Here is a 57,671-nt window from a genome sequence, read left to right on the forward strand (position 1 = left end):
CGGATTGTGCATAAGTGGAAGGGCCTGAAAGCCCCCAGAGAACGAGGCTAGCCGCTGGTAGGATACCTTGTCGTCTCAAACTCCCACGTGCCTCTCTCACCTTCTCGGAGAGGGCAGCTGAATACCTTTGCGTCGAGCTCCAGGCAGAAGCTCATGAGCCCTGCTGCGGTCTTGAAGACGCGTGGTTTAAGATCCCGGTTGGTCACATAGACCGACCGGTGCACACCGCCTTGACCGTCATTGGAGCAGACGAAAACCGTCCAGCCACCCCTATGCGTGTTGCCGCCCTTTTCCGGGGCTTCAACGCATTCCACCTCGATCCATGCCCCACCCTCGATCGCCTCTTGCATGTGCGATGTTAGGATCACGGGGTATTTTGTTCCTGCCATTTTGCCTCCGAAGGAAAGAAGTTCCTACGGAAGTAACCTGCTTTTGCACCGCTTCAAACAGTGCATGTCACAAGATATGCGGCGACGTAGCGGAAAACCCGTTAGAAGGTCAATAGATATCTTTTGATTGATTACGATATTTTTTCGGTGATAGGTCCGACACACGATTCGCCCCCAGATTGTCGGGAGACCACCAGATGTCGCGGTTGCTGGCATGTAGCACATTCATCGCCCTAGCGATCCCAGCAAATGCCGAGGCGCTGGCGATGGACTGCGTGTTGCCGTTGCGGCCGGAGCTGGCGGCCTCGCCTGCGCTCCTGAACGAGTACGGCGACGACATCAGAGCCGAGTTCAACACCTACTTCGATGAGGCACAAACCTATCTGAATTGCCTCGCCGCAGCATCAGCTTCCGCGCAGGCCGAAGTCCGTCTTGTGCTTGACGCTTACCAGGAGATGTTCCAATGAAACGACGCGCAAAATATGTCAGCAATTATGACACAATTAACATAAGTCTTATTATACGCCAACGGGTTAGCGGCGGCGCTCTGTCATGAGGCGGCTTGTGTCAACTGCCGCGATCATCGCGATCGGGCTTACACCGCTTGCTGCCAAACCTGCCACCGCACAAGGCTACCAGATCGATTGTGCGATCCTCCTGTGCCTCGCAGGCGGTTGGCCTGCGTCGGTTCCCTGCGCCCGTGCGCGCGCGGAGTTCATCCGCCGGATCACGCCCTGGCCAGTCGAACCACCGCTGCAGATCTGGCGTTGTCCAATGCGTGCTGAGTTCGAGGCGCCGGACCCGTTTGAGCGCCTCTACAGGTTGGCGGGGTTCAATCCTGGTCAAGCAGTCTCCCTGCCCCGAGAGCGAGAAACGCTCCAGCTCGCCCAAGCTGTCGGGCGTGCCGCCGATATCGATGTGACGGACCCTGCTTTTGATTTCGTCCGCTCCATAGATGTCTTTCAGGTTACGGCACGTCAGAGGGAGGGCCGTGACGATTGCAACAGATATGCTTCTGTGCGGCGTGGCACGTATGATCAAGACGGCCAATTCCGGTGGCAAAACAGCTCGATAAGTGCCCTTCCTCCAGCCTTCCGAGGGGCCGAGCGATACGGCCAGAACTGCCCCGATATCTGGGTCCGTGCTGTGTTCGTCGATTGGGAGGATTTTGAGGGCGCCTATGGCTTCGAACAAGTCAACTACTGATCTCAAACAGTCACAGGCAAACGATAAAAAAGAAGAAACCCCCGCAAGGCGGCAACCAAGCGAGGGGCTCAAAGAACAACGGAATTGGCGTTCCGTCAGATCAAATCAAACTGTGATCTCGTTCTAGCAGTCCCGACAGTCAAGGCAATGAAAAAACGTGTCGCTCGCGGGGACACGGATGCCCTGTTGCAGCCTTGTCCCAATTCACAAGGACTAGACAGTGAACGTGATCCAAACCCATCTCACCCTGCCGGAAGGCTGGACCAAAGGTGCTGTCATGGCGCTAATTTCAGAGGTTGCCCCGCATATAGGCCTGCGCCCGGCGCGCTTGGCAGTTCTGAACTACATCATCGGGCGCACCCGCGCATCCGACTGGACCTCTCCCCATCGTGAACCGGTGTTTTTTGGCGCGCAAGATCTCGCAGCGGTCGAACTTGGCAAGACGTCGCGCCAGTTGCGAACGGATGAGGCCGCGCTGGCCAAGCTTGGGCTGATCGTGAAACGTGTCGCGGCGAATGGGGCCCGCTATGGTCGCGCTGGCCTAGGCTTGATACTGACTCCGCTGATCGCGCGACTGGAAGAGTTCATAGCCCTTCGCGATCGGCTCCGTGCGGAACGGAGGCATTTGCGCGCTTTGAAGGATCTTCGGTCCCTTCGTTTGCGTCACATGAAACGGTGCATCGCCGCCCTGCCCTCCTCGGCTATCAAAGATCCTGAGATCGTCAAGATTCTCGCCAGTTTCGATAAATGGCCACGCAGCGATGCGTTAAGCCGTCTTGGTCTGGAGCGGCTCAACGCCCATTTGAAGGCCAGTTCCGATCTGTGCAACAGCCTTGATGACTGGCTTGAAAAACGTGGGCTTTCTTCCGACCAGCCAGCGGAAAACTTCCGGCCCTTTACACAAAACACCAGAGAAGAAACTCAAACTGTAAAGACGCCGCCCGCTGTGGATAACTCTGGAAGACATGCGGAAATCGCACAGAGTGAACCGCCATCATCAATTCCCTGCCCCGCGCCACCCGCTCTGACGCCAGAGAATCTATATCGCATTGCCGGCGACGGCTTACGCATGATGCTTGACGCGAGCCGAGATCAGAACCGACCTCTCAAAGAGCGCGACATCATCGAGGCTGCCTGGGCGTTGCTGCCGATGCTCGATATCCATGCTTCAGTTTGGCATGAGGGCCAGAGCACCTTGGGCGACCACGGGTTGGCTTTCTGCCTACTATTGGTTGATGCGCAGCGAGATCACCCGAGCTACCCTGTTCGCAATCCTGGCGGTTTGATGCGCGAACTGATCCGTCGAGCCAAGGCAGGAAGGCTGGACTTCGATGCAAGCGTTGCGGCTCTGCAAAAACGGCGCAATGGGGTGAGGTAGAGTTTCCAACCCGCAACTGAACTTGCCCAAAAACGCGCTGAAAATCTCGTAATGAAGTTTATGTTAAGGTAATCTCCAGATCCCTTCGTCCTGAACCACCCGGGATTCTGAAAGAAGCTTCTCCAGATGCGCCGCGGCATTTCGTTCGGCGGCCATTGCAATATGCGGGTCAGATTTTTTGTAAACAGAAGTGGCGATATTCTGGAGCGAGTCGGAGGTACTTGAGAGGTACGCGAGAATCTCCGACTCACGACGCATCCGGTTGGCGAGCAACCGTTTGACGTACGGTCCCGGGTCCCGGAGTACAGGTCCGTGACCCGGCAGGCTGACCTTATCGTTGCGATCGATTAGCCGCTGAAGCTGGGTGCAGTAATCGCGCATGTTGCCGTCAGGGGGACTGACTATAGAACTGTTCCAACTCATCACGTGATCGCCTGTGAAAAGTACTCCATCCGGCCTCGCGAAGCAGAGGTGATCGCTCGCATGACCAGGTGTGTGCAGGACAGTAAGACCAGCGATCACCTGCCCGTCTTTCAAAAAGCCGTCAGGTTGAAACGCATCGTCAGGAAATGCGCGCGAAACATAAACCGGCAAACCTGTACGTTCGCGCAATGCCGGCACGGCCCCGAAATGATCGGAATGGTGATGTGTCAAGAGAATTCCGGCAGGGTTGGCTCCCAAATTCTCGACGATTGCTTCGAAATGTGCACTGTCTTCTGCTGGACCGGGGTCGATAATGAACCGACCGTCAGGAGTATCAATGATATAGCTATTCGTCCCGTGATAGGTCATCTTCCCGGGATTGTTGGCAACGATCCTTAGGATTCCCTCGGCCACCTCTACGCCCTGCGCACGAGGAGGGTCAGGCTCACCGTAAAACATGTTGTTTCTTGTCATTCTTTATGACCATGTATTGATTGCGAACAATCCGTATCATGCAGCTCCGCCTCTTGCTCTTGCACAATTTCGGAAACCTCAAGCTGGTTTTCAGCGCCGGTCGAACCCGGCACTGGAACAAAGCAACGAAGCCCAGCGTTCAAACACGGCCCCGATTTTGGAACCCTGTATACAGCACCACAGCAATTGCCGCCTTGGCCAGATCTCCAAGCAGGAACGGGTAAAGCCCGGCGTTCATCAATTTTTCTCCATAGCCGATAAAGCCGCCCAGCCAGAAGAGCCCTGCGCAGTACATAAGCATGGAACCGAAAAGTACAGCGACAGTTGCTCTGAATGCAGGCTGAAACCCTCTCAACTTTTGAACCATCCATCCAGCGGCAGCCGCTGCGAGTGCGAACCCAATCAAGTATCCGCCTGTGGGGCCGGCAATATAGACCAATCCGGCCGGCGCGGGAGGCGTGCCAGCGAAAACCGGAAGGCCAAGCGCGCCTTCCAGAAGGTAGATTACTACAACAAGTCCACCGCGAACTGGACCCAGAAAAAGTCCAAGGCCCAGGACTGCTAGGGATTGGGTCGACATCGGAACCGGGTAGAAAGGAACCACGATTTTCGCGGAGAGTGTTAGAAGAATGGTGCCGATGAGTATAGTTGCGAACTCTCGGGACAGACTTGCGAGTGGTTGGCGTTGAGTAGATTCCAAATTCATTTTGTTAGTCCTTGTGTCAGTTGGTCGTTGATATGGTTTTTGTAATGGTGAGTTCACATCCGCTTGGCGACCTCTTCGAGCATGACCTCGGTGGCACCGCCGCCGATGGCCTGGACACGGGCATCGCGCGACATGCGTTCCACGGGTGTTTCCCGCATATAGCCCATACCGCCATGGAACTGGACACAGTCGTAAAGCACGCTGTTTACCAGCTCGCCACAATAGGCCTTGACCATCGATACTTCTTTGACGCAATCGCGGCCCGCGGCATCTAGTGACGCAGCGTGATAGGTAAGCTGACGTCCCGCTTCAATCCGGGTCTGGCAATCGGCCAATCGCTGGCGCACTGCCTGCTTGTCCCACAGCACACCACCGAAAGCCTTGCGCTGCTTGACGTAATCCACAGTCATTTCCAGTGCGGATTGCGCCTCGGCGCAGGCCATTGCACCCAGCACGATCCGTTCGTTCTGGAAGTTCTTCATCACCGAGTAGAAGCCCCGGTTCACCTCCCCCAGCACGTTCTCTGCCGGGATGCGCACATCCTCGAAGATCAGTTCGGCGGTGTCCGAGCACAGCCAGCCGGTCTTGTTCAGCGCCCGGCCGACAGAGAACCCCGGCGTGCCCTTTTCGACCGTGAACATGGTGATCCCGCGCGAGCCCTTGGCGTCCGGGTCGGTCTTGGCGCCGACGAAATAGATGTCGCCATGCACGCCGTTGGTGATGAACATCTTGGTGCCGTTGATCACCCAGTCCGATCCGTCCTGCACCGCGCGCGTGCGCATCCCCGCCACGTCAGACCCGGCGCCCGGTTCGGTCACGGCCACTGCGGCAATCTTTTCGCCCGAGGTGATCGAGGGCATCCAGCGCGCCTTTTGTTCGGGCGTACCGGCGTTTTCAAGATGCGGCGAGGCCATGTCGGTATGGACCAGAACCGTGGCCGAAAACCCGCCGAAGGTGGAGCGACCCGCTTCCTCGGCCAGCACGACGCTGGACATCACATTTAGCCCTGCGCCGCCATATTGCTCGTCATAGCGCATGCCCAGCACGCCCAGATCGCCCATCCGGCGCAGCACGTCACGCGGCACCATGCCATCCTTTTCCCAAGCGTCGGCCTTGGCCGTCACTTCGGTTTCGATGAAGCGGCGCAGCTGCGCGCGGATCATGTTCAGGTCCTCACTGAACGGGCCTGTGGCCGCATCAATCATGTCATGCTTGGTCATTGGATTTCCTCTGGATCGAGTTTTACAAGGGGCGCTTGCCCGGCGACGGTGTCGCCGGCGGCGCAGTAGATTTCGGCTACGATGCCCGCAAACGGGGCGACCAGGCTTTGCAGCAGTTTCATCGCCTCAAGCACCACCAGTGTATCGCCCGCCGCGACCCGATCGCCGGGCGCGACCCGCAGTTCGACCACTGCACCGGGCATCGGCGCGACAAGCAAGTCTGCCCCGCGGACCTTTCCCGAAGCGCGTTGCAGGTGTCTGTCCTCCAGCGTTTCAATGGCAAACCCGGCCATACCATCCGGCGTTGACAGAAACACCTGCCAGTGTTTTTTCGTGCGGCGCAGGTGCGCGGCGCGGGTAAAGGGCACGCCGCCAACGCGCCCTGTCAGGCGGTCGGCGGTCAGGCCGGGCGCTTCGACGGTAACAGGGGTGTCGTCCGGCAATCTGATCGTCAGATGCCTTTTATCGCCCGCCGCGCTGGTCGGGTCTTCGTCGCCCAAGGCCCAATAGAAGGCAGCGCCGGGCCGGCCTGCGGGCGCGGTCAGACGCCACGCACCTAGACCTTGCCAAGGGGTGTTCCCGGCCGTCGGGACCAGATGCAAATGCAGGGCCAGTGTGGCCAGCGCGCGGCTTTGCGCATCGGGTGCGGGGGGTGCCCACCCGTTCACAAACATCTCGACAAGCCCGGCGGTGTGATGCCGGATCGCGGCAAAGTCGGGATGAATTAACAAGGCGCGCTGAAACGCCAGGTTCAGCCCCAGCCCGCCCACGGCAAAGCCGTCGATTGCGGCCACGCTCTTGCGGATGGCCTGCGCCCGGTCCGGCGCATGGATGATCAGCTTGGCCAACATGGAATCGTAGTGATGGCCGACAGTTGAACCTTCCCCGACGCCCGTATCCAGCCGCACGCCCGAAGGCGGCACCCACAGCGTGATCCTGCCGGTTTCGGGGCGGTAATTCTCGGCCGGGTTTTCGGCGGCAACGCGCACTTCGATGGCGTGGCCTTCGAAGTGTACGTCGGGTTGCTGGAAAGTCAGCCGCTCGCCCCGCGCGATGCGCAACTGCCATTCGACCAAGTCGATTCCGGTGATCGCCTCGGTGACGGGATGTTCGACCTGAAGGCGGGTATTCATCTCAAGGAAGTAATAGGCGCGGCGCTCGGGGTCATATAAGTATTCAACCGTTCCGGCAGAGCGGTATCCGATCGCCTGTGCAAGGCGCACGGCGGCAGCGCGCATATGCTCGCGCAGATCGTCTGGCAGATTCGGCGCGGGGGCCTCTTCGATAAGCTTCTGGTGATTGCGTTGCAGCGAACAGTCCCGGTCGCCGAGATGCACCAGGTTGCCATGCGTGTCGCCTAGCACCTGCACCTCGACATGGCGGGAGCGGAGCGCATAGCGTTCCAAAAATACCGCCGGATCGCCGAACGCACCCTGCGCCTCTGCCCGGGCAGAGGCGATGGCCTTGGGCGCGTCGGCCATGTCGGTGACGAGACGCATCCCGCGTCCGCCACCGCCGGCGCTGGCCTTGACCAGGAATGGCACCCCAAGCGCGCCCGCCTCTTGCAGCAGGCGTGAATCCGATTGATCGGCACCGCGGTACCCGGGCAGCACCGGCACCCCTGCGGCCTCGGCCGCAGCCTTCGCCGCGATCTTGGACCCCATTTGAGCGATGGCATCGGGTTCCGGTCCGATAAAGACTAGCCCTGCGGCCTCGACCGCTGCCGCGAAATCCGCGTTCTCGGACAGAAAGCCATAACCGGGATGCACCGCACCCGCGCCCGTGGCGCGCGCAGCCCCCAGGATGGCCGGGACGTTCAGGTAGCTTTCAGACGCAGCCGCCGGGCCGATACAGACAGCGTGATCCGCCTCGGCTACGAAGGGCGCGTCGCGGTCGGCCTCGGAAAAGACCGCAACCGTTTCCAGACCCAGCTTGCGGCACCCGCGCTGGATGCGCCGGGCGATCTCGCCCCGGTTGGTAATCAGGACGCGGGTGAAACTCATTTCACTCTCCACGAAGGCACGCTCTTGTTGAGAAAGCTGTTGATGCCTTCAATGCCTTCCCCGGTTTCCCAGGCGTCGGCTAGACGGTCGGCGGTGTAGATCATGTTGGTTTCCAGATCGTGACTGGCGACATAAGCGATCAGTGCCTTGGTATCCGCCACCGCGCCGGGCGCTGCCTGAAGGTGATCGTGCACCACCCGTTCAACGGCGGCATCCAACGCGTCGGCGGCGACGACCTCGGTGAGGAGCCCGATCCTTTCGGCGCGCGCGCTGTCGAAGAGCGCGCCCGACAGCATGGTTTCACGCGCGTGCACCTTGCCGATGCGGGCCACCACGTAGGGCGAGATATTGGCGGGCAGCAGACCCAGTTTCACTTCGGTCAGGCCATAGCGTGCGCCTTCTGCGCCGATGGTATAGTCGCAGACCGAAATCATGCCGACGCCACCGCCATATGCCGGCCCGTTGATCCGCCCGATCAGGGGCTTTTGCAGCGTGTCCAGTCGGCGCAACAGATGCGCGAGCGTGGCGCTTTGTTCGACCCGTTCGGCGCGGGATTTTTCGACGTTTGAGGCGAACCAGTTGAAATCCCCTCCAGCGCAAAAGCTTTTGCCGGCACCGGTCAGGATCACGATGCGCACCTTGTCATCTGAAGCCAGATCCTCGACCGCGTCGAAAAGCTCGGCGATCAGATCGGCGTTCAGCGCATTGTGCTTGTCAGGGCGGTTGAGGGTTACCGTGGCAACGCCACGCGCATCGGTTTCGACAATGATGGTTTCATAACTTGTTGTCATGACATCGGCCTCACATTCTGAAGACGGGCGTGTGGCGCCCTTTCTCGGGCACCGACGAGACAATGGCCAGACACAGGCCCAGAATATCGCGGGTCTGTCCGGGCTCGATCAACCCGTCATCCCAGAGCCGCGACGTGGCGTAATACGGATCGGACTGTTCGCCATATTGGGCACGCACCTGCGCCTCGATCTGCGCAAGATCGGTCTCCATCCTTTCAGGCTCGCCGCCTTTCTGGCGGCGCAGCTCCTGCATCACGTTGGTCGCGATGTCCGCGGACATGGTGGCCAACTCCGCCATCGGCCAGGCAAAGAGGAAATTCGGTGCAAATCCGCGTCCGCACATGCCGTAATTGCCCGCTCCATAGGATCCGCCAAGCAGGACTGACAATCGCGGCACCTTGGCAACCGACATGGCATAGACAAGCTTGGCGCTGTTCTTGGCGATGCCGCCGCGCTCCGCCTCGGTCCCGACCATGAAACCCGCGATGTTGTGCAAGAACAGTAGCGGGATATTGCGCTGGTCGCACATCGAGACGAACTGCGCCCCCTTCAGCGAACTGTCCGACATCAGCGCGCCGTTGTTGGCCAGGATACCGACCCGATAGCCGTGGATCCGCCCGGTGCCGCAAACCAACGTCTCACCCCAGCCGGGCTTGAATTCGCGGAACTCGCCCGCGTCGATCATGCGCAGCAGAACCTCGCGCATGTCGTAGGGCTGCTTGCGGTCGGCGCTGATGATGCCGAGCAATTCTGACGGATCATGCGCGGGCGGCGCGGGGGCTGCGTCGGGCGGCATCGGGCGCGACTGGCCCAACTCGGCCACGATGTCGCGCATCAGCGCCAGCGCATGGTATTCGTCCTCGGCCAGATGGTCGGACACGCCCGAGACGCGCGAATGCATCTCAGCACCACCCAGCGTTTCGCCATCGGCCACTTCGTTGATCGCCACCTTGACGATAGAGGGCCCGCCCAGATGGATGCGCGCGTTGCCGCGCACCATGATGACCTCGTCCGACAGCGCGGGAATATAGGCCCCGCCTGCCGTGCAGCCGCCGAACACGGCCGATATCTGCGGCAAGCCGCTGGCCGACATGTTGGCCTGGCGATAGAAGGAATTGCCGAAATGGCGGGCATCGGGAAAGACCCGGTCCTGCTCGGGCAGATAGGCCCCGCCGCAATCCACCAGATAAAGGCAAGGCAGCCGGGTTTCCGCCGCGATTTCCTGGGCGCGGATATGCTTTTGCACCGTCTCGTGGTAAAATGATCCGCCCTTGACCGTCGCATCATTGGCTATGATCATGCAGGGCAGGCCGTGGACGATGCCGATGCCGGTCACGATCCCCGCACCAGGCACCTCGCCGCCGTATTGCCCGTAGGCCGCGAGCGACGACAGTTCCAGAAACGCCGTGCCCGGATCCACCAGCAAGTCGATCCTCTCGCGGACCAGCAGCTTGCCGCGCTTGCGGTGGCGCTCGACCATGTCGAGGCGCCCGCCCGAGGTGGCCTCGGCAAAGCGCGCGCGCAGCGTCTCGACCCGCGCGCTTTGCGCCTGGTGATTCCGCGCATAGATCTCTGATGCGGTCAGCACTGCTGTTTCAAGGCGCGCCATGGCTCAGGTCTCCTGTCTTTCAAGTATTCCGTTGAGAAACACATCGGCATAGGTGCGTGACAGCGCCTCTGCGCTGCCGCGGTGCGGATCGAACCATTCAAGCGTGGCGTTCAGCGTACCGATCAACATCAGGCGCAGGCGGCGGATGTCCACTTCGCGTTTCAGCGCGCCGTCTGCCTGAAGCCGGGACAACAGGTTGTCCCATTCGGCCTCATAGGCCCGGCGCGTGTGCAGATTGGCATCGCGGACGGATTGCGGCACCTGCCCGAAAATGCGCACATTGGCCGAGGAATAATCGCTGACGTCCAGAAGCGCGCGCAGGTGCGCCCCGATCGCTGCCCGCAGGATCGCCTCGGCGCCGGTGCCCTCGGGCAAGGCGGAAACGGCTTGGCGCATGCTCTCATGAACGACCTGAATACCTGCATCCAGAACGCGCGCGACGATCTCGTCCTTGGAGCCAAAATGGTAATATATGCTGCCCGCCTTGATTCCAGCGGCCTCGGCGATTTTTCTGAGTGACACGGACCCATAGCCCTGTTCGCGGAAGAGCCGCGCCGCAACATCCAGCACGCCATCACGCCCGACCGCCCTCCGGGGGATCTCGTTGAGCTTGCTCGCTGAGGTATTCGCCATGGGGTCTCTTTACGGTATACTGCCTAACTAACACCTGTTAGGTAATTGGTGCCGATGAGTCAATCCTCCCGAACGCGTTGGATTGGAATTTGTGGCGAATCCCGTCCGGGCAATCGTCATACGGCCGCCGGAAATGCCGGTCGCCAGCCAAGGCTCGAATACGTGGTTTGGCTGGCGTGGGTCAGATCGTGAAGCCGCCGCCGCAAATGATGTGCTGACCCGAAATGAAGTTAGATTCGGGCGTACAGAACAAATAGACCGCGCCAGCGGCCTCTTGCGGGGTGCCGACCCGGCCCAGCGGAATCATGCGCTCCATCTGGGACAAGAGATCGGGGTTCACGCCGACCTTGATTTCGCGGTCTTCCACTTTGATTGTGCTGTCGCCCGCGGCGCTGCCTTCGGTCAGCCGCGTGCGGATCGGGCCAAAGGCCACCGCGTTGACGTTGACCTTGTAACGGCCCCATTCCTTGGCCATCGTCCGGGTGACACCCAGAACACCGGCCTTGGCGGCGGCGTAGTTGATCTGGCCGGCATTACCGCCGGTCCCCGCGATGGATGAGATATTCACCACCTTGCGGAACACTTCCTGCCCTGCAGCAGCTTCTTCTTTGGCCTTGGCGCTGATCACCGGCTGGGCGGCGCGCAGAATCCTGAAGGGCGCAGTCAGGTGAACGTCGATGATCGCCTGCCACTGTTCGTCGGTCATCTTCTGAACGACGCTGTCCCAAGTATAGCCGGCATTGTTCACGATGATGTCCAGCCCGCCAAAACTGTCCACGCCCGTCTTGATGAAACGTTCGGCGAAACCGTCTTCTGTCACGCTGCCGGCGCAGACCACGGCCTCGCCGCCAACCGCACGAATGGCCTCGGCGGTCTCATTGGCCGGGTCGGCATCCAGATCGTTGACCACCACGCGCGCCCCTTCCGAGGCCAGCTTGAGCGCGATCTCGCGACCGATACCCCGGCCCGAACCGGAAACCAGCGCAACGCGCCCGTCAAGTTTTCCAGTCATGTTTTCTCCTCCCGATTGGTGCTGTCACGCTTTTTCATAAAGCGTGGTCACACAAGCCCCGCCAAGACCCAGATTATGCTGGAGCGCCAGCCGCGCGCCTTCCACCTGCCTTGCATCTGCCTGCCCGCGCAACTGCTGAACCAGTTCGGTGCATTGCGCCAGGCCGGTCGCCCCCAGCGGATGCCCCTTGGACAACAGCCCGCCCGACGGATTGGTCACGAATTTGCCGCCATAGGTGTTGTCGCCGTCATCGACGAATTTTGCCGCATCACCGCGGCGGCAAAGCCCAAGCGCCTCGTAGGTGATCAGCTCGTTATGGGCGAAACAGTCATGCAGTTCGACCACGTCCACATCCTGAGGGCCGATGCCCGCCGCCTCATAGACCTGATCGGCGGCGCGTTTGGCCATCGAATAGCCGACGACCTCGCGCATGTCATGCGCGCCGAAGGTTTCCGGGCCGTCCGTCGTCATGGCCTGAGCGGCAATGCGCACCGAGCTGTCCAGACCGTGCTTGTCGGCGAAGGCCTTGGAGCACACGATTGCCGCAGCCGCGCCACAGGTCGGTGGGCAAGCCATCAGCTTTGTCATGACGCCGGGCCAGACGACCTGTGCCGCCATCACTTCTTCCGGCGTCACTTCCTGCCGGAACAGCGCCACCGGGTTCCTGGACGCATGCCGACTGGCTTTGGCGCGGATTTTCGCGAAGGTTTCCAGCGTAGTTCCGAACTCTTCCATATGCGCTTTGCCCGCGCCGCCGAAATAGCGCAGCGCCAGCGGAATCTCCGTGTTGCCCACCAGCACGTCGGTCTCGGCGTCGAAGGACGTGAAGGGGCTGACCCGATCGTGGAACATCGCGACGATTGCGCCAGGCTGCATCTGCTCGAAGCCAAGCGCCAGAGCACATTCCACCGCACCGCTTTCAACTGCCTGACGGGCCAGGAACAGGGCCGACGAACCGGTCGAGCAGTTGTTGTTCACATTCAGAACCGGTATCCCGGTCATGCCGACGTGATACAAAGCCCGCTGGCCGCTGGTGCTGTCACCATAGACATATCCCACATAGGCCTGCTGAACCTTGTCATAATCCAGCCCCGCATCGGCAAGCGCGGCACGGGTGGCCGCAGCAGCCATCACATCATAGCTTTCGGATTTTCCTGGCTTCTGAAATGGGACCATCCCGACGCCGACGACATAGGCTTTGTCTCTCATTTCTCTCTCTCCCATGCTTGGCCCGGCCATCGTGAACGGTAAGCCATGTCAATTTCTAACACATGTTTGATTTTAGCGCTCAACCTTGATAACTGTCAACATAGCTAAACCGTGATGTAGGGAGCCTGCGTCATTTGCCAACACATGACTGATTTTCCTGACCGCGCGTTCCGCAAGCCAGCACCATTCAGGCGTTCGGGTCCCGGCATGACTGTCGATAAACGTCTGACGTCTGGTTCCGGTAACCAGTGGTACCCAACCCACCAAAAGGAGAGATAATGGCGTATTGTTACGAATTCAAAGGGTTCGTGCCCGTTGTGCCCGAGGATACATATGTCCATCCTCAGGCGGTTCTGATCGGAAATGTCATCCTGGGTCATGGATGCTATATCGGACCCGGAGCAAGCCTGCGGGGCGACTTCGGCAGGATCGTGATTGGCGACGGGGCCAATGTGCAGGACAATTGTATCATCCATTCCTTTCCCGGTCGCGACGCGATCGTTGAATCCGACGGTCATATCGGCCACGGCGCGATCCTGCACGGTTGCACAGTGGGTCGGAACGCCCTGGTCGGGATGAATGCCGTCATCATGGATGGCGTAGAGCTTGGTGCGGAATCAATCGTCGGCGCGCAGGCGTTCGTGCGGGGCGAAACGATAGTTCCACCGCGCTCGATGGTGGTCGGATCGCCGGCAAGGGTAATCCGCGACGTCACCGAGAAGGAAGTCGCTTGGAAAACACGCGGAACTGCCGAGTATCAGCAACTCGCGCGCGACTGTCTGGCCGGATTGAAGCCCGTCGAGCCGCTGAAGGCGGTAGAGACCGACAGGCCGCATATGGCCGCCTCCGACGTCGTATCCATTCAGGAGGCGCGGCAGAAGCCATCCTGACCTGTCCGGCAAACCGGACAGGTCAGGGTTCCCGCGTGCCTCAAAAGCCCCCGTTGGCATCGCCTTGACGCGGGACGGCAACTCCGTAATCCAGTGTGCCGCCCTGCCCTTCAAGCCGTCACAGCCGGAATATCCCGTAATGCGGATCGTCGATCGGCGCGTTCAGCGCAGCCGAGATCGACATGCCGAGCGCGTTGCGCGTGTCCGCCGGGTCGAGAATGCCGTCATCCCACAATTCCGAGGTCGAGGTATAGGCCTCGACATCGCGCCGGAACTTCTCCAGCACCGGGTCACGGATCGCGGCGATTTCCACTTCGGTCAGTTGCTTGCCTTCGCGTTCAAGCTGCCGGATCTTGACGTCGGCCATGGTGTTGGCGGCCTGATCCGCCCCCATTACGCCGATTTCCGCCTGCGGCCACATGAACAGCGTGCGCGCATCCCAGGCCCGCCCGCACATGCCGTAATTGCCGGCCCCGTAGGACGCATTGGCAATCACGGTGAACTTGGGCACGACCGAGCCGCCCTGCGCCATCAGCATCTTGGCGCCGTCCTTGGCGATGCCGCGTTCCTCGTATTCGCGGCCGACCATGTAGCCGGTGATGTTCTGAAAAAAGACCAGTGGCGTACGGTTCTGGTTGCATAGCTGCATGAAATGCGCCGCTTTAAGCGAGCTGTCGTTGAACAGCACCCCGTTGTTGGCGAGGATGCCCACTTTGTAGCCCCAGATGTGGGCAAAACCGCAAATCATCGTGGTTCCGTAATCCGGCTGGTATTCGTGAAACCGCGAACCGTCCACGATTCGGGCAAGAACCTCGCGCATGTCGAACTGGGTCTTCCGGTCCTTGGGGATGATCCCGTAAAGTTCCTTGGGATCGTAATAGGGCTCCTCATGCGCCGCCGTTTCGATGATGGTTTTTGGCATACGCTTCCACTGACTGACAATCTCGCGCGCCAGTGCAAAGGCGTGCTGTTCTGTGGCGGCGCGATAATCTCCCGTCCCCGAGACAGAGGTGTGCATCACCGCGCCGCCAAGTTCCTGCACGCCGACCTCTTCGCCGGTGGCCGCCTTGACCAGTGGCGGACCGCCCAGAAAGATCGCCCCGGTGCCCTCGATGATGATGTTGTAATCGCTCAGCGTCGGCACATAGGCGCCGCCCGCGGTGCAATGCCCGCCAACGATGGCAATCTGCGGGATATTGGCCTGGCTCAGCTTGACCTGGTTGCGAAACACCCGCCCGCCCAGATAGCGGTCGGGAAACACGCCGTGTTGCAGCGGCAGGAAGCCCCCGGCGCTATCGCAGATATGGACGACCGGCAAATGGTTCTCAAGCGCGACATCCAGAAGCCGCACGATCTTTTTGACGGTATGCGGATACCAGGCACCACCCTTGACGCTCGCATCGTTGGCGTGGATGGCCACCTCGCGGCCCTGCACGATGCCGATGCCCGTCACCACGGCGGCACCGGGCACGGCGCCATCATATTCGCGGCAGGCGGCCAGCGTCGAGAATTCAAGAAACGGCGTGCCCGGATCGAGCAGCAGCTTCAACCGCTCGCGCACGCCCAGTTTGTTCTGGCGTGCCAAGCGGTCGATGTCCCGTTGGGGCCGCTCGAAACGCGCCGCGTGCTGGCGAGCGTGAAACTCCTTCAGCCGTTCGGACATGGCGGCAAAATTGGCCTTGTAGTCGGCGGCATTGGTGTCGATGTGGCTTTCGATCCGGCGCATTGTCACTCCTCCTGCGGGGTCAGCTGGGCAAGGACGGCCTTTAGGCCGAAACTGTCACCCGCGGTAAAAGGCATTTCGGCAACCACACCGTCGCGCGGCGCGGTCAGGGTGGTTTCAAGCTTCATGCTTTCGATGACCAGAAGCGGCTGGCCTTCTGTAACGGTGTCTCCGGGCTTAACCGCCACCGAAACGACGACCCCCGGCATCGGCGCCAACAGTCGATCACCCCCTGCAGCGCCCTGCCTGCCGGCAAGCCGGTCGTCGGGATCGACCCTCCCAACCTCGAAGGTGCGCCCGTTCAAATGTATGAAGGTAGATTCCGACCCGACCGCCAGCCGCAACTCATGCGCCCGCCCCCCGGTCCGCAGCACATGTGCGCCCGGCGCCCCGGTCGGGTCCAGTTGGCAGGGAACTGCGCCATCTGGCATGTTCAGGACAAAGCGGCTGCCATCATGGGTTAGCCAGCATTCGGCCTCATGGCTGGCGATCATGAATATTCTGCGCATCAGTTTCTCCACCCGCCCATCTTGCGGTGCATTTCGGGTATCTGCATCACATCGGTCACCAGACGTTGATCAGACAGGGCCGCCGCCGCCATAAGCAGGGTGGATACATCCTCGCCCGGCGCGGTCAGCACATCCGCCTGTTCGGCTAGAAACCCGGTTGAAACATCGCCCGACGCAAAATCGGGATGTGCAAGGATCGCGTCCAGATAGCCGGTGTTGGTCGTCACCCCGAGGATGACGTAATTCTGCACGGCGTTCCGCGCACGGGCGATGGCCTGTGCGCGATCTGCCCCATGCACGATCAGTTTGGACAGCATCGGGTCGAAATCGGTCGTGACCTTGCCGCCGTCCCGAATGCCACTGTCCACACGGATACCCTCACCGTGGGGTTCGTCCAGCAGCAGGATATCCCCGATCGCGGGGCGGAAATCGGCCGTCGCGTCCTCGGCACAGATGCGCAGCTCAATCGAATGGCCGGTCTGCGGAATATCGGCCTGCGCCGCGCTCAGCCCCTCGCCCGCCGCGATACGCAACTGCTCGGCGACCAGATCGAAGCCCGTGACCATCTCGGTCACCGGATGTTCGACCTGAAGGCGGGTGTTCATTTCGAGAAAGTAGAAGGCCCCGTCCTGCGCATAGATGAACTCGACGGTTCCGGCACCCCGATAGTTGACGGCGCGCGCAATTCTGGCGGCGGTTTCGCAGATCTCGTCCCGTTGTTCGGGCGAAAGCGCGGGCGAGGGCGTTTCCTCGATGATCTTCTGGAACCGGCGCTGGATCGAGCATTCGCGCTCCCAGAAATGGACCACGTTGCCCTGCCCGTCGCCCATCACCTGCACCTCGATATGGCGCGGACGTTCGATATAGCGTTCGACGAAGAGACGACCGTCGCCGAAATACCGCTCGCCCTCGCGGCGCGCGGTGGCGATCTCGGTCTCCAACGTGCTGTCCTCGCGCACGATGCGCATGCCCTTGCCGCCGCCCCCCGCCGAAGGCTTGATCAGCAGCGGATAGCCCAGGGTGCGGGCGCGTTCGACAAAACTCGCCGGATCGTCATCCTCGATCGCCGAGGGGGCAACCGGAAAGCCGCGCGCCTCGACAAAGGCGCGCGCGCGGACCTTGTCGCCCATCAGGTCGATGGTCTCGGAGGTCGGGCCGACAAATGTCACACCGGCCTCTTCCAGCGCCGCGACGAAACCGGCATTCTCCGACAGAAAGCCGTAGCCGGGATGCACCGCATCCGCGCCGATCTTTCTTGCGGCCGCAACGATCTGCGGAATATCGAGATAGGCCGCTACAGGCGTCGGGCCGTCGATCATCACAACCTCATCCGCGATCAGATGGGCCGGCCCATCTTGTTCGGCGACGTGGCGCAACACAGCCGTCGCAAGGCCGCGGGCCTTGGCGGTGCGCAACACGCGCGCCGCGATTTCACCCCGATTGGCGACCAGGAGTTTTGAAATAGTCATGGTATTACCCTCTTGTTCGGGTCCGGGGTGTTCAGCCCGTCGCGCGCGGCCAGGTCGGCCGGCACGGGAATTTCGATATCCAGCAGCATCTGGGCAAACCCCTTGCCTTGCGGATCGATGCGGACCGAGGCGATGCCGCCCCCGCCCAGCGATTCGTGCAGCAGGAAATTCAGCGAATGGCTTCCCGGCAGGTCGAACCGCTCGACCTTGCCTTCGCAGACATGGGAGAAATAGTCTTTTACCACCTCTTCGCTGAGAGCCGACCGGATAAAAGGCAGGTAGTCTGGCTTGCGCGCCAGGATACCGATATTGGCGATATCCCCCTTGTCGCCCGACCGTCCCCAGGCCAGATCGACGAGGCGCACCTTGACCGCGTCCGGACCGGGCTCGCGGCTCTCTGCGGGCGGTGCGGCAGGCGGATCGAGGTGGACTGGCCTGGTGGCCACGGTGACGGGAACATCCTGGCCGTCGACCTCGACTGCGACGGGGGTGTCGGCCTTGTCCTGCAGGAACGAGAACAGGCGTACCACCGGCTGCACCTTGGGCCGCCCGGCAAAGAACCCGGTCAGCCCCTGCGCAGTCGAGATGGCCATCGGTGCGATCTCGCCGGCGAAGATGTTGAGCGCGGCGCGGTCGTCGTGCGTCACGCCGATCTTGATCACCACCTCGCGGGTCTGCGCCCGCGCGTTGGCGCCGTAAGCCGCCTCTGCCCCCAGCACTTCGACGCTGACCTGCCGGAAATCGGACAGGTTTCTTTCACGGAAGATCCGGCGGCAACGGGTAACGATGGCCTCGGCCACGCGCTTGCCCTTGGCCGGCGCGTTGATGGCCGCCAGGGTCAGGGAGGAAACCGCGCGCCAGCCATCGGCATGGGTCGCCGACACCTTGTAGCTGCCGGTACGCCCGAGACCCTTGCCGCCTTTGACCAACACCCGATCCGGCCCGACCTGGTCCAGCGTGACCTGCGACCAGTCGCAGATCACGTCGGGCAGCAGGTAGGCGCGCGGATCGCCGATTTCATAGAGCATCTGTTCACCGACCGAACCCGGCACAACCAGCCCGCCCGTCTCTGGTGTTTTGGTCATGACAAAACTGCCGTCTTCCGACACTTCGACGATGGGCATCCCCATGTCGTCCCAGCCCGGTACGTCCTGCCAGTCGGTGAAGTTGCCACCGGTCCCCTGGGGGCCGCACTCGATCAAATGGCCCGCCAACGATCCCTGGCTGAGCTTGTCCCAATCATCGTCGCCCCAGCCAAATTCATGCATCAGCGGGCCGAGCGCCACTGCGCTGTCTGCACAGCGCCCTGTGATCACGATGTCGGCTCCGGCATCCAGCGCCGCCGCGATGGGGCGGGCGCCCAGATAGGCGTTCATGCTCCAGATATCGTCTGGAAACGCGACGCCCGAGAACATCTCCGTCTGACCACCGGCGCGGATATCGTCGGCCCGCGCCGACAAATCATCGCCCAGCACAACACCGATGGACACATCTATCCCGGCCTCGGCGGCGACTTTAGCCAGCGCATCGCGGCAGCCACGCGGGTTCACACCCCCGGCATTGGCAACGACCTTCATCCCCTTGGCCTTGATTTCCGACAACCAGGGTGCCAGCGCCTTGACGAAATCCGGCGCATAACCCGCATCGGGCGACTTGGCGCGGGCTCGCGCCATCAGCGACATCGTCACCTCGGCCAGATAGTCGAACACCAGATAGTCGATCTCGCCTTTGGAGACCAGCTGACCGATCGCTTCAGGCGTATCGCCCCAGAATCCCGATGCGCATCCGATACGCAGTTTTCGATCCGACATGTGCTTCTCCTCTCCGCTTGATCAGCGGCCTGTCCATTCAGGTTTGCGTTTCGCAATGAAGGCGGCAAAGCCCTCGCGCGCATCTTCTGTCTGCGCAACTCGTGGCAACAGGGTTTCGGCAAAGCGCATCTGCTGCGCATAGGTCATGTCTTCCATCGCGTGGCAGGCGTATTTTCCCAGCCGGATCGCGGTAGGCGACTGCGCGGCAATCTGCGCGACCAACTCCGCAACCTTGTCATCCAGCCCGGCAGTATCTGTCACATGGTTGACCAGATCATAGCGCAAGGACTCCTCGGCGGTCAGAGGAACGCCGGTGATGAACATCTCCATCAATCTGCGCCGGGGCAACATGCGGATCATTGGCGGAACGATAGTCATCGGAAACAGACCCACCTTCACTTCAGGCGTTCCGATTCGGGCATGATCGACCATCACGGCCAGATCGCAGGCACAGATGATGCCCGCGCCCGCGCCCATGGCCACACCGTTGATGCGCGCGATGGTTGGCTTTCGGCAGGCTTGTATGGTTTCGAACAATTGCCCGGCGAAATGGTCCGGATAGGCCGGGTCCTGAACAAATGGGCCACCTTCGGCACCCGCCTTGATGTCGCCGCCAGCGCAGAAGGCACGCTCGCCCTCGCCGGTCAGGACGATCACCCGGCATTCCGCGTCGGCCTCGGCCGCCAGAATTGCGGCAATCAGACCCTCTGCCACTTCGCGGTTCAGGGCATTTCGACTGTCAGGGCGGCAGATCGTGATGCGCACCTCATACCCCCGCGACTGCGAACGAACGACATTCTCCACCATTTCCAAGATATCCCCCGTTTTCTGGCCGAACTTGCCTGCAACGTCAGGTCGCGAAAAGCTTGCCTTGAACTATTTTCTAACATGTGTTTGATTTTGGTCAACGCTGTAGATGACATTTTGTTCGGGAGGAAAAAGTATGACCAGTCAGAATGAACTTGCCATGGCTGATCTGGCGGCCATCAGGGCGAATTATTCGCTGACCGATGAGCAGCGCCAGATCGTTGATCATGTTGATCGGGTGTCGCGCGAGGTGCTTCACCCGCTACAGGCACGCATGGACCAAGAGGATTGGTGGCCTGACGATCTTTTCAAGCAGATGGGCGAACTTGGTCTTCTGGGGATCACGGCCCCGGAGGCTTTGGGCGGATCGGGCCAGAACGAGTTTACCCAGGCGTTGGTGTCTGAGGTGATTTCGAAGTGGAACCCCGCCGTCGGCCTGTCGCATGGTGCACATGACAACCTGTGCCTGAACAACCTGCTGCGCAACGGCTCCGAAGCGCAGGTGAAAAAATATGTGCCGGGGTTGTGTTCGGGCGATCTGGTCGGCGGGCTCGGGCTGACCGAGCCCGGCGCGGGATCCGATGCGCTTGGCTCCATGGCCACCACCGCCCGGCGCGACGGCGACGACTATGTCATCAACGGCTCGAAGATCTACATCACCAACGGTCCCATTGCCGATGTGATCCTGCTCTATGCCAAGACCGACAAATCCAAAGGCGCCAAGGGCATTTCGGCCTTCATCATCGAAACCGACAATCCCGGGTTCAAGGTGGCGCAGAAACTAGACAAGATGGGTTTTCGCGGCTCACCTACGGGCGAGCTGGTGTTCGAGGATTGCCGCGTTCCGGCATCAGCCATGTTGGGGGTCGAAAACTCTGGCGTTGCAGTGGTGATGAGCGGGCTTGATCTGGAACGCGCGATGGTCGCTTCGGTCTGCGTCGGCATGGCCGAACGTGCGCTTGAACTGGGTCTGGAATACGCGAAGATGCGCGAACAATTCGGCAAGCCGATCGCCAGCTTCCAGATGATGCAGTCGAAACTGGCCGAGATCTACACCGAGGTCGAAACCGCTCGCGCCTTCAGTTATCGTGCCCTGGCGGCCTGTGTCGGCTTGCCGAAGGGTGCTGGGGGTCGCGGCGAGATCCACAAGCTGACCGCGGCCGCCTGCCTTTACGCAGGCGAGGCCTTTAACAAGGCCGTCACCGAAGCCTGCCACATCCACGGCGGCTCGGGCTACATGCAGGACACCGAGATTAACCGGCTGTTCCGCGCCAACAAGTTGCTGGAGATCGGCGCGGGCACCAGCGAAGTGCGCAAGATCATCATCGCCGAAGAACTTTTGCGCGCCTGAGGGGGACGAGACCATGAACAAGCAACTGCGCAACGACATCAATCTGCCAACACATTTCATGACGGACGAACAGCAGGCATTGGCCGATCAGGCCGGAAAGTTCTTCTTTTCCGAGTTCCACCACCTGAACGCGGAAATGGACGACACCGACGACCTGCCGCCTTCGGTCTTTCCCAAGCTGGGAGAGATGGGCTATCTCGGCCTCAACGTACCGCCGGAATTCGGCGGCGCGGGGCTCGACTTCACCTCGGCCTGCATCATCACCGAACAGCTGTCGCGCGCCTCGGCGGCCATCGGGTTGACCCATGTCGCGCATGACAACCTGTGCGTCAACAACATCTACCGAAACGCCAATGACGATCTGCGCCGCAAGTATCTGCCCGGCCTGTGCAACGGCACGCTGGTGGGCGCGCTTGGCCTGACCGAACCGGGCGCCGGGTCGGATGCGCTCGGCTCGATGCGGACCACGGCGAAGAAGGATGGCGATGACTATATCCTGAATGGCACCAAGATATATATCACCAACGGGCCGATTGCCGACTTGGTGCTGGTCTATGCCAAGACCTCGCCCGAAAAGGGCGCCAAGGGCATTTCCGCCTTCATCGTCGAAACTGACACGCCCGGCTTCAAGGTGGCGCAGAAGCTCAACAAGATGGGTTTTCGCGGCTCGCCCACGGGTGAGCTGGTGTTCGAGGATTGCCGGGTGCCCGCGAAGAACATGGTCGGCAAGCTGGACGGCGGCGTTGCGGTGACAATGTCGGGGCTGGATCTGGAGCGCGCCATCGTCTGCTTCAATGCCCTGGGGATTGCGCAGCGGGCGCTGGATATTTCCATCGATTACGCCAAGACGCGCCAGCAGTTCGGCAAACCGATCGCCAGTTTCCAGATGGTGCAGGCGATGCTGGCCGACATGTATACCCAGATCGAGGCGGCGCGCAGCCTGTCGCTGAAGACGGCCGCCATGTGTGAGGGGCTGGAAGAGGGCGAAGGCGGGCGCGGCGAAATTCACAAGCTGACCGCTGCGGCGATCTTCAAGACCGCCGCGGCGACGTCCTTCGTGCTGGACAAGGCGGTGCAGATCCACGGGGGGTCGGGCTACATGCGTGATACCGAAGTGAACCGCCTCTACCGCACCGGACGTGTGCTGGAGGTCGGCGCGGGCACCCAGGAGGTGCGCAAGCTGATCATCGCCGGCGAACTGCTTAAAAACTGAGGGGGCAGAACATGAGCGAAGAAAAAGCACGGCGTTACGCGCCGGATCTCATGGCGGGCCAGGTGGCTCTGGTCACCGGATCCGGCTCGGGGATGGGCCGGGCAACGGCGCTGGAAATGGCCTCCTGCGGGGCCAGGCTGGCCCTATTCGCGCGCCGCGAAGGGCCGCTGGAGGAGACCGCCGAGATGATCCGCGCGGCGGGTGGCGAGGCCTTTGTCGTGCCAGGCGACACCCGTGACGCGGACAGTATCGAAATAGCGATGGGGCGCATCAAGGACCATTACGGGCGGCTTGATGTTCTGGTGAACAACGCGGGCGGCCAGTATATCGCAGCCGCGCGCGACATCACCAACAAGGGCTTCGAGGCTGTGATCCGCAACAACCTGATAGGATCGTGGCAGATGACACGCGCCGTGGCCGATCATTTCATGTATGAAAACGGCGGCTCCATCGTCTTCGTGACTGCGATTTCAGCGCGCACCGCGCTCACCGGGTTCACCCATACCGTCGCCGCGCGCGCCGGCGTGACGGGCATGATGAAGACCTTGGCCGCCGAATGGGGCGAATACGGGATCCGTCTGAACTGCGTTGCGCCGGGAACGATCAAGACAGAGGCGCTTGGCCGCTATCCCATTCCGACGGAGCGCTGGAAACAGCTCAACCGCTCGGTCCTGAACCGGATGGGCGCGGCGGAGGACATCGCCGGGACGATCATTTTCCTCGCATCCAAATTGGGGAATTTCATGACCGGCGAAGACATCTATGTAGACGGCGGGGAAACCCTGCACATGGGTCACGATGCCCGTGACATGATAAACCCTGACATGTTCGAGAAACGCGAACGAGGAGATGGAAAAAATGAGTAACCCCCCCGTCGTTCTGGAAATTTCCGACAGGATAGCCACGGTCACGCTGAACGATCCGGAACGTCGCAACCCGATCACCGGAAACGACATGATCGCCGCGCTTCTGGACGCGTTTGCAAAAGTGCAGGCCGACCCGCAGGTCAGCGTCATGATCCTGACCGGTGCCGATCCGGCCTTCTGCGCCGGCGGCGACATCAAGGAGATGAACGATCCCGACAGCATCTTTCGCAAGGAACCGCTTGCGGCGGCGCAGAGCTATGTCGATGGGGTGCAGCGGCTGCCTCTGGCGCTCTACAATCTCGACGTTCCTACCATCGCCGCGGTCAACGGCGCGGCGGTCGGCGCGGGATGCGACCTGACGATGATGTGCGACATGCGCGTCGCCTCGGACAAGGCGCGGTTCGGCGAAGTCTTTTTGAACCTCGGAATCATTCCGGGCGATGCGGGCAGCTGGTTCATGCTGCGCCGTCTGGGCCATCAGAAAGCTGCCGATCTGACCTTCTCGGGCCGCATGATCGATGCCGCCGAGGCCCTGGAAATGGGAATGGTGCTGGAGGTCGTGCCGCATGAGAAATTGATGGACCGCACCCGCGAACGCGCCGCCGTCATCGCATCGAAGCCGCCGCGCGCGGTGCGGATCGCAAAGCGTCTGATGCGCAATGCCGAACGGATGGATCTACCAGATTTCCTGAATTCCGCGGCGGCCTATCAAGCGCTCATGCATCAGACTGAAGACCACCACGAGGCGGTCGCTGCCTTTATCGAAAAACGAAAACCGAATTTCACGGGTCGCTAAAGGAAGATCACATGTCCGATATCACCAAGAGGAAGATGGAGCAGATCGCGCAGATGTGGAATGCGCGCGGCAAGGGTCTGATAAAGCATATGGCACTCCAGATCGAAGAGGTCTCGACCGAAGGCGTTCGAGTTCGGATGCCGTTCAATCCGGAGTTTTGCGTCGACGCGGATCAAACGCGGCTTCATGGTGGCATCCTGACGGCTCTGCTGGACAGTGTGTTCGGTCTTGCAAACTTTGTGGCAATCGAGGGCGTCAGCACCATGGCCACTCTTGACCTTAGGGTTGATTACCTGCGGCCCGCTCGATCGCGCGCGGACGTCATCGTTCGCGCGCATTGTTTTCGGGAAACCCGCCATATCGCCTTCAATTCGGGCAGTATCTGGTTTGATGGCCATGAGAATGCGGAAATTGCACGTGGAGTCGCATCATTCGCATTGACCCGTGGAGACTCCAGCCTGTTTGACGCGTTGGAAAAAGGAGAGCCATCGTGATCAACTTGCAAGCCGTCAATGCAAATGTATCCCGCGTGCCGTTCTTCCGTTTTCTCAACTTCGAGGTTCAGAGCGTGGACAGCTGCCACGCCGAAACCGAGATGACCTTTGTAGAACGCCACATCGGAAACCCAGTCATGGACTACTACCATGGCGGGATCATCGCGAGCTTCATGGAAGCGACCGCCGCTATCGCAGTTCATCCCGATTTCGCGGACGTTCCGGCAAAGCCGATCAATCTGACCGTCGATTACCTCCGACCTGGCGTGAAGGGATCGCTTTATGCCCGTGCTAATGTTACCCGCAAGGGCAAGCGGATGGCGAGCGTCAGCGTGATCACGTGGCAGACGGACCGGGAAAAGGCGGTTGCGGAAGGGCTGTACCACTTCCTTCTGGTTTGATCGCAATGGCTGCGCTCATCAGGCTCGCGCGACGTTCTCCCTGTCGCAGATCCCTTCAAGAAGCAGCTTGATGAGCATGCCAGAGAACTCAGACAATGAAAGATACCCCGAGCTTCCCTCCTTGTTGGGATCAAACCATTCCACCGTCCAGTTCAAGGCGCCCAACATCACCTGGCGCAGAGGGACAATCTTGATGTCAGATCTTATGGCATCGGCCTCTTGCGCTTCGCGAAGAACCCTGTCCCAGAGATGCCCATACTCATGACGAATATCCCTGTGTCTCTTCCTTAAATGATTGGGCAGCATCCCATAGCTTCTGATGTTCGCAGACGTGAATTCGCTTGCCTTGAAGAGAAAATGTAAATGCGTCCAAATCGCAGTTGCGATCCTAGCATGATGGTCGATTGGCGCATGAAATTCTTGGACTGCTGCGGTGACCCCAGATAGCAAATCGCTCAAGCCGGCGTTCAGAACCTCGTCCACTATCGCGTCTTTGGATTTGAAATGGTAATAGACGCTGCCCGCCTTCATATCCGCTTCATCCGCGATCTGTCTTAGCGTGGTCGCCTTGTACCCTTTGTCTCTAAGAACGCGCGCCGCGGCCCTCAGGATTTCGGCGCGGGTTTTTGCGGCCTTGCCGATGGTGTCTTGCTCTTCAACAGAAGCGGCTACGTCGCCCGCCTTCTGGCCGTCTACGTCAGCCCGGTGACTGGGACACATACCGTCAAGTATCAGTTTGCTCATACGTTCTGCGAGGATATGAACCGGATACTGGTCCATTTTATACCATTCGACGGTCCAGTTCATGGCGCTCAATATGAACTGCCGGATCGCCGTAACGGAAATGTCGTTTCTCAGGGTGCCATAGTCTTTGGCATCCTGCAGAAAGCTGCTCCATACCCCGGCATAGGAGGCACGCAACTCACGGTGTGGGGCGCGCGCTTCATCCGACAGCATCGGATAGTTCCGGATATTGGCGGAAGTGAAGTCGCTGTCGGTCAGAAGATAGGTCAGGTGGGTTTCGATAAGCAAAGCGAAGGTCTTGCGAAATTCTTCGGGGCGCTGCTTTGTCGCGCGGACGATTTCGCAGACCTTCTCGTAAAGCTGCCGCACACCAAGTTCGAGAACCTCGCTCAAAATCTGGTCCTTGGATTGGAAATGATAGTAGATGCTTCCGGCTTCTATCCCTGATCCATGGGCAATGTCGCGCATCGTCGTCGCGTAAAAGCCATCGTGCCGAAAAAGTCGGGCAGCCGTAGCGAGGACGTCCCCCCGCGTCCTTTCGGACTTGCTCAGGTCATCTTCGATTTTATCGACCACATCGAGTCCTCGCATCATCCGCGACCGATACTTGTCGCCCATAAGGATGTCCATTGCAATAAATCTAACAAGCGTTAGAATGTACGAAAGGACGCCTCGAATCAAGTTCTTTGCGAAGGTGTTAGCGGAAGAGGAGGACATCCATATGCGAGGATTAAATGGAAAACGTGTCATCGTGACGGGTGGCGGCAGCGGAATCGGGCGCGCGGTGTGCGAACGTTTCGGCGAAGAAGGTGCCGAGGTTGCGATCTTCGACATGAATGAAGGCGGCGCGCAGGAAACGGCCCGTCTGATCCAGAGCGGCGGAGGAAAAGCCCAAGCTTACAGGGTGGACATCACCGACCGGGCTGAGGTGGACAAGGCTGTGGCCGCGTTCGAGGCTGGTGGCCCGATCGACGTGCTGGTGAACAACGCCGGCTGGGATGTGATAAAACCGTTCCTCGACAGCGATGCGGATCTGTGGAAAAAGGTCATCGACATCAACCTTTATGGTCCGCTGAACATGCACCACGCGGTGTTGCCCGGCATGGTCAATAACGGCGGGGGCCGCGTGGTCAACATCGCCTCCGACGCCGGTCGTGTCGGGTCTTCGGGCGAAGCCGTTTATTCGGCTTGCAAGGGCGGCATCATCTCGTTCACCAAAACCGTGGCGCGGGAACTGGCGCGCAAGGGCATTCAGTTGAACGCTGTCGCCCCCGGCCCGACCGATACGCCGCTGTTTGCTCAGGTTGCCGAGGGCGAGGCCGGTCAAAAGATCGCCGAGGGTCTCAAGCGGGCGATTCCGATGAAGCGTCTGGCGCAGCCGACGGATTATCCTGGCATCATCTGCTTCCTGTCGTCCGACGACGCCGGTTTCATCACCGGCCAGGTGATCTCGGTTTCCGGCGGCTTGTCGATGCACGGTTGACCGTGGGCGGGAGTGCCTGTCACAAGGTATTGCCGTCACGCCGTGTCCAGGGTTACCTCCCCGACTGGCCGCGCCAAATGCGCGGCCCTTTTTCCTTGTAGAAAGGTGGCGGATGTTTCAGCCAGACTCTGACATTCAGCGATTAAGCACGCTGACCGCTTTTCTGAAAGACTGCGGCATTGACAGTTACGAGGATCTTGTCCGCCGCGCCACTGAGGAGCCGGATTGGTTCTGGGGCCGGATCATTGACCATGCCGGTATACGGTTCGGCAAGCCGCACACGGTGCTGCGGGATATTTCCGATGGGCCTGAATCGATCAGATGGGCTGTCGGAGCCACTCTGAATCTGACGGAAACCTGTCTCGACGCACGAATTCACGAAGGTCTTGGCGAAAAGACTGCGATTGACTGGGTCGGCGAAGACGGAAGCCGCCGCCGATGGACCTATTCCGAACTTTCCGCCGAAGTCGCCCGCGTCGCCTCGGCCCTTGACGCGCGCGGGGTGCAGCCTGGTCAGGCGGTGGGCATCTACATGCCGATGATCCCCGAAATCGAGGCTGCGCTGCTAGGTATTGCCCGGCTGGGCGCGGTCGCGGTGCCGCTGTTTTCCGGCTTTGCGCCGCATGCGATCATATCGCGCCTGAAGGATGCGGGTGCCGTGGCGGTGCTGACGGCGGATGCCTCACCCAGACGCGGCAAGCCGGTCTGGATGGAGGCGGTGCTGGCCGAAGCCCTGACCGAGGTGCCTTCCGTTCATACCGTGTTCAGCCTGCGGCGGTTCGGCGGCGCGGTGGCCGATCCGGCCCGCGATCTCGACTGGACCGAAGCTTTGGGCGCCGCCGACCCGGATTTCGCAGCGGTTGCCGTCAAGGCCGAGGACCCTTTCCTCATCGCCTATACCTCGGGCACGACAGGCCGGCCCAAGGGCGTTGTGCATACCCATCTCGGGGTGCAGGCCAAGGCAACGGCGGATATCCTGCTGTGCCTCGACATGAAACGCGATGACCGCCACCTGTGGATGACCGACATGGGCTGGGTGATGGGGCCGCTCACCCTGCTATCGGTGCTGCTGTCCGGCGCCACGCTGGTGCTGGCCGAGGGCGCGCCCTCTATCCCTGGCGATCCCTTCAGGCTGTTGCGCATTGCGTCCGAGATGCAGGTGACCCACATCGGCGTTGCCCCCACGCTGGTGCGGCAATTCATGACGCAAAGCCCCGAGCCACTTTTGGCCTATGACTTGGCACGCCTGCGCATCGTCGCCTCGACCGGCGAGCCCTGGACGGAAGAGGCCTGGCTCTGGCAACTCGACCATATCTGCCGACGCCGCGCTGTGCCGCTGAACATTTCCGGTGGAACCGAACTGTTCGGCGCGATCCTGACCTCAACTGTGCTGCACGAAATCAAGCAGGGCGGTTTTTCGGCCCAGGCCCTGGGTGTGGGCGCGCGCGTACTGCGCGAGGATGGCCACGAGGCCGCGCCGGGCGAGGTGGGCGAACTGGTCGTGACCCAGCCGCCTCTGGGGCTGACCCCGGCGATCTGGGGCGACCGCGAGCGGTATCTCGAAACCTACTGGTCCACCTATCCCGGCATCTGGCGGCACGGCGACTGGGTGCGCCGCGACCCTGACGGCACCTGGTATATCCTCGGCCGCTCGGACGACACGCTGAACATCGCCGGTAAACGCATCGGCCCGCCCGAGATCGAGGCGGCGCTGACCGGGACCGGCGAGGTGGTGGACGCCGCCGCCATCGCCGCGCCCGACGATATCAAGGGGGTGGCCGTGGTCTGTATTTGCGTCGCGGCGCCGGGGGTGTCGCCCAATGCGACGCTTGTCGAACGGCTCAAGGACCGGGTGGGCGAGGTCGTGTCGAAACCCTTCCGCCCGCGCGAGATCCATTTCGTCGAGGCATTGCCCAAGACCCGCACCATGAAGACGATGCGCCGGATCGTGCGCGCGGCCTTCCTTGGCGAGAATCCGGGCGATCTGTCGTCGATCAGCAACCCGAAAACAATCCAGCCCATTGCAGACCTGCGAAAGGATAAGACATGATCACCGTTTTCGGAGCCACCGGCACCACCGGCGCCCCCCTTGTCGACACGCTTCTGACCAAGGGCGCGACCGTGCGCGCTGTCACCAGCAACCCCGCAAGTCTGGACGCTCTGAAGGCCAAGGGATGCGAGGCCGTCGTCGCGAGTTTCACCGATCCCGCCGCGCTGGCGCGGGCCTGTAACGGGGCAGAAAAGATATACCTGGTCACGCCTGCCCATCTGGACATGCGCCAGTGGAAGGCGAACGTGATCGAGGCCGCCAAGGCCGCGGGCGTGCGCCATGTCGTTCTGGCCACCGGGCTGGGTGCGTCGCCCAAGGCGGGGCTGACTTTTGGAAAGTGGCACTCCGAAACCCAGGAGCTGCTGAAGCAGAGCGGGCTTGACTGGACGTTCGTCCAGCCGACCTATTTCATGCAGAACCTGTTCTGGCAGACCAGCAACATTGGCAAGAACGGGGTGTACCACGATGATCTGGGCGGCCCTGTAGCCTGGATCCACGCCCGCGACATCGCGGATGTCGCCGCCGAGACACTGACCGCCCCGGGATTTGAGGGCAAGGGTCTTGGGCTGACCGGCCCCGAAGCGCTAACCGGCGATGACATCGCAGCCCTTTTGTCCGAAGTGACAGGGCGAAATGTCACCTGTGCCCCCCTGTCGGCCGAGGATGCGAAAGCGGCCATGGTGGCTGGCGGGATGCAGGATGAGGTCGCCGGAGCCATGGTCGAACTGGCCTCCATAGCGCCCAAGGGCTACCTTGCCGGCATCGAGACAACGGTCAGCGACGTGTTGGGCCGCCCGGCCCGTCGATTTACCGATTTCATCGCTGAGAACCGGGATGCGTTCGTCCAGTGACCTGGCGGCGGCGCCGCTTTATCTTGAAATGGCGCCGCCCCTGAACGCAGCGTCCCAGATCAACCATCTTTTTGTGTTCCGCGATATGGGTGTACTGAGCGGACGTGGAAGCGGGCGGTTCGCGACCGACCTCTTTACCCTTTCGATAACGTGCGACGACAGCGGCGGGGCGCGCGGATCGATGGCACCACCGCGCCCGGGTTTCACGCCCCGCCTAATGCCATTCCATGGTGTCGTGGCCGGGCTACGGCTGTCGTCAAGACCGGAGCGTTTGCCCGAGGCCGAGGAACTGAAACCGTTGGCTTCAGCTCTGGCGCGCGTTCAGCAGAGCGACGAGGCGCTGCCGTTGTTGGTCACTATGCTCGACGAACTTGCAAAGTGTCTGCGTTTTGCCGCGTCACCCGGGCTGTGCAGTGCCCGGACGGAACGACGTAAGGTCCGAGAGGAAACCAGCGTGTCACGACGGCGACTCGCTGCCTCACGGCGCTTTCGGAGGTTGCTTGGACAACTCGCGACGCAGACCGTGTCCCTGACAGATCTGGCGCTGGATGCCGGATATTACGATCAACCTCATATGTCCGCCGCCTGCCGTGCCTTTGCAGGAAAACCACCCCGCGCACTTCGCTTACAGGCGGCACAGTGCGGTTTTGGCCGTTCGCTACAAGATGCGCGCCTCAAGGATCGGCTAATCTTGGTCATCAATGAATGAAATTCAGGAGGGCAGCACGCCATGACGCCATTCGAACCGAAAAATCCTGCCTATGACGCACGCGTACGCGACAGTTTCAATCGACAGAATGTGATGCGCACGCTTGGGATCAGGATTGCCGATCTTACCCCCGGACATATCGTCCTAGAGATGGCCCACAGTGCTGATTTCACCCAACAGCATGGGTTTCTGCATGCCGGAGTCGTTTCGACCGCGCTCGACAGTGCGTGCGGCTATGCCGGTTTTTCGCTGATGCCCGCCGATGCCGCGGTGTTGACGGTGGAATTCAAGATCAACCTGCTCAACCCGGCGGACGGCGAACGGTTTCGCTTCGTTGCCGACGTGGTGAAACCGGGAAGGAACCTGACCATCTGCGAGGCACGCGCCTATGCCACCAAGGGAGGACAGGAAAAGCTGGTCGCGACGATGACCGCGACGCTGATGGCGCTGGTGGGGCGGACGGGCGTGGCGGGGTGACGACCGGGGCCGGGCACCGGGCGAGGGTCAGACCTTCAACCGGGCTTCGAGGACATGCCGCTGGACCTTTCCGCTGGTCGATCTGGGGAAATCGTCGAATGCGATGAAATGCAGCTCGCGCGGGCGTTTGTAGCCTGCCAGACTTTCGCGGCACAAATTCATCAGCGCATCCGCATCCGGTCGGTCATTGCCGCAGGCGACAAAGGCCACCGGGGCTTCGCCCCATTTCGCGTCGAACGCCCGCACCACCGCCGCTTCGACAACAGACGGATGCGCCAGAAGCACGCGCTCGATTTCCGCCGGATAGACGTTCTCGCCGCCGGTCTTGATCAGGTATTTAACCCTGTCCACAAAGTCGATCGTGCCATCGGGATTGCGCCGGAACAGATCGCCCATGTGGAAGAACCCGTTGCGAAAGTCTCGGGCATTGGTGGCGTTGGCGTTCCAGTAGCCAGAGAACAGCGTCGGGCCGCGCATCGCCATTTCACCGGGCGTTCCGTCGGGAACGTCGCGGTCTTCAGGGTCAACCAGCCGGACCTCGCAGAATGCGCTGATCCGTTTGGACAGTTTTTCGGGTATGACACCGGGCGCGATCAGACCCGCGGTGCCAGGCGGCAAGCCGGTTTCGGTCGCCCCGAAGGAATTCAGGAAGGGCGTGTCCAGAAGGCTGGTCAACTCCGCGATCTGATGTGGAGGCACCAGATCAGCCATCGCGCCGCAGACCTTGATCCCTTTCACCGGCAGCGGGTTGGCGCGCCGCTCGGCGATGAAGGCATCCAACGCGCCCGGCATCATCACGAACCAGCCGATCCTGTGGCGTGACAGCGCCTCATTGATGACGGCAGGTTGCAACCCGTCCACCATCACCACCGTGCCGCCGCGCAAGATCGTCGCCAGCGCATGATCGGTGGACGCCATGTGAAACATGGGCGCCCAGGCGATGAAGCCGTCGCCGGGATCGAGCGCCAGTTGCGCCGCGAAGACCATGGATCTAGCGATATGGGCGCGGTGGCTGATCAGCGCCCCCTTGGGTCGGCCTGTCGTCCCCGATGTGTAAAGGATCGTCAGCCCGGCCTCGGGATCCTCCACCAGGGTTCCGGTGCGCGGATCTGGTTTGGCCCCAGCGATGGCCGCGTCCAGATCCGGCCCGATCTCCATGCATCGGGTAGCGGAGACCGCATGATACGCGCCGCGCAGGCCGGGTTCGACCAGCGCCAGAACCGGCTCGACCAGGTCGATGCAATGCCGCAGTTCATCCGGCGCAAGCGGCCAGTTCGGTTTCAAGATATTCCGCCCGGTTGTGGGACAGGATCGCGATCCTGTCTCCGGGCGTGACGCCTCTCGCCAGAAAGACGGCGGCCAGACGATCAACCCGCTCCAGCAACTCGGCGTAGGTCTGCCGTTTGCGACCGTCCTCGACGGCAAGAACCCTGGCACTGTCCTGCGCGCGGCTTCGAAAGATCGAGTACAGATCGGTGCGTCCTGCGCGAAAAACCTCTGGCTGCATCGCATCCTCCCCTCATGCCAATTCAAAGACCCTGCGCCAAACGCACCCCTTCATCAATGGCGCGCAGCGCGTCAAGCTCCGCCGCCTCTTTTGCCCCGCCGATCATCGTGACGGTGACTCCGCGCCCGGCGAGGGCCTCGGCCAGCGCCCGCTCTGGCTCCTGCCCGGTGCACAGCACGATCGTATCGGCGGCGATGACCTTTGGCTTTCCGTCCATGAGGATATGCAGCCCCGCGTCGTCGATACGGTCATAGACCACGCCGCCCATGGCCTCGACCCCGTGTTTGCGCAGCGCGTTGCGCAGGATCCAGCCCGTGGAGACGCCAAGCCCTGCCCCCGGTTTCGAGGTTTTTCGCTGAAGCATGACCACCTTGCGACGCGAAGGTTTCGGTGCCAGCGGATCGCCCGCAAGACCGCCCGACGCGGCGAATGTCGGGTCTACGCCCCATGTCTCGCAGAATGCGTTGGTGCTGTGGACCTCTGCCGATCCGGTCACGAGGAATTCGGCCACGTCATGGCCGATGCCGCCTGCCCCCATCACCACGACGTTGTCACCCGCAGCACGTTCGCCGGACAGGATCTCGGCATAGGTGGCAACGCTCGGATGGTCCACGCCCGGCAGATCGGGAATGCGCGGCGTGACCCCTGTGGCGATCACTACATGGTCGAAACCGGTCAGATCATCCAGACCGGCCCGCTGCCCCAGGCGCAGCGTGACGCCGTGTTTGTGCATCTGGCCGGAATAATAGCGCAGGGTTTCGTCGAACTCGTCCTTGCCCGGCGCCGCACGCGCCAGGTTCAATTGGCCGCCCAGCCTGTCATGGGCTTCGAACAAGGTGACGACATGGCCCAGCCGTGCCGCCTCGGCCGCCGTGGCCATGCCCGCGGCGCCGCCGCCGACAACCGCCACCTTCCGGGGTGAATCTGTCGGCGTGTCCCGGAATTCGGTTTCGCGGCCTGCCCGAGGGTTGACCAGACAGCTCACCGGCCGGTCGGAAAAGATAAAATCCAGACAGGCTTGGTTGCAGGCGATGCAGGTGTTGATCTCGTCCGCGCGGCCCTCGCGCACCTTCTTGACGAAATGCGGGTCGGCCAGAAAGGGCCGGGCCATCGAGATCATGTCTGCCTCGCCAGAGGCAAGGATGTCCTCGGCCATTGCGGGCGTGTTGATCCGGTTCGAGGCGACCACAGGAATGGACACTGCGGCCTTCACATTGGCCGCCGCCTGCCGCCAGGCACCTCGCGGAACCGGATAAGCAATCGTCGGCACGCGCGCTTCGTGCCAACCGATGCCGGTGTTCAGAATATCCGCCCCCGCCGCCTCGATCTTGCGCGCCAGTGCCGCAATTTCATCGGCGGGCGCGCCGCCCTCGACCAGATCAGCCGCCGAAATTCGGTAGATGACAAGGAAATCCGGCCCGCATTGGTCTCGCACGGCGCGCACGATCTCGACCGGAAAGCGATGTCGGTTCTCGGCGCTGCCGCCCCAGTCGTCTTCACGCTTGTTGGTATGCGTGACAGTGAATTCATTGATGAGGTATCCTTCGGAACCCATGATCTCGACGCCATCGAACCCCGCGGCCTGGGCGTTGGCTGCGGCTTTGGCGAAATCCGCAATGGTGCGGCGAATATCGGCGTCGGTCATCTCACGCGGGATGAAACGGTTGATCGGCGCGCGAATCGGTGATGGCGCCACGCAGCCCTCGATCTTTGCGTAGCGTCCGGCATGAAGCAACTGCGCGCAGAACAGGCTGCCTTCGGCTTGTACCGCCTCGCAGATCGGACGCAGGTGCATGGCCTCGTCCGGGTCGTCGATTCGCGGACCTTCCGGATCGAACAGCCCCTCGGCATTGGGAGAAAACCCTCCGGTGACCAGAATCGCCGCCTCCCCCCGGGCCCGTTCAGCGTAGAACGCGATCTGTTTGGAAATGCCATCGGGCTCGGTTTCCAGCCGTGTGTGCATCGACCCCATGATGATCCGGTTTCGCACCATGTGTGTGCCTGCGCGGATGGGCGAAAGCAGGTTTCCGAAGCTTTCCCTTTGCGTGTTTCCCATTGTGAACATCCTCCTCAAATCTTTGCTTGAACTATATTCTAACATTCGTTAGATTTTTGGGAAGAGTATATTTCGGTCACGGGGAGGAGCGCCGATGCAATTCCAGCCAACAGAGGATCAAAAGGCGTTTCGCGAAACCGCCAAGAGATTCGCCACTGAAAAACTGGCGCCCAGCTATCAGGAGCGCGCAAGCGGCCACACGTTTGACCGAGCGCTGATCCGCGACATGGGCGCGCTTGGACTAATTGGTGCCGATCTGCCGGAGGAATTCGGCGGACTTGGCGAAAGTTCGGTTACTTCCGGGCTGATCGTCGAGGAAATCGCCTATGCCGATTTCAACGCAAGCTATGTTCAGCTCCTCGGCTCTCTCATGGGGGGGATGGTGGCCAAGCATGCTTCCCAGGAGATCGCTTCGGAATGGGTGCCCAAGGTAGTCTCGGGGGAGGCCGTCATTGGCTTGGGCCTGACCGAACCGCGCGGCGGTTCGGACGCGGCGAACCTGATCCTCAAGGCCACGAAGTCCGGCAACGGCTGGCGGCTGAACGGCGAGAAGACCTCGATGAGCTTTGCATCCCAAGCCGATGCGGCGGTAGTCTTTGCGCGTACCGGCGATCCGGACGGCGGCTCACGCGGGGTCAGCGCGTTTTTTGTCGATCTGAACCAGGAGGGCATCAAGCGTACCCATTTCGACGACATCGGCACCAAGCCGGTCGGACGCGGATCAGTGTTTTTCGACGATGTGTTTGTGCCGGCCGAAAGCATGATGGCCGAACAGGACCGCGCTTTCGGCACGATCATGGCGGGGTTCGACTATTCCCGCGCGCTGATAGGACTGGAATGCCTGGGCGCGGCACAGGCATCGGTGGACGAAACCTGGGCCTATGTCCGGGAACGCGAGGCGTTCGGCGCCCCCATCGTGCAATATCAGGGCGTCAGCTTCCCGCTGGCAGAGGCCGAGACGCAACTTACCATGATGCGGCAGCTTTGCTACTACACACTAGACCTGCGCGACCGGGGCCTGCCCCATACCTCCGAGGCGGCGATGTGCAAGTGGTATCTGCCCAAGACCGCCTGCGAGATCATTCACCAGTGTCTGATCCTGCACGGGCATTACGGATACACCACCGACCTGCCCCATCATCAGCGTTACAACGACGTGCTCGGTCTGCAGATTGGCGACGGCACCGCGCAGATCCAGAAGCTGGTGATTGCCCGCGAGAAGGTCGGGCGGCTGGCGCTGCAGTATGACAAGAAGGCGAAGGGAGTAGCGAAATGAGCGCTCCCGTCGCCGTAACCATCGAAGGTAGCGTCGGCATCATCGAGCTGGCTCGACCAGAGAAGTTCAATTGCTTGTCGCTCAAGGTGCATGAATGCATTTCGAACGCGCGCGCCAGGTTCGAGGCCGAACGGAATGTTCGGTCGATCCTGATCCGGGCACAGGGCAAACATTTTTGCACCGGAGCCGATCTGACTGAGGTGAAGGGCAAACTGAACGATCCCGCCGCGCTGGACCATTTCATCGCCTTTGGCATGAACAACCTGCGCGCACTCGAATCCTCCTCCCTCCCTGTCGTAGTGGCAGTGCAGGGCTTGTGTTTGGCCGGCGGGGTCGAACTAATGCTAGCATGTGACGTGTGTTTCGGAGCCGAAACGGCGCAGTTCGGCGATCAGCATGCGCAATTTGGTCTGATACCCGGTTGGGGCGGTTCGCAGCGGCTGACGCGGCTGATGGGACAACGCCGGGCGCTTGACTTGATGTTTTCGGCTCGCTGGCTGAAGGCCGAGGAGGCCAAAGAGGCGGGTTTGGTCAATTACATCGTGCCGGAAGCGGATCTGCACAAGTCCGCGCTGGAATACTGCCAAAAGATCGCGACCCGGTCGCGTCCCGGTATCGCCGAGATGAAGCGGCTGGCACGGGAAGGTGCGGACCTGGGCATCGACCAGCAAATGCGGCTGGAGCGTGACGCCGCCGTGCGCGCGCTGCCCAGTGATGACGTGGCCGAGGGGCTCGACGCATTCGAGAACCGGCGCGCCCCCGAATTCAAGACTTGAGGAAAACATGGAATTCACTTTGAACGACGAACAACGCCAGATCTACGAATACGGCGGTCAGTTGGCGCAAGAATTCGACAACGATTATTGGCTGCGGCATGCCCGGAAACATGAATTTCCCAGGGACATGTTCCAAAAGATTGCCGATGACGGCTTTCTGGGCATCATGGTTCCCGAAGAATACGGCGGTGCCGGGCTTGGCATGACCGAGATGGCCCTGTTCATGGAAGGCACGGCCAATCACGGCATTCCGCTGCTGATGATGGTGGTCGGCCCGACCATGTCGCTGGCCCATATCGCCAGCCACGGCACCGAGTTCCACAAGAAAGAGCTGCTTCCAGCCGCCTGCCGGGGCGAAATCCAGTTCTGTTTCGCGATCACCGAACCGGGGGCCGGGTCGAACACGATGAAGTCCACCACGCTGGCCAAGCGCCGGGGCAACCGGTTCAGCCTGACGGGGGAAAAGACCTTCATCACCGGGGCCGATGTGTCCGACTATTGCCTGGTTGTGGCGCGGACCAAGCCGCACACCGAGGTCAGCCGCAAGACCGACGGGTTCACCCTTTTTGCCGTGGACCTGAAAAAGAAGGGCGTCGCGCAACAACGGGTGAAGATCTCGATCCCCTTGCCCGAAGAACAGTGGACCCTGTTTTTCGACGAGGTGGATCTGGGTCCCGAGGACGTGGTCGGCGAAGTGGACGAAGGGTTTTCCATCCTGTTCGACAGCCTCAACCCCGAGCGCATCATCCTGGCCGCACTATGCTGCGGCATCGGCCGCTTCGCCCTGAACAAAGGTGTGGCCTATGCGTCCGAACGCAATGTCTTCGGTCAACCCATCGGGGCGCACCAGGGTGTGCAGCACCCGATGGCCAAGGCCTACACCGCCATTGAAATGGCCAGCCTGATGACCCGTCGCGCAGCGTGGGAGTTCGACAACAAGCTGCCCGCGGGGGCCTCGTCGAACATGGCCAAATACTTCGCCGCCGAAGCCGGGATCGAAGCGGTGGACGCCGCACTGCAGGCGCATGGCGGATCGGGTTTCACCGAGGATACCGGACTCTACGAGATGTATCCGCTGGTGCGCCTGTTGCGTACGGCACCCGTGAACCGCGAGCTGTGCCTCAGCTTCATCGGCGAAAAGGTCATGGGTCTGCCGCGGTCCTATTGATCGCCCGGCCGGGAATGGAGGATAATATGCAATATGGAATGCGCTTCCGGCGGGAGGATGCCGCCGACAAGGTAAACGATCACTTCTGGCACCCAGTCGAGGGCACGCCGCTCGAGGAGGTGCGCCGCATTCAGGAAGAGCGGCTGCGCGATCAAATGGCCTATCTCAAGGCGAACTCGACCTTCTATCAGGAGAAGTTCGCCGAGGCCGGTGTGGAATTCGGCGATATCCGCACCATCGAAGACCTGCAAAAGCTGCCCTACACATACAAGACCGAGATTCGCGAAAGCCTCGCGGCAGAGCCGCCCTTCGGCAAGCACCGCGCCGCGCCGATGGCCGACATCATCCAGATGCAGGCCTCGTCGGGGACAACCGGCAGCCCCGCATATGTGGCCCTGACCGAATCCGACGCCGAGATGTGGCACGAGATGACGGCGCGCTGTTTCTTTGCCAACGGCGTGCGGCCCGGCGACATGGTGCTGCATGCGTTTTCGCTGGCCAAGGGCTTTGTCGGCGGCATCCCGGTGATGCAGGGACTGCAATACATGGGTGCGATCGACGTGCCGGTGGGGGCTGATGGCGGCGCGGAAAGGTTGCTGCGCGCTTGTGCGGACACGCGCCCGCGCTGTATCGTCGGCGCACCTAACTTCGTTCTGCATCTGGCCGAAAAGGCTCCGGAAGTGCTTGGCTGCAAGGCCAGCGAGCTGGGCGTCGAGCGGGTGATCGTGGGCGGCGAACCGGGCGGCGGCATCCCGGCGATCCGCGCCAAGATCGAAGCGGCCTGGGGTGCCAAATGCACCGAGATGCTGGGGGGCACCGATCTGGGCGTGACCTATTGGGCCGAATGCGACGCGCAATCGGGCATGCATATGGTCAACATGGACTACATCATCACCGAACTGCTCAATCCCGAAAGTGGCGAGATCATTCCTTGGAAAAAAGGCGCCGAGGGCGAGATGATCTATACCGCGATCGGCCGGCGGGCAAGCCCGCTGGTGCGGTTCCGGTCGGGCGATTATATTGAGGTCATCGACACCGAGTGCTCCTGCGGCCGCACCGGCCCCAAGATCCGTTGCACCGGTCGGACCGACGACATGCTGATTGTGCGCGGGGCCAATGTGTTTCCTTCGGCGATCAACAGCGTGATCACAGAAATGGTGCCCGAAACCAATGGTGTCATGCGGATCGTGGCAGATTTCGAAGGCCACACTACTCAGGGCGCGCTGAAAGTGATCGTCGAACGCGGTCCCGGTCGCGATCCATCTGATGACAACGCCCTCAAGAATAAGATTGAGCAGCGCTTGCGCGATGCCCTCGTTTTCAGGGCCGACATTCGCCTGGTCGCGCCGGATACGTTTGAAAAACCCGGCGCAGCTAAGGTCGCCTTTGTCCTCAGAAAGTACCCGGACCTGCCATGACGAAAATGAAATCCCTTCTCGACACCGGGTCCGACGACTTCCGGAAAAACGATGCGCTTTACCGGGAAAAGGTCGGCGAACTGCATGCGCTTCGGCTGCTACAACGCGTCGGCGGCCCGGAAAATGCGCGGGAACGGCATGTCAGCAAAGGCAAGATCCTGCCGCGCGAACGGGTCGAGCGGCTGATCGATCCGGGAACGCCCTTTCTCGAAATCGGAGAACTCGCCGGGCTGAACAAATATGAAGGCGTGCCACCCGGTGCAGGGATCATCACCGGCATCGGCGTGATCGAGGGACGTCAGTGCATGATAATCGCCAATGACGCTACCGTGAAGGGCGGCACCTATTTCGGCATGACCTGCCGCAAACACGTCCGGGCGCAGAAAATCGCCTGGAAAAACCGTCTTCCGGTGATCACCCTGGTCGATTCCGGCGGGGCGTTTCTGCCGGAGCAGGCGAGTATCTTTCCCGATGAGGGGCAGTTCGGCTCAATCTTCCATCAACAGATCGGCATGTCGGGCGATGGCGTACCGCAGATCGCCGTGGTCATGGGGCCCTGCACCGCGGGCGGCGCCTATATCCCGGCGCTTTGCGACGAGGTGGTGATCGTGCGCGGTCAGGGCTTCATGTATCTGGGCGGGCCAGAATTGACCTTTGCTGCGACCGGCGAAAAGGTCGATGCCGAAACGCTGGGCGGCGGCAAGATGCATTCGTCCGTTTCCGGCGTGACAGACCATCTTGCCGAGGATGACGCGCACGCGCTGGCCATCACCCGCGAAATCGTCAGCCACCTGGGCGAAAAACCGCAGCCGCGCAAGACGCCGACGTCGCCGCGCCCCCCCGCCTATCCGGTCGAGGAGATCTATGGCGTCGTCAGCCGAGACCCAAGGGTGCCGACCGACAACCGCGAGATTGTTGCGCGCCTTGTCGATGACAGCGATTTTCACGAGTTCAAGCCACTTTTCGGCGACACCCTCATGACCGGCTGGGGCCGAATCCATGGCCACGAGGTCGGCATCCTGGCCAACACCGGCGTGCTCTTTGTCGAGGCCGCGCTGAAGGCTACGCATTTCATCAATCTCTGCGTCCAGCGCGATATCCCGCTGCTGTTCCTCGCGGATGTGAACGGCTTCATGGTCGGCCGCGACGTCGAGCAGATGGGCATTGCCAAGGCGGGCGCCAAGATGATCACCGCCATGTCTTCGGCGCGGGTGCCGAAGTTCACCATCATCACCGGCGGCTCTTACGGGGCGGGTTACCTGGCCATGCTTGGCCGCCCGTTCCAGCCGGACGCGATGTTCGCCTGGCCCACGGGCCGGTCCGCGATCATGGGGCCGGAACAGGCCGCCAGCGTGCTAGCGCAGGTGCGCGCCCAGATCAACGAACGCCAAGGCAAGAAATGGACACCCGAGGAGGAGGAAACCTTCAAGGCACCAATCCGCAAGGAATACGAAGATTTCCAGGGGGCCTACAATTTCGCCTCCAACCTCTGGATCGACAGCGTGATCGAGCCTGCCGAGACCCGGGACGTCATGGCGCTGATGCTGGACATCGCTTCGCGCAGGCCCAAGGTCGAAACGCATTTCGGCGTGTTCAGGATGTGAGGCGCAAACCATGAAAATCAAAACGCTTCTTATCGCCAATCGCGGCGAAATCGCCTGCCGAATCGCACGCACCGCGCGGGCCAGCGGCATCACCCCTGTTGGCGTGCATTCGCAGGCCGACGCCAACGCCCTTCACGTCCGTGAGATCGGCAAATCTGTCTGCATCGGTGCCGGTCCCGCATCCGAGAGCTATCTGAAGATCGACGCAGTCATCGCCGCCGCCAGATCCGTCGGCGCCGATGCGATCCATCCCGGTTACGGCTTTCTGGCAGAGAACGCAGATTTCGCCCGCGCGGTCGAAGCCGCAGGCATGATCTTCATGGGGCCGACACCGGAAACGCTGGAACGCTTCGGCGACAAGGCCAGCGCCAAGGACGCGGCGGTTGCTGCCGGCATTCCGGTTGTCTCGGGCGCCCAGGGCGCGCGCTCCAACCCGCAGGAAATCGCACAGGAAGTGCGCAAGATGGGCCTACCGGTGCTGCTCAAGGCGGTCGGCGGCGGCGGCGGGCGCGGGCAGCGGCTCGTGACGGTTGAAGCCACGCTTGTGGAGGACATCGAGGGCGCGCTGCGCGAAGCAAAGTCCACCTTTGGCTCCGAGGGCCTTCTGCTGGAACGCTTCCTGCCCGAGGCACGCCATGTCGAGGTGCAGATCGCGGGCGACGGCAAGGGCCATGTGCTGCACCTGTTCGAGCGCGACTGCACGCTTCAGCGCCGCCACCAGAAGGTCATCGAAGAGGCCCCGGCTTGGGGCTTGCCTCGCGCGCTTCTTGACGAGATCGCGCATGACGCGGTGCGCCTGGGCGAAACGCTCAATTATCGCGGCCTGGGCACGGTCGAATTTCTGGTCGCGGGGGACGAGTATTTCTTTCTGGAGGTGAACCCGCGCATCCAGGTGGAACACCCCGTCACAGAGGCGATCACCGGGCTGGACCTGGTCGCGTTGCACCTGCGCATTGCGGAGGGCGCGGGCTTGGGGCTTGTTCAGGAGGATCTGCGGATCAACGGCCACGCCGTCGAGGCGCGGCTTTATGCCGAAGACCCGGCCATGCAATTCGCCCCCTCGACGGGCACGCTGACCACGCTCAGCCTGCCCGGCGGCCTGCGGATCGACAGCGGTGTCGAAGAAGGCGACGCGGTGACGCCCTATTACGACCCGATGATCGCTAAGCTGATCGTTCACGCGCCCGACCGGGAAACCGCCTTGGCGCGGCTGGCGACGGCGCTGGACCATATCGCGGTGGAGGGTGTGGAAACTAACCGTGCCTTTCTGACGGCGCTAGCGCGAAACCCCGAATTCGGGCAGATGCAGGTTCATACGCGCTGGATCGACGGCCAGCTTGACGCGCTGACACAGCCGCCCCCCCTTACCCGCCCCGAGCGGTGGAAGGCGGCAGCCGCGATTCTGTTCGTGGCAACGTCGCGCCGCGATGCGGACGTGGATCCCTGGAGCAACCGCGATACCTTCACCGGCTGGCGGCTTGGCCTGGGTGGAGATGCGGTTGAGGCGGGACAGCGCGTGACGCTCACCGATTCCGCCGGTGCATCGGAGGAATTGCGCGTCGGCCCTGTCAAACCGGGTGACAAATACACCGTTATTTCGGAAAACGGCGATGCTACCATGTTGACCGCGCGTGAAATCACGCCGGGTCGATGGCGCCTGAGCGAGGGCGATACCGTCCTTTTGATCGACGCGCGGCTCCACGCCGGGGTGATTGAGATGGACACGCCCGAAGGTCGGCTGATCTTTCGCCCGGCCACGCCGCTGACCTTTGCCGGCGGCGATGCGGCAGCGGATCGCGCCGTGGTCTCGCCGCTAACCGGCATGATCGTCGAGATCAAGGTGACCGACGGTCAACCCGTCGCCGCAGGCGACGTGATCGCGGTCATGGAATCAATGAAACTTGAAATCTCGATCCGCGCTGCCGCAGCCGGTACCGCCAGCAAGATATCCGTCTCGAATGGTGACATGGTCAATCGCGGCCAGGTCATCGCCGAGATACTGCCATCCGAGGAGCTATGAGATGAGCGACTTTCCCAAATTCGTCGAATTTCGTGAGGAAGGCCCGCGCGAGGGCTTTCAGATCGAAAAGAAGATCTATCCGATCGAACAGCGGATCGAACTGATCGATATGCTCAGCGACACCGGTCTGAAGCGCATTCAGGTCGGCAGCTTTGTCAGCCCGAAATACGTGCCGCAGATGGCGGACACCGGGGAGTTGTTCCAGCGTATCAAGCGCAAGCCGGGCGTGAATTACACGTCACTATGGCTGAACGACAAAGGGTTTCGCAAGGCCCTGACGGCGCATGAGGTCGATATCGACCCGCGCCTGCTGTTATATCCTTCCGAGGCGTTTGCCCAATCGAACAACAATTGTTCCTCCGCGGAAATGCGGGAAAAACAACGCGACTGGGTTCGCCTTTACAAGGAAGAGGGATATACGATCGACGCGGCCTATGTGATGACGGCCTTCGGCTGCAACCTCGAAGGCCCCATCCCGCAAGAGCGCATCTTGGACGATTTCCGCTTCGTTCTTCAGCTGTGCGAAGAAGAGGACATCCCCGTACCGATCCTTGTGATCGCCGATACAATGGGCTGGGGCAACCCCGAGGCTGTCAAACGAATGATCGGCGCGCTGCGGGAACTGGCACCCAGTGCCCGCATCGGGATGCATATTCATGACACGCGCGGGCTTGGCATCGCCAATCTCCATGCCGCCCTGTCGATGGGCGTGGACATGTTCGAAAGTTCGGTCGCCGGTCTTGGCGGCTGTCCTTTCGCGGGCCACGGCCACGCCCGCGCCGCAGGAAATGTCTGCACTGAGGATGCGGTGTTCCTGTGCCACGAGCTTGGCATCGAAACCGGCATTGATCTGGACAAGCTGATCGCAGCGGCGGTCAAGGCGGAAGAGATCATCGGCGTGCCTCTCATGGGCCGGGTCATGCATACCGGCGGGCTCGACAAGTACCGCAAGGCAAACTGAGGAGGGATGAAGATGGCGAAGGCGCTTGACGGAAAAGTGGTTCTGGTCACCGGCGCGGGTGGCGGTATCGGCCGCGATATCGCGCTGATGGCGGCGTCCGAAGGGGCGGCGGTGGTAGTCAATGATCTGGGGGCGTCCCTGAAAGGCACCGGCCAGACCGAAAGCGCCGCTCAGGCCGTCGTCGCAGAGATCAAAGCCGCCGGAGGTGATGCGATCGCCGATGGCGGTTCGGTCACCGACCCCGAGGCCGCGCGTGCGATGATCGAGGCCGGTGTCAAGGAATTCGGTCGCATTGACGCGGTGGTCAACAACGCAGGCATCCTGCGCGACGGGTTTTTCCACAAGATGACATACGAGGATTTCGATGCGGTGGTGAAGGTCCATCTTTATGGTGCCTTCAATACCAGCCGCGCTGCCGCCGATTATTTCCGCGAACAGGAAGGCGGCGCTCTGGTTCACATGACCTCGACCTCGGGTCTGATCGGCAATCTGGCGCAGGCCAATTATGCGTCTGCCAAATTGGGCATCGCCGCCTTGTCGAAATCGATTGCGCTCGACCTGAAGCGGTGGAACGTGCGGTCGAACTGCATCGCGCCCTTCGCCTGGAGCCGGATGATCTCGTCTATCAAGACAGACACCCCGGAACAGGTGGCGCGGGTCGAGAAGATCAAGCAGATGACCCCTGCAAAAGTTGCGCCGATGGCCTGTTTCCTGATGAGCGACCGCGCGGCTGACGTGTCCGGACAAGTCTTTGCGGTTCGCAAGAACGAGATCTTCCTGTTCAACCAGCCCCGCCCGGTGCGGTCGGTTCATTCCGGCGAGGGCTGGACAGCGGATGAAATCGCCGAGCGCGCCATGCCCACGCTCAGATCGCAGTTCACACCGCTCGAAGTGTCGGCGGACGTCTTTTCGTGGGATCCGGTCTGATGGGAAAACGCAAGGAAAAGATTAGCTCGAACATCGCCTGGAGCACGCCGGACAAGATCTGCGTGCGGGGCCTTGATCTGCCGAACGAGATTCTGGGCCACATGAACCTAGGCGATCTCGCCTTTCTGCAACTGACGGGCCGCAAGGCCACGCCAGAGGAAAGCCGGGTCTTCAACGCCATCATCATCACCCTGGTGGAGCATGGCATCACGCCCTCGGCGCTGGCCGCGCGCATGACTTATATGGGCGCACCGGAATCGCTTCAGGCGGCGGTGGCGGCGGGACTGTGCGGGCTGGGCACGGTTTTTGTCGGCTCGATGGAGGGCGCCTCAAAAATGCTCTACGAGGCGCTGCCGCAGGACAGGCGCGGCACCGGCGCCGATCTGGATGCCATAGCGCTGGAAACGGTTGAGAAGTTCCACGCCCGCAAGGCCATCGTGCCGGGGCTGGGCCACCCGGTTCACAAGCCGGTCGATCCGCGCACACCGCGCCTGTTCCAGATCGCAGCCGAGAACGGCAAATCCGGTCAATACATCGAGTTGATCCAGAAAATTCAGGGCGTGGCCGAGGCGAGATCGGGCAAGATGCTGCCGATCAACGCTACCGGTGCCATCGGCGCGATCTGCTGCGAATTCGGCTTTCCGTGGAAGATCGTGCGCGGCTTTGGGGTGATGGCGCGGGCCATCGGGCTGGTCGGCCATATCCTTGAGGAAAGCGAAAACCCAATTTCCTATGAGCTGTGGCAGCGTGCCGAGCAGGAAATCCTTGAAACCTCGGGACCGGGAGCGAAATAAACGATGCAGACATCAGCCCCCGACACCCATGGCGACCTGCGCGATGCCCTGCGCGCGCTTTGTGCACAGTTCCCGCCGCAATATCATCGAAAGTTCGGCGAGAACGAAACCTACCCCGAGGAATTTGTCGATGCGCTGACCCGCGAGGGCTGGCTCGCCGCGATGATCCCCGAGGAATACGGCGGATCGGGCCTGGGTCTGACCGAAGCCTCGATCATCATGGAAGAGGTGAACCGCTGCGGTGGCAACGCGGGCCACTGCCATGGGCAGATGTATAACATGGGCACGCTTCTGCGGCACGGCTCGGACGAGCAGAAGCAGAAATACCTACCCGCCATCGCCAGCGGCGCGCTGCGCCTGCAGTCCATGGCCGTGACCGAGCCGACGACCGGGACCGACACCACCAAGCTCAAGACTACAGCGGTCAGGAAGGGCGACCGCTATGTGATCAACGGCCAGAAGGTCTGGATCAGCCGCATTCAACATTCGGACCTGATGATCCTGCTGGCCCGCACCACACCGTTGAAAGATGTCAAGAAGAAGTCCCAGGGCCTGTCGATCTTAATGGTTGATCTGAAAGAGGCCATCGGCAATGGCATGGAGGTGCGCCCCATCGCCAACATGCCGGGCCACGAAACCAATGAAGTGTTCTTCGACAACCTGGAGATTCCCGCCGAGAACCTGATCGGAACCGAAGGCCGCGGATTTTACCACATTCTTGACGGGCTCAACGCCGAGCGCACGCTGATCGCCGGGGAATGTATCGGGGACGGATACTGGTTTGTGGACAAGGCCCGCGCCTATGCCGGCGAGCGTATTGTCTTCGATCGCCCGATCGGTCAGAATCAGGGCGTGCAGTTTCCTATCGCCAAGGCCTATGTGAACGTCGAGGCCGCCAACCTGATGCGCTTCGAGGCCGCAAGACGCTTTGACGCCGGGCAGGATTGCGGGGCACAGGCGAACATGGCAAAACTACTGGCCGCCGATGCCAGCTGGGAAGCGGCCAATGCCTGCATCCAGACTCATGGCGGCTTCGGCTTTGCGCGCGAATACGATGTCGAGCGCAAGTTCCGCGAGGCCCGACTGTATCAGGTGGCCCCGATCTCGACCAACCTCATCCTGTCCTATGTCGGCGAGCATATCCTGGGTATGCCGCGGTCGTTCTGAGGCCAGGGACCATGAATGAGATCGACCTTGACGCGCTGGCACCCTGGCTAGGACGCACTGAAACCAAAGAAGACGTCCTGACGCACGGTCTGATCGACAAATTCCGTGCCGCGTTCGGTCCGCAACTTTGGGGCGGAGCAGGTGATGTCCCGCTGGGGGTTCATTGGTGTATTGCCCTTGATACCGTGCCAGCTGCCGCCCTGTCAGACGATGGCCATGCCGCAAGGGGTGGATTTCTGCCCCCTGTCCCGCTGCCCGCCCGCATGTGGGCCGGCGGCGATGTTACACATTTCACGCCGCTGACGATCGGCGAAGCCGTCACCCGCCGCTCGGTGATCGGGGATATAACAGCCAAGCAGGGCCGCAGCGGAACGTTGGTCTTTGTGACCGTAGAACACGAGTATTCGAGCGGCGGCCGGCTTTGTATTCGGGAGAAGCAATCGATTGTCTATCGTGAGATTTCTGTGCCCCGCCCGGTCAAGAACGCACCTGCCGCGGTTGACCCCACCACGCTCAGATCGAGCCTTGCACCGGATCCGGTGCTGCTGTTTCGCTATTCGGCGCTGACGTTCAATGCCCATCGCATCCACTATGACCACGTCTACGCCACCGAAACCGAAGCCTATGCCGGGCTTGTTGTGCATGGCCCATTGCAGGCGACGCTTCTTCTGAATCTGGCGGCGGAAGCCTTGAAGTCGTCGCCCCACCGGTTTTCTTTCCGGGGACTGGCACCGCTGACCCTGCCCTGCGAATTGCAGTTGCATAGTGAAGGGGCCGAAAACTCCGGAACCGTCTGGTGCCAGGATCAAACCGGTCTTCGAAGCTTTACCGCAGAATACGCGACTGTCTGAGCGGTTCTGCTTGGCGGCGGATTCAATTGTTGATTTAACTTTCTAACATATGTTAGGTATCAGAAAGCGGCTTGGCACCTCCGGCAAGCAGCCCTCTGAAATAAGAGGTGGGAGGAGAAAAATGCGAGGAAACCTCGTCACTTGCGGATCACCGTTCGGTCAGGTTATGTGCCGTTCCATGGGCTGTCGGCAAAAGGCACGGGCTGAGTCATGACCACGAATGGGGGGATCGTCACATCGCCGCTTGCTGTGCGCAGTGCAACTTTGAAATTTGGCGGTGTGACGGCGCTCGACGATGTGAGCATTACCGTGAACGACGATGAATTGCTTGCGATCATCGGTCCGAACGGTGCCGGAAAAACATCACTTCTGAACGTTACTGCGGGTTTCTATCGTCCGCAGAAGGGCCGTGTCGAGTTGTCCGGGCAGGACGTTACCGGCCTGCGTGTAGACCAGATCGCCCGGCGCGGACTGGCGCGTACGTTTCAGGGCACCCATCTCTTTGCCGGGCAGACCGTGGTGGAAAACATCATGATCGGTCGTCACATGCTGATGAAATCGAATGTGATCCAGGCCTTTTTCCAGTTTGGGCTCGTGATGCGGGAGGAATCAGAGCATCGCGAAGCCGCCGAAGAGATTATTGACTTTCTGGAGATCGAAGCAATCCGCAACCGGCCAGTGGGCACATTGGGCTACGGGCTGCGCAAACGTGTCGATCTGGGCCGCGCATTGGCGCAGGAACCATCCATCCTGCTGATGGATGAACCGATGGCTGGCATGAACTCGGAAGAGAAAGAAGACCTCGCGCGCTTCATTCTCGATGTGCGCGAGGCGCGCAAGATTCCAGTGGTTCTGGTCGAGCACGACATGGGCGTTGTTATGGACCTTGCTGACCGGATCGTGGTGCTGGACTTCGGGCGGGTCATCGCCGAAGGCACGCCCGAAGAAATCCAGAAGAACCCGGCTGTGATCAAGGCATATCTGGGTTAGCGGGATGACAAAACAACGAACAGCAATGGTCTTTTCAGACCCGGCAGTGACACACAGCGAAACCCTGCCGCAGGTTTTGCTCGCGCGTGCAACGTCCATGCCGAACAACCTCGCCGAACGCCACAAGCGCCTGGGCATCTGGCGGGAATTCACCTGGGCCGATGTGATTGACAGAGTTCGTGCCCTGGCTCTCGGGTTGGAGAACCTGGGCCTGTCGGCGGGCGAATCCGTCATGTTGATCGGGGAAAACGAACCCGAACATTTCTGGGCTGAATACGCCGTTCAGTCATTGGGCGGCAAAGTCCTGTCCGTCTATCCGGATCAGAACGCCGAAGAGATCCTGTATCTGGCCGAAGACTCGCAAACGCGGATTTTTCTGGCGCAGGATCAGGAGCAGGTCGATAAATGCATCGAGATCGCGGGCAAGTACTCGGGTGCCTTGGCGATCGTTTACTGGGATGATTCTGGTCTTTGGAGCTATGATCATCCCCTTTTGCATTCATTTGAAAGCCTTAGCGCGGCAGGACGTCAGATTCACGCCAAGGAGCCTGCCAGATTTGAAGAACACGTCAAACGCGGACGGGCGGACGATACCGCCTTGCTGTCCTATACCTCCGGGACCACGGGAAAACCGAAGGGCGTTGTCATCAGCTATCGTTACCTGTTCGACAACTGCTCACGTGTGATGGGGGCAATCGAAATCGCGCCAGGCACCGAATACTTGACGTACATTTCGCCTGCCTGGGTCACGGAACAGATTTTCGGCCTGTCGATCGGTTTGATCGCGCCCATGGTCGTCAATTTTCCCGAAGGCCCCGAAGATGTGCTGACCAACATCCGCGAACTGGCGGTTGACGCGCTGGTGTTCAGTCCGCGCCAGTGGGAAAACCTTGCGTCGATCGTGCAGGCCCGGATGTTGGGCGCGGGCAAGTTCCGCAACTTGATGTACAATTGGGGTATGAAAGTCGGCCGTGACGTTTATGTCGAACGCTTGGAAGGGCGCAGTCCCAGCCTCGCCTCGCGCCTGCGACTTCCCTTTGCCGAGGCGCTGGTGCTGCATCACCTGCGCGACAATTTGGGCCTTGGCAAGGCAAAAAATGCGATGAGCGGCGGTGCTCTGATGGCCCCCGAAGTCTTTCGCATGTTCCACGCCATGGGGGTCAAGCTGCGCAACGTCTATGGCGCGACCGAAATCGGCCTTCTGACCGCGCATGTCAGCGAAAGTTATCAGCTGGAAACAAGCGGCAGCTGGATGCAAAGCAATACCGCTTATGGCGATCCGTTGGAATACCGCATAACGCCGCAAAGTGAGTTGCAGGTCCGCGGCGGCTCGGGCTTTGGCGGATATTATGGCAAACCGGACGAGACCGCCGAGGTGCTGACCGAAGACGGTTGGTATGCCACCGGCGATGCGGTTTCGATGACCGATGACGGAGAGCTGGTATTCTACGACCGCGTCAAGGACATGCGCCGCCTAGCGAACGGCCACAGTTATCCGCCGCAGTTTATCGAAACACGGCTGCGCTACAGCCCCTACATCAAGGATCTTATGACGCTGGGCGACGAAACCCGGGATTTTGTCGGAGCGCTGATCAATATCGACATGGAGGTCCTCAGCCGCTGGGCCGAAGAGAACAATATCAGCTTCTCGACCTATACCGACCTGTCGCAAAAAGCCGAGGTTCTGGACCTTATCAAAGGCGAGGTTTCGCGCATCAACGCCTTGCTGCCCGAAGGTTCTCGGGTCGTGCGGTTCGCGAATTTCCCCAAGGAACTGGACCCGGACGAAGGCGAGCTGACCCGCAGCCGGAAACTCCGGCGCGCATTCCTGGAAGATCGGTATGCCACGCTCGTCGAGGCTATTTACAGCGGTGCCGACAAGATCGACCTTGAGATTGCCGTTACTTATCAGGATGGCCGCCAGGGCGTGCTCAGGGCCGAGGTGCGTGTATCGGATGTCGAGAGCGGATCGAAGGCTGCCGGGCGGCGGTCGCAAATTTAAGGGAGGTCGGCAAAAATGGTCTATTTCATCAATGACATCATCACCGGGGCCTTGATCGGCCTGCTTTACGCGCTGGTGGCCATGGGGTTCGTCGTGATCTACCGCGCTAGCAAGGTGTTCAATTTCGCGCAGGGCGAACTGGTGATCATCGGCGGTTTCATCGTCTGGTTCACAACCATGCAGCTCGGCCTGAGCCTGTGGCTGTCGATCCCGCTATCCTTGGTTCTTGCGGGTCTTGTCGGCTATCTGATCGAACGGATTTTCCTCACCAAGCTGATCGGTGAATCGGTGTTCTCGATGGTGATGGTGACTGTCGGCCTGCTGATCCTGCTGCGTGGCGTCGTCCTGCTGCTGTTTGGGGCTTCCGTCCGGCCATTCCCGATCATCTTTCCGCTGAAGCCGCTCTTACTCGGCGATATGCTGATTCCGATGAACTTGCTTATCGGGGGGATCATCACCATCGTTGCCGCCGTTGGCCTGTCCTGGTTCTTCAACTGGACCCGTTCAGGCCTGCGGATGACGGCAGTGGCCGAAGATCACGTCGTCGCTGCTTCGATGGGGATTTCGGTGAAAGGCTCTATTGCCTTTGCCTGGATTCTCGGCGCAATCCTGTCCACGATAGGAGCGATGATCTTCCTCAGCGGCAAGTCGCTGACCTTTCTGGCCTCGGATATCGGTTTTGCGGCACTGCCGGTTGCATTGTTCGCCGGGTTGGAGTCGATCGGCGGACTTGTCCTGGCGGGAATCATCATCGGTGTAATCCAGAGCCTGACCACCAACTACCTCGATCCGATCATCGGCGGCTCGCTCGGCAGTGTCGTGCCCTATATCATCATGCTTGCCATTCTGCTGATCCGGCCCACGGGTCTGTTCGGCTGGCGCACAATCGAGCGGGTTTAATTCATGGATCCTTCCGGCATTTTTCCCACAAGCTATCGCGCCGACAGACGTCTCGTGCGCACGCGCTGGCAGGCGGTTTGCCTGGCGCTGTTCCTCGTGGTTATGCTGGCGATGCCCTATCTTGTGAGCGGGCGTATCATCGCCGTGCTGAACATGATGCTGATCAGCGCCGTGATCGCCGTCGGACTCCAGATTTGCACCGGCTATGCGGGCCAGATCAATCTGGGCCAGGCCGCATTCATGGGGGTGGGCGCCTATACCGCTTCGATACTGGCCTCCAAGACCGGTCTCACGTTCCTGTTGACCATACCGTTGGCCGGGTTCGCGGCTGCGCTGTTCGGCTTTCTCTTCGGTTTGACGGCGACTCGGATCAAGGGGTTCTATCTGGCGCTGACGACTCTCGCGGCACAGTTCATCTTTCATTTTGCAGTCCTGAACCTGCCATCCTCCTGGCTAGGTGGCTCAAATGGAGTCACCGTGCCGGCAGCAGAGATATTCGGGCTGCGCTTCGTCACCGAGACCCAGCAATTCTACATGAACCTTGCGGTTGCCGCGATCATGATCGCAGGCGCGTTCGGGATCATCCGGTCGCGCTTCGGTCGCGCCTTCATCGCGGTCAGGGACGATGACGTGGCCGCAGGCATCATGGGGATCAATGTAGCGGCTACCAAGGCGAATGCCTTTCTGATCGGCGCCTTCTATGCTGGCGTCGGCGGGGCACTCTGGGCCTACATGATCCGCTTTGTCGGGGTCGATCAATTCACCCTGTTCCATTCCATCTTTTTCGTGGCGATGATCATCGTCGGTGGAATGGGGTCGATCGTCGGGGCGCTGGTCGGTGTCTTCGTCATTCGCACCATCCAGGAAGTTATTGCCACAGTCGGCCCGAATATCGCCGATTCCGTCTCGTTTCTGGGAGGCGATATCGTGTTCGCGGGCATGAACGTCATTCTTGGTGGCGTGATTGCCTTGTTCATGATCCTTGAACCCAAGGGGGTGATGCACCGCTGGAATATCCTGAAATCGTCTTATCGTATCTGGCCGTTCCCCTATTGATTTCGGGGCGGTCTATAACCTGGGAGGAGAATGAAAATGACATACCTCAGCAAATCGGGCCTTGGGGGGCTGCTGGCCGCCGGAACGCTGGCGCTCGCCACGGCGCTACCAATGAAGGCACAGGCGGAGACCACATATAACCTTGCGCTTCTGTCGGACTTTTCTGGCCCCTATGCCGACATCATGCCGATCTTGGCCTCAAGCCGGGAGGTCGTTTTCGACTGGTGGAACGCGACCAGCGGCAAGGAACTCGGCGTCAAGCTGAACTACAAGAACTACGAGACCCGATATGATGCCGCACAGGTCGCCAGCCTGTGGCCCGGAATCAAGTCGGAGCTGGCGCCGATCGCCGTGGTCGGCCTTGGCGGGCCGGACGTGGCGGCCCTGTCCGAACGCTTACCCGAAGACAAGATCCCGATGTTCATGGCCACGGCCGCCTATGGCTTTGCCTGGCAGCCCGATTCCTGGATATTTAATCCGCGCCCGACCTATTCGCATGAAGCCGCAGGCTTTCTGGCTTGGATGCGCGAACAGCGTGGCGGCGACGAACCCATAAAATTCGCGGTCCTGTCCTCCGAGGCATCCCCTGCCTATGTCGATATGGGAAAGGGGCTCGAAGTCTATGCCGAAGAGCATCCCGAGGCCGCCGATTTGGTTGAGGTCATCTATACCGACGTGCAGCCGACCGACCTGACCGCGCAAATGCGTCGCGTCGCGCGGTCGGGGGCCGAAGCGGTGATCATCCAGACCAACACCTCGATCGTGGTCGCCGCGAAACGCGGGTTGCAGGCCAACGGGGCCGACATCCCGATCATGATGAGCTCGCATAACGGGCTGCCTGCCTCGGGCAAAGCGCTTGGCGGGCTGGCGCAGCTTGAAGGCGACTTTGAGGCCTACGGCATGGTGATCGCGGCCGATGAGGACACAGAAGCGCGGCAGTTTTACCAGACCCTAGTTTCGGATTACGGGCTCAAGGCGCCCTGGAATGTCGTGACGGCCATGGGGATTTCCCAGGCCCTCTATACCGTGGCCGTGATCGAGCACGCGATCGAGGAGAACGGTGCCGAAGGTCTGACGGGCGAGCTGGTGCGCGAGGCGCTCTTTGCCAAGCCGATCACCTCGGAGGAAACCCATGGCTTCCTTCCGAGTCTCACTTTCACCCCAGAAGCCCCCTTTCCTCTGAAAGGACTCAAGGTGAACGTGGGCACGGTTAAGGACGGGAAGATCACCATCGCGGCGACCGGCGTCGATGTTCCCGATTTGAGCAAGTGGTGAACAAAACCCGGGCACCGCGATCGTGGTGCCCGACCCTTTCTCTGGATCCGGACCCGAAGTTATGCTCGAACTCAATAACGTGGAAGTGACCTATTCCGACGTCATTCTGGCGCTCAAAGGGATCTCAATGACCGTGCGCGAGGGTCAGTGTGTTGCGCTTCTCGGTGGAAACGGGGCAGGGAAAAGCACGACGCTCAAGGCGATTTCCGGAACTCTGAAATCCGAAGACGGAACCGTGTCCGCCGGTTCGATCGTCCTGAACGGCACGCCGATTCAGAACATGGAAGCGTCGAATGTGGTAAAGAATGGCCTTATCCATGTGATGGAGGGCCGACGCGTGCTGCGTCACCTGACATCGGAACAGAACCTGATTGTCGGCGGGCATATGGTGACCAATTCCACCGAACTGAAAAACCGTCTGGCTCATGTCTACAGTCTGATGCCGCGTCTTGCGGACCTGCGCAACCGCACCTCGGGGTTCATGTCCGGCGGTGAGCAGCAACTGCTTTTGATCGGCCGGGCCATGATGGCGAGGCCCAAGATCATCGCCATCGACGAGCCGTCGCTGGGTCTGGCGCCGATGATGGTCCGTGACGTCTACGAAGTTCTCAAACAGCTCAAGCGCGAAGGCACGACCTTCTTTCTTGTTGAACAAAACAGCGCCGCCGCCCTGTCGATCGCCGATTACGCCTATGTGATGGAAAACGGGCGCATCGTCTTGGATGGCCCCGCCCACAAGCTCGCCGGCAACGAAGACATCAGAGAATTCTATCTTGGTGTCACCGCCTCCGGTGAACGCAAGAGCTATCGCGAAATCAAGCATTATCGGCGCCGCAAGAGATGGCTCGGATAGGAGGGGAAATACAATGACTGAATTGCTGGACATCAAGGGTCATACCGCACTTGTAACCGGGGCCGGACAAGGCGTGGGTCGTCAGGTCGCGCTTTATCTCGCCGAACATGGCGCGGGTGCCGTTGTGGTCAACGATTTCCACGCCGCGCGGGCCGAAAGCGTCGCGGCGGAAGTGGAAGCGGCTGGTGCAAAGGCGCTACCGATGGCCTTTGACGTGTCGGATTTCGATGCTGTGGGCGCGGCCTTTTCCGAGGCGCAGCGCGTCTTTGGTAGCGTGGAAATTCTGGTCAATAATGCTGGTAATGCCGGGCCGACGTCACGGCTCGACGATCTTGTACCGTTCTGGGAATCAAACCCCGCCGAATGGCGGCGCTGGATGGCCACCAATTTCGATGGCGTGCTGAACTGCACCCGCCACGCCATGCCGATGATGGTCAAGGGTGGCTACGGACGCATCGTGACGGTCATTTCCGACGCAGGCCGGGTGGGCGAGCCGCACCTGGCGGTCTATTCCGGTGCCAAGGCCGGGGCGGCGGGCTTCATGCGCGCCATTGCAAAGGCCGGTGGCCGGTTCGGAGTTACCGCAAACTGCGTCGCCCTAGGCGGCACCAGAACCCCGGCGGTCGCCGATCTGATCCCGGATGCGGAGACCGAAAAGCGGGCGCTTTCGCAATATGTAGTCCGGCGGCTGGGTGAGCCGGAAGACGCGGCAGGCATGATCCTGTTTCTTTGCTCGGATGCAGCAAGCTGGATCACCGGCCAGACCTATCCGGTGAATGGCGGTTATTCATTTGCTTGCTAGAGCCGAATATGGGCAGTCGCAATCAATTGGGGCCGCCCTCGAACAAGCGTTTATTATCGGCGCCGATCTCCGGCGGCAGCCCCGAAATCTCGGTTTCGAAACCGTCGAATTTCAGGGGTTGGACCAGAAAAGTCTCTGTCTTGCCGCCATCGTGCGCGATGGTGCGCAGCAACCGGCGGGCGCGCACATGCGGATCGTTCATGGCCTCGGCCAGCGAATTGACAGGGCCCCAGGGTACGCCGGCCTTGTCAAAGAGACCGCCCCAGTCCGCGCGCGTCTTGCCGACAAGAACCGCCGCAATCTCCTCCCGCAACTCGTCCTTGCGCGTGACACGGTCGCGGCTTTTCATCCCGGCGAGGTCCGGTTTGTCGATCGCCTCGCAGAACGGATGCCAGAACCAGTCCTCATGCGCGATGGACAGCGTCAGCAGTTTGCCGTCCTTGCAGGTGAACACGCCATAGCCCGGCTCAGAGATGAACTCGCCCAGCGGCGTGCCATTGGCCGCGGGCACAAGGAAGGCCGTGAGCATCGAGACCACCGCATCCGACATCGAGACATCGACGTAACGGCCCTGCCCCGTCCGCTGGCTGGATACCACAGCCGAGAGGATCGCGATCGCCGCAAACAGCGCGGCGCCGATATCCGCAAGCGGCAGGCTCGGCACCGGCCCCGGTTGCCCGGCCTCGGCCTGATCGGCCAGAAGACCACCGACGCCTTCATAGCTGAGGTCATGCCCCGCCCTGTCGCGATAGGGGCCGTCTTGCCCGTATCCCGAGATCGACACATAGACCAGCCGCGGATTGATCTTGCGCATGTCCTCGAACCCGGCGCCAAGTGCTGCCAGCTTGCCGGGGCGAAAGCCTTCGACGATGACATCGGATTTGCTGACCATCTCACGAAACCGCGCGATCCCCTCCGCGGATTTCAGATCGAGCGCCACGCTGCGCTTGCCCCGGTTGAGCGCCCGAAAAAGCGGCGGAAACTGCCGCGCGGGATCGCCGACGCCGGGCCGTTCGACCATGATCACCTCGGCACCCATATCCGACAGAAGCATCGTCGCGTAGGGTCCGGGGAATTGTTCCGCGAGGCTGAGGATTTTCAATCCGGCCAGTGGTGCAGTGCTCATATCAGGCTCCAGGTCTTGTTTCTTCCGCGCGCGTATCCAGCTCAGTGCAACGCAATCCGCGCTAAAAGGCAAGCCCAACTCAGCAAATGTTGTTTTTATTCCGAGGGTTACAATGACTGAAACACCCAGCACCCTTACCGTCGAACGTGTGGCCAGAACCGAATGGATTGCCTTCCAGCGCACCGAGCAGTTGAACGCCATGTCGATGCAGATGCTGCGCGATATGACAAATGCGCTTGAAGCCGCGATTGCCGACGACGCCGTTCGCGCCATTGTCCTGACCGGCTCGGGCCGCGCGTTCTGCGCGGGGGCCGATCTCAAGGAAGTGGCCAGCGCAAGTCACGAACCCGGAGAGCCCGACCTGCTCGACCTGGTCGAGCACACGTTCGGGCTGATACGCCATGGCCCCAAGCCTGTGATCGCCGCCGTCAACGGGCTGGCCATG

Annotated in this window: 52 protein-coding genes and 1 pseudogene (1 of these 53 cut by a window edge); 34 read left to right on the plus strand and 19 right to left on the minus strand. The window is 61.1% G+C overall.

The features are described from left to right. Positions 1–586: 586 nt before the first annotated feature. From DSM107133_RS21445 to repC, 3 genes are all read left to right on the plus strand, one after another. A complete protein-coding gene (locus tag DSM107133_RS21445; protein ID WP_067296151.1) occupies positions 587–856 on the plus strand; it encodes a hypothetical protein in 270 nt (89 codons plus the stop codon). A gap of 85 nt (positions 857–941) precedes the next feature. Further along, on the plus strand, positions 942–1,595 hold the full coding sequence (locus DSM107133_RS21450) for a hypothetical protein (RefSeq protein WP_121066465.1): 654 nt from the start codon (positions 942–944) through the stop codon (positions 1,593–1,595). Positions 1,596–1,815: 220 nt separating this feature from the next. Further along, positions 1,816–2,973 carry a replication initiation protein RepC gene (gene repC, locus DSM107133_RS21455; RefSeq protein WP_121066468.1) on the plus strand — a complete coding sequence of 386 codons (1,158 nt, stop codon included), beginning with the start codon at positions 1,816–1,818 and terminating at the stop codon, positions 2,971–2,973. Between the two features lie 63 nt (positions 2,974–3,036). Here repC and DSM107133_RS21460 read toward each other — a convergent pair whose 3' ends face one another. From DSM107133_RS21460 to DSM107133_RS21500, 9 genes are all read right to left on the minus strand, one after another. After that, on the minus strand, positions 3,037–3,870 hold the full coding sequence (locus DSM107133_RS21460; protein WP_224557916.1) for an MBL fold metallo-hydrolase: 834 nt from the start codon (positions 3,868–3,870) through the stop codon (positions 3,037–3,039). A 139-nt stretch (positions 3,871–4,009) separates the two neighbouring features. Then, positions 4,010–4,576: a biotin transporter BioY gene (locus DSM107133_RS21465; protein ID WP_047998012.1), complete on the minus strand. Its 567-nt coding sequence runs from the start codon at positions 4,574–4,576 to the stop codon at positions 4,010–4,012. Between the two features lie 53 nt (positions 4,577–4,629). Continuing rightward, complete coding sequence (locus DSM107133_RS21470; RefSeq protein WP_047998013.1) at positions 4,630–5,796, minus strand: acyl-CoA dehydrogenase family protein; 1,167 nt, start codon at positions 5,794–5,796, stop codon at positions 4,630–4,632. After that, positions 5,793–7,799, minus strand: a complete 2,007-nt coding sequence (locus DSM107133_RS21475) for a biotin carboxylase N-terminal domain-containing protein (protein ID WP_047998014.1) — start codon at positions 7,797–7,799, stop codon at positions 5,793–5,795. Before DSM107133_RS21475 ends, DSM107133_RS21470 begins: the two co-directional genes overlap by 4 nt. Then, the gene (locus tag DSM107133_RS21480) at positions 7,796–8,590 is read right to left on the minus strand and encodes a crotonase/enoyl-CoA hydratase family protein (protein ID WP_047998015.1); all 795 of its coding nucleotides are present in this window, start codon (positions 8,588–8,590) and stop codon (positions 7,796–7,798) included. Before DSM107133_RS21480 ends, DSM107133_RS21475 begins: the two co-directional genes overlap by 4 nt. Before the next feature lie 10 nt (positions 8,591–8,600). Next, entirely contained in the window at positions 8,601–10,199 is a 1,599-nt protein-coding gene (locus DSM107133_RS21485) for a carboxyl transferase domain-containing protein (RefSeq protein ID WP_047998016.1), read from the minus strand. A gap of 3 nt (positions 10,200–10,202) precedes the next feature. Continuing rightward, a complete protein-coding gene (locus tag DSM107133_RS21490; RefSeq protein ID WP_047998017.1) occupies positions 10,203–10,832 on the minus strand; it encodes a TetR/AcrR family transcriptional regulator in 630 nt (209 codons plus the stop codon). 181 nt (positions 10,833–11,013) lie between these two features. Then, entirely contained in the window at positions 11,014–11,844 is an 831-nt protein-coding gene (locus DSM107133_RS21495) for an SDR family oxidoreductase (RefSeq protein ID WP_047998018.1), read from the minus strand. 24 nt (positions 11,845–11,868) lie between these two features. Beyond that, the gene (locus tag DSM107133_RS21500; RefSeq protein ID WP_047998019.1) at positions 11,869–13,053 is read right to left on the minus strand and encodes a lipid-transfer protein; all 1,185 of its coding nucleotides are present in this window, start codon (positions 13,051–13,053) and stop codon (positions 11,869–11,871) included. Between the two features lie 278 nt (positions 13,054–13,331). Here DSM107133_RS21500 and DSM107133_RS21505 point away from each other — a divergent pair, with 278 nt between their 5' ends. After that, positions 13,332–13,943, plus strand: coding sequence for a transferase hexapeptide repeat family protein (locus DSM107133_RS21505; RefSeq protein WP_047998020.1), 612 nt, complete (start codon positions 13,332–13,334; stop codon positions 13,941–13,943). A gap of 118 nt (positions 13,944–14,061) precedes the next feature. Here the strand turns inward: DSM107133_RS21505 and DSM107133_RS21510 are convergent, their stop codons facing one another. Genes DSM107133_RS21510 through DSM107133_RS21530 form a run of 5 tightly spaced genes read right to left on the minus strand, consistent with a single transcriptional unit; the run spans position 14,062 to position 20,220 of the window. Further along, positions 14,062–15,669 carry a carboxyl transferase domain-containing protein gene (locus DSM107133_RS21510; protein ID WP_047998021.1) on the minus strand — a complete coding sequence of 536 codons (1,608 nt, stop codon included), beginning with the start codon at positions 15,667–15,669 and terminating at the stop codon, positions 14,062–14,064. A gap of 2 nt (positions 15,670–15,671) precedes the next feature. Continuing rightward, positions 15,672–16,175 carry a biotin/lipoyl-containing protein gene (locus DSM107133_RS21515; RefSeq protein WP_231582201.1) on the minus strand — a complete coding sequence of 168 codons (504 nt, stop codon included), beginning with the start codon at positions 16,173–16,175 and terminating at the stop codon, positions 15,672–15,674. Next, positions 16,175–17,644 (minus strand): biotin carboxylase N-terminal domain-containing protein, encoded by a 1,470-nt coding sequence (locus tag DSM107133_RS21520; RefSeq protein WP_047998023.1) that lies wholly within the window; start codon positions 17,642–17,644, stop codon positions 16,175–16,177. Before DSM107133_RS21520 ends, DSM107133_RS21515 begins: the two co-directional genes overlap by 1 nt. Further along, on the minus strand, positions 17,641–19,455 hold the full coding sequence (locus tag DSM107133_RS21525) for an acyclic terpene utilization AtuA family protein (protein WP_047998024.1): 1,815 nt from the start codon (positions 19,453–19,455) through the stop codon (positions 17,641–17,643). Before DSM107133_RS21525 ends, DSM107133_RS21520 begins: the two co-directional genes overlap by 4 nt. A 21-nt stretch (positions 19,456–19,476) precedes the next feature. Continuing rightward, positions 19,477–20,220 carry an enoyl-CoA hydratase-related protein gene (locus DSM107133_RS21530; RefSeq protein WP_240310597.1) on the minus strand — a complete coding sequence of 248 codons (744 nt, stop codon included), beginning with the start codon at positions 20,218–20,220 and terminating at the stop codon, positions 19,477–19,479. A 178-nt stretch (positions 20,221–20,398) separates the two neighbouring features. Here DSM107133_RS21530 and DSM107133_RS21535 point away from each other — a divergent pair, with 178 nt between their 5' ends. From DSM107133_RS21535 to DSM107133_RS21560, 6 genes are read left to right on the plus strand one after another with little or no spacing between them, the layout of a single operon-like run. Then, a complete protein-coding gene (locus DSM107133_RS21535; RefSeq protein ID WP_047998026.1) occupies positions 20,399–21,613 on the plus strand; it encodes an acyl-CoA dehydrogenase family protein in 1,215 nt (404 codons plus the stop codon). Positions 21,614–21,626: 13 nt separating this feature from the next. Further along, on the plus strand, positions 21,627–22,826 hold the full coding sequence (locus DSM107133_RS21540; protein WP_047998027.1) for an acyl-CoA dehydrogenase family protein: 1,200 nt from the start codon (positions 21,627–21,629) through the stop codon (positions 22,824–22,826). Between the two features lie 11 nt (positions 22,827–22,837). Further along, complete coding sequence (locus DSM107133_RS21545; protein WP_047998028.1) at positions 22,838–23,692, plus strand: SDR family oxidoreductase; 855 nt, start codon at positions 22,838–22,840, stop codon at positions 23,690–23,692. Continuing rightward, positions 23,685–24,488 carry an enoyl-CoA hydratase-related protein gene (locus DSM107133_RS21550; RefSeq protein ID WP_047998029.1) on the plus strand — a complete coding sequence of 268 codons (804 nt, stop codon included), beginning with the start codon at positions 23,685–23,687 and terminating at the stop codon, positions 24,486–24,488. The genes DSM107133_RS21545 and DSM107133_RS21550 overlap by 8 nt, the downstream gene beginning before the upstream one ends. Before the next feature lie 11 nt (positions 24,489–24,499). Beyond that, on the plus strand, positions 24,500–24,982 hold the full coding sequence (locus DSM107133_RS21555; RefSeq protein WP_047998030.1) for a PaaI family thioesterase: 483 nt from the start codon (positions 24,500–24,502) through the stop codon (positions 24,980–24,982). Next, positions 24,979–25,383: a PaaI family thioesterase gene (locus tag DSM107133_RS21560; RefSeq protein ID WP_231582202.1), complete on the plus strand. Its 405-nt coding sequence runs from the start codon at positions 24,979–24,981 to the stop codon at positions 25,381–25,383. Before DSM107133_RS21555 ends, DSM107133_RS21560 begins: the two co-directional genes overlap by 4 nt. 18 nt (positions 25,384–25,401) lie before the next feature. On the opposite strand, the gene DSM107133_RS21565 is transcribed toward DSM107133_RS21560, so the two are convergent. After that, positions 25,402–26,757, minus strand: a complete 1,356-nt coding sequence (locus tag DSM107133_RS21565) for a TetR family transcriptional regulator (protein WP_114294392.1) — start codon at positions 26,755–26,757, stop codon at positions 25,402–25,404. Positions 26,758–26,848: 91 nt separating this feature from the next. Here DSM107133_RS21565 and DSM107133_RS21570 point away from each other — a divergent pair, with 91 nt between their 5' ends. The 5 genes from DSM107133_RS21570 (at position 26,849) to DSM107133_RS21590 (ending at position 31,697) form a co-directional block, all read left to right on the plus strand. Next, positions 26,849–27,610 carry a glucose 1-dehydrogenase gene (locus tag DSM107133_RS21570; RefSeq protein WP_047998031.1) on the plus strand — a complete coding sequence of 254 codons (762 nt, stop codon included), beginning with the start codon at positions 26,849–26,851 and terminating at the stop codon, positions 27,608–27,610. A 112-nt stretch (positions 27,611–27,722) separates the two neighbouring features. Continuing rightward, positions 27,723–29,660, plus strand: a complete 1,938-nt coding sequence (locus DSM107133_RS21575) for an AMP-binding protein (RefSeq protein WP_047998032.1) — start codon at positions 27,723–27,725, stop codon at positions 29,658–29,660. After that, complete coding sequence (locus tag DSM107133_RS21580) at positions 29,657–30,511, plus strand: SDR family oxidoreductase (RefSeq protein ID WP_047998033.1); 855 nt, start codon at positions 29,657–29,659, stop codon at positions 30,509–30,511. The genes DSM107133_RS21575 and DSM107133_RS21580 overlap by 4 nt, the downstream gene beginning before the upstream one ends. After that, the gene (locus tag DSM107133_RS21585; RefSeq protein ID WP_047998034.1) at positions 30,495–31,220 is read left to right on the plus strand and encodes a helix-turn-helix domain-containing protein; all 726 of its coding nucleotides are present in this window, start codon (positions 30,495–30,497) and stop codon (positions 31,218–31,220) included. Before DSM107133_RS21580 ends, DSM107133_RS21585 begins: the two co-directional genes overlap by 17 nt. A 21-nt stretch (positions 31,221–31,241) precedes the next feature. Next, positions 31,242–31,697, plus strand: coding sequence for a PaaI family thioesterase (locus tag DSM107133_RS21590; protein WP_047998035.1), 456 nt, complete (start codon positions 31,242–31,244; stop codon positions 31,695–31,697). A gap of 27 nt (positions 31,698–31,724) precedes the next feature. Here the strand turns inward: DSM107133_RS21590 and DSM107133_RS21595 are convergent, their stop codons facing one another. The 3 genes and pseudogenes from DSM107133_RS21595 to DSM107133_RS21605 form a co-directional block, all read right to left on the minus strand. Next, complete coding sequence (locus DSM107133_RS21595; protein ID WP_338031156.1) at positions 31,725–32,180, minus strand: fatty acid--CoA ligase family protein; 456 nt, start codon at positions 32,178–32,180, stop codon at positions 31,725–31,727. Positions 32,181–32,201: 21 nt separating this feature from the next. Then, positions 32,202–33,204 (minus strand): annotated as a pseudogene (locus DSM107133_RS21600) (AMP-binding protein); the annotation flags it as partial. Between the two features lie 22 nt (positions 33,205–33,226). Beyond that, positions 33,227–35,260 carry an NADPH-dependent 2,4-dienoyl-CoA reductase gene (locus DSM107133_RS21605; RefSeq protein WP_047998140.1) on the minus strand — a complete coding sequence of 678 codons (2,034 nt, stop codon included), beginning with the start codon at positions 35,258–35,260 and terminating at the stop codon, positions 33,227–33,229. A gap of 94 nt (positions 35,261–35,354) precedes the next feature. Between DSM107133_RS21605 and DSM107133_RS21610 the strand changes: the two genes are divergently transcribed. From DSM107133_RS21610 to DSM107133_RS21695, 18 genes are all read left to right on the plus strand, one after another. Continuing rightward, positions 35,355–36,536: an acyl-CoA dehydrogenase family protein gene (locus tag DSM107133_RS21610; RefSeq protein ID WP_047998036.1), complete on the plus strand. Its 1,182-nt coding sequence runs from the start codon at positions 35,355–35,357 to the stop codon at positions 36,534–36,536. Then, the gene (locus DSM107133_RS21615) at positions 36,533–37,312 is read left to right on the plus strand and encodes an enoyl-CoA hydratase/isomerase family protein (protein WP_047998037.1); all 780 of its coding nucleotides are present in this window, start codon (positions 36,533–36,535) and stop codon (positions 37,310–37,312) included. Before DSM107133_RS21610 ends, DSM107133_RS21615 begins: the two co-directional genes overlap by 4 nt. A gap of 7 nt (positions 37,313–37,319) precedes the next feature. Beyond that, a complete protein-coding gene (locus tag DSM107133_RS21620) occupies positions 37,320–38,480 on the plus strand; it encodes an acyl-CoA dehydrogenase family protein (RefSeq protein WP_047998038.1) in 1,161 nt (386 codons plus the stop codon). Positions 38,481–38,506: 26 nt separating this feature from the next. After that, positions 38,507–39,898: an AMP-binding protein gene (locus tag DSM107133_RS21625; protein ID WP_047998039.1), complete on the plus strand. Its 1,392-nt coding sequence runs from the start codon at positions 38,507–38,509 to the stop codon at positions 39,896–39,898. Beyond that, entirely contained in the window at positions 39,895–41,502 is a 1,608-nt protein-coding gene (locus tag DSM107133_RS21630) for a carboxyl transferase domain-containing protein (RefSeq protein ID WP_047998040.1), read from the plus strand. Before DSM107133_RS21625 ends, DSM107133_RS21630 begins: the two co-directional genes overlap by 4 nt. A 10-nt stretch (positions 41,503–41,512) precedes the next feature. After that, the gene (locus DSM107133_RS21635; RefSeq protein WP_047998041.1) at positions 41,513–43,522 is read left to right on the plus strand and encodes a biotin carboxylase N-terminal domain-containing protein; all 2,010 of its coding nucleotides are present in this window, start codon (positions 41,513–41,515) and stop codon (positions 43,520–43,522) included. Position 43,523: 1 nt separating this feature from the next. Beyond that, positions 43,524–44,483: a hydroxymethylglutaryl-CoA lyase gene (locus DSM107133_RS21640; RefSeq protein WP_047998042.1), complete on the plus strand. Its 960-nt coding sequence runs from the start codon at positions 43,524–43,526 to the stop codon at positions 44,481–44,483. Between the two features lie 12 nt (positions 44,484–44,495). Beyond that, entirely contained in the window at positions 44,496–45,410 is a 915-nt protein-coding gene (locus tag DSM107133_RS21645; RefSeq protein WP_082135449.1) for an SDR family NAD(P)-dependent oxidoreductase, read from the plus strand. After that, a complete protein-coding gene (locus tag DSM107133_RS21650) occupies positions 45,410–46,204 on the plus strand; it encodes a citryl-CoA lyase (protein WP_047998141.1) in 795 nt (264 codons plus the stop codon). The genes DSM107133_RS21645 and DSM107133_RS21650 overlap by 1 nt, the downstream gene beginning before the upstream one ends. Before the next feature lie 3 nt (positions 46,205–46,207). Next, positions 46,208–47,371, plus strand: coding sequence for an acyl-CoA dehydrogenase family protein (locus DSM107133_RS21655; RefSeq protein ID WP_047998044.1), 1,164 nt, complete (start codon positions 46,208–46,210; stop codon positions 47,369–47,371). An 11-nt stretch (positions 47,372–47,382) separates the two neighbouring features. Continuing rightward, positions 47,383–48,222 (plus strand): MaoC family dehydratase N-terminal domain-containing protein, encoded by an 840-nt coding sequence (locus DSM107133_RS21660; protein ID WP_047998045.1) that lies wholly within the window; start codon positions 47,383–47,385, stop codon positions 48,220–48,222. A gap of 210 nt (positions 48,223–48,432) precedes the next feature. Further along, entirely contained in the window at positions 48,433–49,212 is a 780-nt protein-coding gene (locus tag DSM107133_RS21665; RefSeq protein WP_047998046.1) for an ABC transporter ATP-binding protein, read from the plus strand. 97 nt (positions 49,213–49,309) lie between these two features. Beyond that, complete coding sequence (locus DSM107133_RS21670; protein WP_240310596.1) at positions 49,310–51,214, plus strand: AMP-binding protein; 1,905 nt, start codon at positions 49,310–49,312, stop codon at positions 51,212–51,214. 51 nt (positions 51,215–51,265) lie between these two features. Further along, positions 51,266–52,114, plus strand: coding sequence for a branched-chain amino acid ABC transporter permease (locus DSM107133_RS21675; RefSeq protein WP_240310595.1), 849 nt, complete (start codon positions 51,266–51,268; stop codon positions 52,112–52,114). Positions 52,115–52,168: 54 nt separating this feature from the next. Continuing rightward, complete coding sequence (locus tag DSM107133_RS21680; protein WP_240310594.1) at positions 52,169–53,170, plus strand: branched-chain amino acid ABC transporter permease; 1,002 nt, start codon at positions 52,169–52,171, stop codon at positions 53,168–53,170. Positions 53,171–53,206: 36 nt separating this feature from the next. Then, positions 53,207–54,445 carry an ABC transporter substrate-binding protein gene (locus DSM107133_RS21685; protein WP_114294390.1) on the plus strand — a complete coding sequence of 413 codons (1,239 nt, stop codon included), beginning with the start codon at positions 53,207–53,209 and terminating at the stop codon, positions 54,443–54,445. 61 nt (positions 54,446–54,506) lie between these two features. Further along, positions 54,507–55,298 carry an ABC transporter ATP-binding protein gene (locus tag DSM107133_RS21690; RefSeq protein WP_047998051.1) on the plus strand — a complete coding sequence of 264 codons (792 nt, stop codon included), beginning with the start codon at positions 54,507–54,509 and terminating at the stop codon, positions 55,296–55,298. Between the two features lie 13 nt (positions 55,299–55,311). Then, positions 55,312–56,100: an SDR family NAD(P)-dependent oxidoreductase gene (locus tag DSM107133_RS21695; RefSeq protein ID WP_047998052.1), complete on the plus strand. Its 789-nt coding sequence runs from the start codon at positions 55,312–55,314 to the stop codon at positions 56,098–56,100. Between the two features lie 22 nt (positions 56,101–56,122). Here DSM107133_RS21695 and DSM107133_RS21700 read toward each other — a convergent pair whose 3' ends face one another. Continuing rightward, positions 56,123–57,226: a CaiB/BaiF CoA-transferase family protein gene (locus DSM107133_RS21700; protein WP_240310593.1), complete on the minus strand. Its 1,104-nt coding sequence runs from the start codon at positions 57,224–57,226 to the stop codon at positions 56,123–56,125. 112 nt (positions 57,227–57,338) lie between these two features. Here DSM107133_RS21700 and DSM107133_RS21705 point away from each other — a divergent pair, with 112 nt between their 5' ends. Further along, a protein-coding gene (locus tag DSM107133_RS21705; protein ID WP_053079188.1) for an enoyl-CoA hydratase/isomerase family protein crosses the window boundary here: on the plus strand, positions 57,339–57,671 show its 5' portion. The gene runs 456 nt beyond the window's last position; the window shows 333 of its 789 coding nt (coding positions 1–333); its start codon is at positions 57,339–57,341; its stop codon lies off the right edge, out of view.

It is taken from the genome of Pseudosulfitobacter sp. DSM 107133, from assembly GCF_022788695.1.
Taxonomy (GTDB): domain Bacteria; phylum Pseudomonadota; class Alphaproteobacteria; order Rhodobacterales; family Rhodobacteraceae; genus Pseudosulfitobacter.

Bases quoted from the DNA above. Each gene is read 5' to 3' on its own strand.
- DSM107133_RS21445 (WP_067296151.1), top strand. From the start codon at position 587: ATGTCGCGGTTGCTGGCATGTAGCACATTCATCGCCCTAGCGATCCCA.
- DSM107133_RS21450 (WP_121066465.1), top strand. From the start codon at position 942: ATGAGGCGGCTTGTGTCAACTGCCGCGATCATCGCGATCGGGCTTACA.
- DSM107133_RS21460 (WP_224557916.1), bottom strand. From the start codon at position 3,870: ATGACAAGAAACAACATGTTTTACGGTGAGCCTGACCCTCCTCGTGCG.
- DSM107133_RS21465 (WP_047998012.1), bottom strand. From the start codon at position 4,576: ATGAATTTGGAATCTACTCAACGCCAACCACTCGCAAGTCTGTCCCGA.
- DSM107133_RS21470 (WP_047998013.1), bottom strand. From the start codon at position 5,796: ATGACCAAGCATGACATGATTGATGCGGCCACAGGCCCGTTCAGTGAG.
- DSM107133_RS21475 (WP_047998014.1), bottom strand. From the start codon at position 7,799: ATGAGTTTCACCCGCGTCCTGATTACCAACCGGGGCGAGATCGCCCGG.
- DSM107133_RS21480 (WP_047998015.1), bottom strand. From the start codon at position 8,590: ATGACAACAAGTTATGAAACCATCATTGTCGAAACCGATGCGCGTGGC.
- DSM107133_RS21485 (WP_047998016.1), bottom strand. From the start codon at position 10,199: ATGGCGCGCCTTGAAACAGCAGTGCTGACCGCATCAGAGATCTATGCG.
- DSM107133_RS21490 (WP_047998017.1), bottom strand. From the start codon at position 10,832: ATGGCGAATACCTCAGCGAGCAAGCTCAACGAGATCCCCCGGAGGGCG.
- DSM107133_RS21495 (WP_047998018.1), bottom strand. From the start codon at position 11,844: ATGACTGGAAAACTTGACGGGCGCGTTGCGCTGGTTTCCGGTTCGGGC.
- DSM107133_RS21500 (WP_047998019.1), bottom strand. From the start codon at position 13,053: ATGAGAGACAAAGCCTATGTCGTCGGCGTCGGGATGGTCCCATTTCAG.
- DSM107133_RS21505 (WP_047998020.1), top strand. From the start codon at position 13,332: ATGGCGTATTGTTACGAATTCAAAGGGTTCGTGCCCGTTGTGCCCGAG.
- DSM107133_RS21510 (WP_047998021.1), bottom strand. From the start codon at position 15,669: ATGCGCCGGATCGAAAGCCACATCGACACCAATGCCGCCGACTACAAG.
- DSM107133_RS21515 (WP_231582201.1), bottom strand. From the start codon at position 16,175: ATGCGCAGAATATTCATGATCGCCAGCCATGAGGCCGAATGCTGGCTA.
- DSM107133_RS21520 (WP_047998023.1), bottom strand. From the start codon at position 17,644: ATGACTATTTCAAAACTCCTGGTCGCCAATCGGGGTGAAATCGCGGCG.
- DSM107133_RS21525 (WP_047998024.1), bottom strand. From the start codon at position 19,455: ATGTCGGATCGAAAACTGCGTATCGGATGCGCATCGGGATTCTGGGGC.
- DSM107133_RS21535 (WP_047998026.1), top strand. From the start codon at position 20,399: ATGACCAGTCAGAATGAACTTGCCATGGCTGATCTGGCGGCCATCAGG.
- DSM107133_RS21540 (WP_047998027.1), top strand. From the start codon at position 21,627: ATGAACAAGCAACTGCGCAACGACATCAATCTGCCAACACATTTCATG.
- DSM107133_RS21545 (WP_047998028.1), top strand. From the start codon at position 22,838: ATGAGCGAAGAAAAAGCACGGCGTTACGCGCCGGATCTCATGGCGGGC.
- DSM107133_RS21550 (WP_047998029.1), top strand. From the start codon at position 23,685: ATGAGTAACCCCCCCGTCGTTCTGGAAATTTCCGACAGGATAGCCACG.
- DSM107133_RS21555 (WP_047998030.1), top strand. From the start codon at position 24,500: ATGTCCGATATCACCAAGAGGAAGATGGAGCAGATCGCGCAGATGTGG.
- DSM107133_RS21565 (WP_114294392.1), bottom strand. From the start codon at position 26,757: ATGGACATCCTTATGGGCGACAAGTATCGGTCGCGGATGATGCGAGGA.
- DSM107133_RS21570 (WP_047998031.1), top strand. From the start codon at position 26,849: ATGCGAGGATTAAATGGAAAACGTGTCATCGTGACGGGTGGCGGCAGC.
- DSM107133_RS21575 (WP_047998032.1), top strand. From the start codon at position 27,723: ATGTTTCAGCCAGACTCTGACATTCAGCGATTAAGCACGCTGACCGCT.
- DSM107133_RS21580 (WP_047998033.1), top strand. From the start codon at position 29,657: ATGATCACCGTTTTCGGAGCCACCGGCACCACCGGCGCCCCCCTTGTC.
- DSM107133_RS21585 (WP_047998034.1), top strand. From the start codon at position 30,495: ATGCGTTCGTCCAGTGACCTGGCGGCGGCGCCGCTTTATCTTGAAATG.
- DSM107133_RS21590 (WP_047998035.1), top strand. From the start codon at position 31,242: ATGACGCCATTCGAACCGAAAAATCCTGCCTATGACGCACGCGTACGC.
- DSM107133_RS21595 (WP_338031156.1), bottom strand. From the start codon at position 32,180: ATGGCGATGCGCGGCCCGACGCTGTTCTCTGGCTACTGGAACGCCAAC.
- DSM107133_RS21605 (WP_047998140.1), bottom strand. From the start codon at position 35,260: ATGGGAAACACGCAAAGGGAAAGCTTCGGAAACCTGCTTTCGCCCATC.
- DSM107133_RS21610 (WP_047998036.1), top strand. From the start codon at position 35,355: ATGCAATTCCAGCCAACAGAGGATCAAAAGGCGTTTCGCGAAACCGCC.
- DSM107133_RS21615 (WP_047998037.1), top strand. From the start codon at position 36,533: ATGAGCGCTCCCGTCGCCGTAACCATCGAAGGTAGCGTCGGCATCATC.
- DSM107133_RS21620 (WP_047998038.1), top strand. From the start codon at position 37,320: ATGGAATTCACTTTGAACGACGAACAACGCCAGATCTACGAATACGGC.
- DSM107133_RS21625 (WP_047998039.1), top strand. From the start codon at position 38,507: ATGCAATATGGAATGCGCTTCCGGCGGGAGGATGCCGCCGACAAGGTA.
- DSM107133_RS21630 (WP_047998040.1), top strand. From the start codon at position 39,895: ATGACGAAAATGAAATCCCTTCTCGACACCGGGTCCGACGACTTCCGG.
- DSM107133_RS21635 (WP_047998041.1), top strand. From the start codon at position 41,513: ATGAAAATCAAAACGCTTCTTATCGCCAATCGCGGCGAAATCGCCTGC.
- DSM107133_RS21640 (WP_047998042.1), top strand. From the start codon at position 43,524: ATGAGCGACTTTCCCAAATTCGTCGAATTTCGTGAGGAAGGCCCGCGC.
- DSM107133_RS21645 (WP_082135449.1), top strand. From the start codon at position 44,496: ATGGCGAAGGCGCTTGACGGAAAAGTGGTTCTGGTCACCGGCGCGGGT.
- DSM107133_RS21650 (WP_047998141.1), top strand. From the start codon at position 45,410: ATGGGAAAACGCAAGGAAAAGATTAGCTCGAACATCGCCTGGAGCACG.
- DSM107133_RS21655 (WP_047998044.1), top strand. From the start codon at position 46,208: ATGCAGACATCAGCCCCCGACACCCATGGCGACCTGCGCGATGCCCTG.
- DSM107133_RS21660 (WP_047998045.1), top strand. From the start codon at position 47,383: ATGAATGAGATCGACCTTGACGCGCTGGCACCCTGGCTAGGACGCACT.
- DSM107133_RS21665 (WP_047998046.1), top strand. From the start codon at position 48,433: ATGACCACGAATGGGGGGATCGTCACATCGCCGCTTGCTGTGCGCAGT.
- DSM107133_RS21670 (WP_240310596.1), top strand. From the start codon at position 49,310: ATGCCGAACAACCTCGCCGAACGCCACAAGCGCCTGGGCATCTGGCGG.
- DSM107133_RS21685 (WP_114294390.1), top strand. From the start codon at position 53,207: ATGACATACCTCAGCAAATCGGGCCTTGGGGGGCTGCTGGCCGCCGGA.
- DSM107133_RS21690 (WP_047998051.1), top strand. From the start codon at position 54,507: ATGCTCGAACTCAATAACGTGGAAGTGACCTATTCCGACGTCATTCTG.
- DSM107133_RS21695 (WP_047998052.1), top strand. From the start codon at position 55,312: ATGACTGAATTGCTGGACATCAAGGGTCATACCGCACTTGTAACCGGG.
- DSM107133_RS21700 (WP_240310593.1), bottom strand. From the start codon at position 57,226: ATGAGCACTGCACCACTGGCCGGATTGAAAATCCTCAGCCTCGCGGAA.